Annotated in this window: 57 protein-coding genes (2 of these 57 only partly in view); 36 read left to right on the top strand and 21 right to left on the bottom strand. The window is 31.9% G+C overall.

The window, feature by feature from the left end:
• The 10 genes from dnaK to priA form a co-directional block, all read left to right on the top strand.
• Positions 1-1178, top strand: partial view of a molecular chaperone DnaK gene (gene dnaK / locus ACUN3A_RS02230; protein ID WP_445549721.1) — the 3' portion only. Its footprint begins 706 nt before the window's first position; 1178 of the gene's 1884 nt are visible here — the last part of the coding sequence; its start codon lies beyond the left edge, outside the window; its stop codon occupies positions 1176-1178.
• Between the two features lie 151 nt (positions 1179-1329).
• A complete protein-coding gene (locus ACUN3A_RS02225) occupies positions 1330-2169 on the top strand; it encodes a pre-peptidase C-terminal domain-containing protein (RefSeq protein WP_445549720.1) in 840 nt (279 codons plus the stop codon).
• A gap of 150 nt (positions 2170-2319) precedes the next feature.
• Positions 2320-3390, top strand: coding sequence for a magnesium/cobalt transporter CorA (gene corA / locus ACUN3A_RS02220; protein WP_445549719.1), 1071 nt, complete (start codon positions 2320-2322; stop codon positions 3388-3390).
• A 100-nt stretch (positions 3391-3490) separates the two neighbouring features.
• The gene (gene pta / locus ACUN3A_RS02215) at positions 3491-5584 is read left to right on the top strand and encodes a phosphate acetyltransferase (protein ID WP_445549718.1); all 2094 of its coding nucleotides are present in this window, start codon (positions 3491-3493) and stop codon (positions 5582-5584) included.
• A 64-nt stretch (positions 5585-5648) separates the two neighbouring features.
• Positions 5649-6845 (top strand): acetate/propionate family kinase, encoded by a 1197-nt coding sequence (locus ACUN3A_RS02210; protein ID WP_445549717.1) that lies wholly within the window; start codon positions 5649-5651, stop codon positions 6843-6845.
• 101 nt (positions 6846-6946) lie between these two features.
• On the top strand, positions 6947-8323 hold the full coding sequence (locus ACUN3A_RS02205) for a M28 family peptidase (RefSeq protein WP_445549716.1): 1377 nt from the start codon (positions 6947-6949) through the stop codon (positions 8321-8323).
• Positions 8324-8456: 133 nt separating this feature from the next.
• Positions 8457-9314 carry a carboxylating nicotinate-nucleotide diphosphorylase gene (gene nadC / locus ACUN3A_RS02200; protein WP_445549715.1) on the top strand — a complete coding sequence of 286 codons (858 nt, stop codon included), beginning with the start codon at positions 8457-8459 and terminating at the stop codon, positions 9312-9314.
• A 3-nt stretch (positions 9315-9317) separates the two neighbouring features.
• Positions 9318-10250: a YihY/virulence factor BrkB family protein gene (locus ACUN3A_RS02195; RefSeq protein WP_445549714.1), complete on the top strand. Its 933-nt coding sequence runs from the start codon at positions 9318-9320 to the stop codon at positions 10248-10250.
• Between the two features lie 115 nt (positions 10251-10365).
• Positions 10366-10797: a DUF2147 domain-containing protein gene (locus tag ACUN3A_RS02190; RefSeq protein WP_445549713.1), complete on the top strand. Its 432-nt coding sequence runs from the start codon at positions 10366-10368 to the stop codon at positions 10795-10797.
• A 62-nt stretch (positions 10798-10859) separates the two neighbouring features.
• Positions 10860-13310, top strand: a complete 2451-nt coding sequence (gene priA / locus ACUN3A_RS02185; RefSeq protein ID WP_445549712.1) for a replication restart helicase PriA — start codon at positions 10860-10862, stop codon at positions 13308-13310.
• A gap of 5 nt (positions 13311-13315) precedes the next feature.
• On the opposite strand, the gene ACUN3A_RS02180 is transcribed toward priA, so the two are convergent.
• Entirely contained in the window at positions 13316-14011 is a 696-nt protein-coding gene (locus ACUN3A_RS02180; RefSeq protein ID WP_445549711.1) for a LytR/AlgR family response regulator transcription factor, read from the bottom strand.
• Between the two features lie 165 nt (positions 14012-14176).
• On the opposite strand from ACUN3A_RS02180, the gene rpsF reads away from it, so the two are divergent.
• The 19 genes from rpsF to ACUN3A_RS02085 all read left to right on the top strand — a co-directional run bounded on the left by rpsF (position 14177) and on the right by ACUN3A_RS02085 (position 31701).
• Complete coding sequence (rpsF, locus tag ACUN3A_RS02175; protein WP_077370382.1) at positions 14177-14518, top strand: 30S ribosomal protein S6; 342 nt, start codon at positions 14177-14179, stop codon at positions 14516-14518.
• Between the two features lie 5 nt (positions 14519-14523).
• Positions 14524-14820 carry a 30S ribosomal protein S18 gene (gene rpsR / locus ACUN3A_RS02170; RefSeq protein ID WP_007138295.1) on the top strand — a complete coding sequence of 99 codons (297 nt, stop codon included), beginning with the start codon at positions 14524-14526 and terminating at the stop codon, positions 14818-14820.
• A 66-nt stretch (positions 14821-14886) separates the two neighbouring features.
• Complete coding sequence (gene rplI / locus ACUN3A_RS02165; protein WP_445549710.1) at positions 14887-15330, top strand: 50S ribosomal protein L9; 444 nt, start codon at positions 14887-14889, stop codon at positions 15328-15330.
• A 136-nt stretch (positions 15331-15466) separates the two neighbouring features.
• Positions 15467-15940 carry a DUF6495 family protein gene (locus ACUN3A_RS02160; RefSeq protein WP_445549709.1) on the top strand — a complete coding sequence of 158 codons (474 nt, stop codon included), beginning with the start codon at positions 15467-15469 and terminating at the stop codon, positions 15938-15940.
• A gap of 74 nt (positions 15941-16014) precedes the next feature.
• Positions 16015-18018 carry an NAD-dependent DNA ligase LigA gene (gene ligA / locus ACUN3A_RS02155; RefSeq protein WP_445549708.1) on the top strand — a complete coding sequence of 668 codons (2004 nt, stop codon included), beginning with the start codon at positions 16015-16017 and terminating at the stop codon, positions 18016-18018.
• On the top strand, positions 18008-18700 hold the full coding sequence (locus ACUN3A_RS02150) for a hypothetical protein (RefSeq protein ID WP_445549707.1): 693 nt from the start codon (positions 18008-18010) through the stop codon (positions 18698-18700). Before ligA ends, ACUN3A_RS02150 begins: the two co-directional genes overlap by 11 nt.
• Before the next feature lie 199 nt (positions 18701-18899).
• A complete protein-coding gene (locus ACUN3A_RS02145) occupies positions 18900-19418 on the top strand; it encodes a DUF6913 domain-containing protein (protein ID WP_445549706.1) in 519 nt (172 codons plus the stop codon).
• Positions 19419-19426: 8 nt separating this feature from the next.
• A complete protein-coding gene (gene dapA, locus ACUN3A_RS02140) occupies positions 19427-20314 on the top strand; it encodes a 4-hydroxy-tetrahydrodipicolinate synthase (RefSeq protein WP_445549705.1) in 888 nt (295 codons plus the stop codon).
• Between the two features lie 131 nt (positions 20315-20445).
• A complete protein-coding gene (locus ACUN3A_RS02135; protein WP_445549704.1) occupies positions 20446-21240 on the top strand; it encodes an outer membrane protein assembly factor BamD in 795 nt (264 codons plus the stop codon).
• 8 nt (positions 21241-21248) lie between these two features.
• The gene (locus ACUN3A_RS02130) at positions 21249-21566 is read left to right on the top strand and encodes a DNA-directed RNA polymerase subunit omega (RefSeq protein WP_035634966.1); all 318 of its coding nucleotides are present in this window, start codon (positions 21249-21251) and stop codon (positions 21564-21566) included.
• Positions 21567-21575: 9 nt separating this feature from the next.
• Positions 21576-22787 carry a bifunctional phosphopantothenoylcysteine decarboxylase/phosphopantothenate--cysteine ligase CoaBC gene (coaBC, locus tag ACUN3A_RS02125; RefSeq protein WP_445549703.1) on the top strand — a complete coding sequence of 404 codons (1212 nt, stop codon included), beginning with the start codon at positions 21576-21578 and terminating at the stop codon, positions 22785-22787.
• Positions 22780-23661, top strand: a complete 882-nt coding sequence (gene porD, locus ACUN3A_RS02120) for a type IX secretion system protein PorD (protein ID WP_445549702.1) — start codon at positions 22780-22782, stop codon at positions 23659-23661. The genes coaBC and porD overlap by 8 nt, the downstream gene beginning before the upstream one ends.
• 43 nt (positions 23662-23704) lie before the next feature.
• Positions 23705-25357, top strand: coding sequence for a DNA repair protein RecN (gene recN / locus ACUN3A_RS02115; RefSeq protein WP_445549701.1), 1653 nt, complete (start codon positions 23705-23707; stop codon positions 25355-25357).
• A 74-nt stretch (positions 25358-25431) separates the two neighbouring features.
• A complete protein-coding gene (gene fabV, locus ACUN3A_RS02110; RefSeq protein ID WP_445549700.1) occupies positions 25432-26622 on the top strand; it encodes an enoyl-ACP reductase FabV in 1191 nt (396 codons plus the stop codon).
• A gap of 200 nt (positions 26623-26822) precedes the next feature.
• The gene (locus ACUN3A_RS02105; protein WP_445549699.1) at positions 26823-27629 is read left to right on the top strand and encodes an enoyl-ACP reductase FabI; all 807 of its coding nucleotides are present in this window, start codon (positions 26823-26825) and stop codon (positions 27627-27629) included.
• A gap of 115 nt (positions 27630-27744) precedes the next feature.
• Positions 27745-28743: a glycosyltransferase gene (locus ACUN3A_RS02100; protein ID WP_445549698.1), complete on the top strand. Its 999-nt coding sequence runs from the start codon at positions 27745-27747 to the stop codon at positions 28741-28743.
• 7 nt (positions 28744-28750) lie between these two features.
• Entirely contained in the window at positions 28751-29347 is a 597-nt protein-coding gene (gene coaE / locus ACUN3A_RS02095) for a dephospho-CoA kinase (RefSeq protein WP_445549697.1), read from the top strand.
• A gap of 59 nt (positions 29348-29406) precedes the next feature.
• Positions 29407-30990: a sensor histidine kinase gene (locus tag ACUN3A_RS02090; protein WP_445549696.1), complete on the top strand. Its 1584-nt coding sequence runs from the start codon at positions 29407-29409 to the stop codon at positions 30988-30990.
• Between the two features lie 3 nt (positions 30991-30993).
• Entirely contained in the window at positions 30994-31701 is a 708-nt protein-coding gene (locus tag ACUN3A_RS02085) for a response regulator transcription factor (protein WP_315153732.1), read from the top strand.
• Between the two features lie 52 nt (positions 31702-31753).
• Here the strand turns inward: ACUN3A_RS02085 and ACUN3A_RS02080 are convergent, their stop codons facing one another.
• From ACUN3A_RS02080 to ACUN3A_RS02055, 6 genes are all read right to left on the bottom strand, one after another.
• Positions 31754-32494, bottom strand: a complete 741-nt coding sequence (locus ACUN3A_RS02080) for an acyl-[acyl-carrier-protein] thioesterase (RefSeq protein WP_445549695.1) — start codon at positions 32492-32494, stop codon at positions 31754-31756.
• A gap of 190 nt (positions 32495-32684) precedes the next feature.
• Positions 32685-33602 carry a tRNA (adenosine(37)-N6)-dimethylallyltransferase MiaA gene (miaA, locus tag ACUN3A_RS02075; RefSeq protein WP_445549694.1) on the bottom strand — a complete coding sequence of 306 codons (918 nt, stop codon included), beginning with the start codon at positions 33600-33602 and terminating at the stop codon, positions 32685-32687.
• A gap of 238 nt (positions 33603-33840) precedes the next feature.
• The gene (locus tag ACUN3A_RS02070) at positions 33841-35202 is read right to left on the bottom strand and encodes an exonuclease domain-containing protein (protein ID WP_445549693.1); all 1362 of its coding nucleotides are present in this window, start codon (positions 35200-35202) and stop codon (positions 33841-33843) included.
• A 62-nt stretch (positions 35203-35264) separates the two neighbouring features.
• Complete coding sequence (locus ACUN3A_RS02065) at positions 35265-35924, bottom strand: YggS family pyridoxal phosphate-dependent enzyme (protein WP_445549692.1); 660 nt, start codon at positions 35922-35924, stop codon at positions 35265-35267.
• A gap of 18 nt (positions 35925-35942) precedes the next feature.
• Entirely contained in the window at positions 35943-36830 is an 888-nt protein-coding gene (locus ACUN3A_RS02060; RefSeq protein WP_445549691.1) for a 3-hydroxyacyl-CoA dehydrogenase family protein, read from the bottom strand.
• Positions 36831-36916: 86 nt separating this feature from the next.
• Positions 36917-37882: a Gfo/Idh/MocA family protein gene (locus tag ACUN3A_RS02055; RefSeq protein WP_445549690.1), complete on the bottom strand. Its 966-nt coding sequence runs from the start codon at positions 37880-37882 to the stop codon at positions 36917-36919.
• A gap of 165 nt (positions 37883-38047) precedes the next feature.
• Between ACUN3A_RS02055 and ACUN3A_RS02050 the strand changes: the two genes are divergently transcribed.
• Positions 38048-38689: a protein-L-isoaspartate(D-aspartate) O-methyltransferase gene (locus ACUN3A_RS02050; protein ID WP_445549689.1), complete on the top strand. Its 642-nt coding sequence runs from the start codon at positions 38048-38050 to the stop codon at positions 38687-38689.
• A gap of 75 nt (positions 38690-38764) precedes the next feature.
• On the opposite strand, the gene ACUN3A_RS02045 is transcribed toward ACUN3A_RS02050, so the two are convergent.
• Positions 38765-39442: a hypothetical protein gene (locus ACUN3A_RS02045; RefSeq protein WP_445549688.1), complete on the bottom strand. Its 678-nt coding sequence runs from the start codon at positions 39440-39442 to the stop codon at positions 38765-38767.
• An 89-nt stretch (positions 39443-39531) separates the two neighbouring features.
• On the bottom strand, positions 39532-39984 hold the full coding sequence (gene smpB / locus ACUN3A_RS02040; RefSeq protein ID WP_445549687.1) for an SsrA-binding protein SmpB: 453 nt from the start codon (positions 39982-39984) through the stop codon (positions 39532-39534).
• A gap of 70 nt (positions 39985-40054) precedes the next feature.
• Between smpB and ACUN3A_RS02035 the strand changes: the two genes are divergently transcribed.
• Positions 40055-40288, top strand: coding sequence for a VF530 family protein (locus tag ACUN3A_RS02035; RefSeq protein ID WP_115810303.1), 234 nt, complete (start codon positions 40055-40057; stop codon positions 40286-40288).
• Positions 40289-40431: 143 nt separating this feature from the next.
• On the opposite strand, the gene ACUN3A_RS02030 is transcribed toward ACUN3A_RS02035, so the two are convergent.
• Entirely contained in the window at positions 40432-40983 is a 552-nt protein-coding gene (locus ACUN3A_RS02030; protein WP_445549686.1) for a GNAT family N-acetyltransferase, read from the bottom strand.
• 20 nt (positions 40984-41003) lie between these two features.
• A complete protein-coding gene (locus tag ACUN3A_RS02025) occupies positions 41004-41855 on the bottom strand; it encodes an aldose 1-epimerase family protein (protein ID WP_445549685.1) in 852 nt (283 codons plus the stop codon).
• Positions 41856-42109: 254 nt separating this feature from the next.
• On the opposite strand from ACUN3A_RS02025, the gene ACUN3A_RS02020 reads away from it, so the two are divergent.
• A complete protein-coding gene (locus tag ACUN3A_RS02020) occupies positions 42110-44389 on the top strand; it encodes a M1 family metallopeptidase (RefSeq protein ID WP_445549684.1) in 2280 nt (759 codons plus the stop codon).
• 80 nt (positions 44390-44469) lie between these two features.
• Here the strand turns inward: ACUN3A_RS02020 and ACUN3A_RS02015 are convergent, their stop codons facing one another.
• Positions 44470-45510, bottom strand: coding sequence for an agmatine deiminase family protein (locus ACUN3A_RS02015; protein ID WP_445549683.1), 1041 nt, complete (start codon positions 45508-45510; stop codon positions 44470-44472).
• A gap of 387 nt (positions 45511-45897) precedes the next feature.
• Between ACUN3A_RS02015 and ACUN3A_RS02010 the strand changes: the two genes are divergently transcribed.
• Positions 45898-47160 (top strand): OmpA family protein, encoded by a 1263-nt coding sequence (locus ACUN3A_RS02010; RefSeq protein ID WP_445549682.1) that lies wholly within the window; start codon positions 45898-45900, stop codon positions 47158-47160.
• A gap of 68 nt (positions 47161-47228) precedes the next feature.
• Here ACUN3A_RS02010 and ACUN3A_RS02005 read toward each other — a convergent pair whose 3' ends face one another.
• The 6 genes from ACUN3A_RS02005 to ACUN3A_RS01980 all read right to left on the bottom strand — a co-directional run bounded on the left by ACUN3A_RS02005 (position 47229) and on the right by ACUN3A_RS01980 (position 52975).
• Complete coding sequence (locus ACUN3A_RS02005; RefSeq protein WP_445549681.1) at positions 47229-48116, bottom strand: carbon-nitrogen hydrolase; 888 nt, start codon at positions 48114-48116, stop codon at positions 47229-47231.
• Between the two features lie 256 nt (positions 48117-48372).
• Complete coding sequence (locus tag ACUN3A_RS02000) at positions 48373-49557, bottom strand: FAD-dependent oxidoreductase (protein WP_445549680.1); 1185 nt, start codon at positions 49555-49557, stop codon at positions 48373-48375.
• Positions 49558-49637: 80 nt separating this feature from the next.
• Positions 49638-50486: an AraC family transcriptional regulator gene (locus tag ACUN3A_RS01995; RefSeq protein WP_445549679.1), complete on the bottom strand. Its 849-nt coding sequence runs from the start codon at positions 50484-50486 to the stop codon at positions 49638-49640.
• Positions 50487-50610: 124 nt separating this feature from the next.
• Entirely contained in the window at positions 50611-51084 is a 474-nt protein-coding gene (locus tag ACUN3A_RS01990; RefSeq protein ID WP_445549678.1) for a serine acetyltransferase, read from the bottom strand.
• Between the two features lie 281 nt (positions 51085-51365).
• Positions 51366-52253: a hypothetical protein gene (locus tag ACUN3A_RS01985; RefSeq protein ID WP_445549677.1), complete on the bottom strand. Its 888-nt coding sequence runs from the start codon at positions 52251-52253 to the stop codon at positions 51366-51368.
• Between the two features lie 188 nt (positions 52254-52441).
• The gene (locus ACUN3A_RS01980; RefSeq protein WP_445549676.1) at positions 52442-52975 is read right to left on the bottom strand and encodes a hypothetical protein; all 534 of its coding nucleotides are present in this window, start codon (positions 52973-52975) and stop codon (positions 52442-52444) included.
• Positions 52976-53382: 407 nt separating this feature from the next.
• Here ACUN3A_RS01980 and ACUN3A_RS01975 point away from each other — a divergent pair, with 407 nt between their 5' ends.
• Positions 53383-54390, top strand: coding sequence for an LLM class flavin-dependent oxidoreductase (locus ACUN3A_RS01975; protein ID WP_445549675.1), 1008 nt, complete (start codon positions 53383-53385; stop codon positions 54388-54390).
• Positions 54391-54504: 114 nt separating this feature from the next.
• Here ACUN3A_RS01975 and ACUN3A_RS01970 read toward each other — a convergent pair whose 3' ends face one another.
• On the bottom strand, positions 54505-55158 hold the full coding sequence (locus ACUN3A_RS01970; protein ID WP_445549674.1) for an NADPH-dependent F420 reductase: 654 nt from the start codon (positions 55156-55158) through the stop codon (positions 54505-54507).
• A gap of 225 nt (positions 55159-55383) precedes the next feature.
• On the opposite strand from ACUN3A_RS01970, the gene ACUN3A_RS01965 reads away from it, so the two are divergent.
• Positions 55384-55833 carry a hypothetical protein gene (locus tag ACUN3A_RS01965; RefSeq protein WP_445549673.1) on the top strand — a complete coding sequence of 150 codons (450 nt, stop codon included), beginning with the start codon at positions 55384-55386 and terminating at the stop codon, positions 55831-55833.
• A gap of 21 nt (positions 55834-55854) precedes the next feature.
• Here the strand turns inward: ACUN3A_RS01965 and ACUN3A_RS01960 are convergent, their stop codons facing one another.
• A complete protein-coding gene (locus ACUN3A_RS01960; RefSeq protein WP_445549672.1) occupies positions 55855-56526 on the bottom strand; it encodes a LamG-like jellyroll fold domain-containing protein in 672 nt (223 codons plus the stop codon).
• A gap of 98 nt (positions 56527-56624) precedes the next feature.
• Here ACUN3A_RS01960 and ACUN3A_RS01955 point away from each other — a divergent pair, with 98 nt between their 5' ends.
• Positions 56625-56813 carry an outer membrane beta-barrel protein gene (locus tag ACUN3A_RS01955; protein ID WP_445552804.1) on the top strand — a complete coding sequence of 63 codons (189 nt, stop codon included), beginning with the start codon at positions 56625-56627 and terminating at the stop codon, positions 56811-56813.
• A 120-nt stretch (positions 56814-56933) separates the two neighbouring features.
• Here ACUN3A_RS01955 and ACUN3A_RS01950 read toward each other — a convergent pair whose 3' ends face one another.
• On the bottom strand, positions 56934-57671 hold the 3' portion of the coding sequence (locus tag ACUN3A_RS01950) for a T9SS type A sorting domain-containing protein (RefSeq protein WP_445549671.1). It continues 336 nt past the right edge of the window; 738 of the gene's 1074 nt are visible here — the last part of the coding sequence; its start codon lies off the right edge, out of view; the stop codon is at positions 56934-56936.

The raw sequence follows: 57671 nt of genomic DNA, 5'->3' as shown, positions 1-57671 counted from the left end.
ACGAATTTAATACTGAAGAAGGTATTGATTTACGTTTAGATCCAATGTCATTACAACGTTTGAAAGAAGCTGCTGAGAAAGCTAAAATTGAATTATCATCTTCTGCTGAAACTGAAATCAACTTACCTTACGTAACTGCTACAGCTTCAGGACCAAAACACTTAGTGAAAAAATTAACTAGAGCTAAATTTGAGCAATTAACTGATTCATTAGTTAAACGTTCTATGGAGCCAGTTGCTAAAGCATTAAAAGATGCAGGTTTAACTGTTTCTGATATTGACGAAGTTATCTTGGTTGGAGGTTCTACTCGTATGCCAAGAATCGCTGACGAAGTTGAAAAATTCTTCGGTAAAAAAGCGTCTAAAGGAGTTAACCCTGATGAGGTTGTTGCAATTGGAGCAGCTATTCAAGGTGGAGTTCTTTCTGGAGATGTAAAAGATGTATTGTTATTAGACGTTACACCTTTATCTTTAGGTATCGAAACTATGGGTGGAATTATGACTATCTTAATTGAGTCTAATACAACTATTCCAACTAAAAAATCTCAAGTTTTCTCTACTGCTGCTGATTCTCAACCAACTGTTGAATTACACGTTCTTCAAGGAGCTAGAGCAATGGCTGCTGATAACAAAACTATTGGTCGTTTCAACTTAGACGGTATTCCACCAGCACCAAGAGGAGTTCCTCAAATCGAGGTTTCTTTTGATATTGATGCTAATGGTATCATCAAAGTTTCTGCAACTGATAAAGGAACTGGAAAATCTCACGATATCCGTATCGAAGCTTCTTCTGGATTAACATCTGAAGAAATCGAAAAAATGAAAAAAGATGCTGAAGCTAACGCTGAGTATGACAAAATAGCTAAAGAAAGAGCTGAAAAATTGAACGAAGCTGATGGAATGATCTTCCAAACTGAGTCTCAATTGAAAGAACTTGGAGCTAAATTATCTGATGATAACAAAGTTGCTATCGAGTACGCTTTAACTGAATTGAGAATGGCTCACCAATCTCAAGACATTGCAGCTATTCAAACTGCTCTTGACAACATCAATGCAGCTTGGAAAACAGCTACAGAAGCTATGTATGCTCAAGGAGAACAAGGTCAAGCTGCTGCTGAACCACAAGCTCAAGCACAAGGAGACAATGTTGAAGACGTTGAATTCGAAGAAGTAAAATAATTTACTTTTTAGTTTATAAATTAAAACCGAGTCAGAAATGGCTCGGTTTTTTTTGTGGTTTATTGAAAGACATAATTGTAAAATACTTCTTTATGGGTATTTGAAGAAATTTTGATTAGTCATAATTTTGAAAATTAAAAAACGATAACTTATGAAAAAAAATTACTCAAAAAAAATTATTTGCTTTATTGCTTTAATTTCATTTTTTTCAATTTCTTCTTGTGAAGATTTAAGCGATTCAATTGATGAAGCTGTTGATGAGGCTGTTGATGAACTACTTGGGATTTCCGCACTTTCGGAAGACTTAAGTAAAACAACTAGTAATTATAATCTCATTTCTGACATTGTAATTAATAATAAACTGGTTTCAAGCACTGAAACGAAGATGACATTACCATCAAGTGTTGCTATATCGTTTACCAAAAAAAGATATACAGCAGGAACAAATGGTGGGGCAATGACTATAACTACTGATAATTATTCTGGTACTATTTCTAGATCGATGTTTAATAAAGCATCAAACACTGTGAAAATCTCTGTACAGAATAATACGCCATCAGTTTCTGTAAATAATGTAGTTGCATCGAATGCAACTTCAGGAGGTTCAACTGGTTCAGGAGGTTCAACAGGTTCAAGTGGTACTGGGAATACAGGACCTACTATATTGGTAGAGGGAGATTTAACTGGAGATACTAACGATCTAAAAGTTGTATCATTTACAGTTCCATCGGGTGTTAAAACTATGGTTATTAAAACTACTGAACCAACAGCAAATCACAGAAACTTGGCAGATTTATATGTAAGAAAGGGCAGTGCACCAATAGTAAAAGATATTTATACAACAGCTACTACTGATTATAAGAGTGATAGTCCAAATCGAGAGAGTGATGTTGTAACTATTCCTAATCCTCCATCAGGAACATGGTATATAGGAATTTTTGGTTATGGTGGTTATTTTAATTCGCATTATACCGTAACTATCACAAAATAACTTAGAAGGAGCAAGCAAAATAAAAAAGGGAGATTTATATTGTTTTTGCAAATTTTAAACTAAAAACCGAGTCAGAAATGGCTCGGTTTTTTTATACCTTAAAGTCAATGACTTATTTTTTTTTCGTAATATTACTATACAAATTATTTTATGAGAAAGATTAAGTATAAGAAAGGGAAACGATTACAACCTTATAGTCTCGAATATACAGGTTTGCACAAAAGCAAAGAGATTGAAATGCAATTGTTCGTATATGATGATTGTTCAATTGCTGAATATGAGAATGGCACTATTAATAATTTAGAAAAACATATTGATTTAAATAAAACTAATTGGCTGAATATTCATGGATTAAGTGATGTCTATTTGCTTAAGCAAATTGCTGACTATTTTAAAATTGATGATTTCATGTTGGCAGATATTTTAAATACCAGTAAAAGAACCAAACTGGAAGAAGAAAAAGATGTTTTATTCTTTAATATAAAATCGATTTTACCTTCTGAAAGTTCTGATGACATAAGGGTGGAACAAATTAGTTTTTTGTTGAAAAAGGGAATACTGATTTCTTTTCAGGAAAAAAGAAGCGACTTTTTTACTCACATACGAGAACGTATTCGAACCAATTCTGGAATTGTACGAACTAAGAAAGCAGATTATCTATTGTATATTTTGCTAGATGCTGTGATTGGTAATTTTTATATAACTATTGAAGACGAAGAGAATAAAATAGAAGATTTAATTGATTGTGCCAAAAATAGTGCTGATCCCATAATCTTAGAAAAAATTGAAAAACACAGAGATAATTTTAATTTCTTAAAAAGGTCTATTATTCCGCTTCGGGATTCTTTGTATGATATTAAAAGTATCAAAGAGGATAATGTTTTTGATGAAATTGAATCAGATAATTTTAGTTTTTTTACTCGTTTGCATCAAAAATGTTTAGAGCTTTTGGAACAAATTGAGTCCGATATGGGGTCGTTGGAAAGTGCTTCTAATTTCTTTTTTGCGGCTCAAACCCATAAGATGAATGAGATTATGAAAACATTGACCATTATTTCGGTCATATTTATACCATTAACCTTTATCGTAGGAGTCTACGGGATGAATTTTGATAATATGCCCGAATTAAGGGAACCTAATGGCTATTATTTTGTAATAGGTTTTATGTTTTTGACAGTTATTGGAATGGTTATTTATTTTAAAAAACGCAATTGGTTTTAATCTTATTTACAAAATAACTTTTGGTATTTAAAACTGATTTTTGTCATATTTAGAAAAAGATTTAATAGGTAATTTTATATAAATATATTAAAACAAAACAATGAATAAAGCAATTTATATAGCAACTAGCGAAGAGAGTAGTGGTAAATCAATTATTACTTTAGGGTTGATGAGTATGCTTATTGGTAGAACGGCCAAAGTGGGATATTTTAGGCCAATCGTAGAGGATTTTGAAGAAGGAAAATTTGATAACCATATTGAGACAGTTATTAATCATTTTGGCTTAGATATCCCATATGATGATGCTTATGCTATCACCAAAAGTAAATTAATCAAGAAAAAAAATCAAGGAAAAATAGGAGAGGTAATCGACTTGATTATCGAAAAATATAAACGTCTAGAAGAACGATTTGATTTTGTATTAGTCGAAGGAACTAGTTTTACTGGTGAAGGAACGGTTATCGAATTAGATACCAATGTTCTTATTGCTAAAAATCTAGGGATTCCAACAATTATAGTGGGATCTGGAGTCGGAAAAACGTTAGAGGAATTAATAGATAGTCTTTATCTGGCTTATGATTCTTTTAAAACAAAAGAGGTCGAAGTATTGGCAATAATTGCTAATAAAGTACAACCTGAAAATTTAGAATTGGTAACTTCTGGTCTGAAAAAAAGCCTGCCAGAAGAGGTGATGATTAATTCAATTCCAATTATTTCAAGTTTGAATAATCCAACTATTCGAGAGATCGTAAAAGAATTGAATGCTACCGTTTTATTTGGTGCGGCATTTTTAAACAATCAAGTAGGTAGTTTTAGTGTGGGTGCCATGCAATTGCGTAACTATTTATTACACCTCAAAGAAAATGGATTAGTGATCACACCTGGTGATCGTGCCGATATTATTTTAGGGGCTTTACAGGCTAATGAATCTGCTAATTATCCTGCTATTTCTGGAATAGTTTTGACAGGTAATATAAAGCCCGAAGATAGTATTTTGAAATTAATAGAAGGACTCTCTACTATCGTGCCAATTATTTCGGTAGATGGTGGGACTTATAATATTACTAATAAAATTGGGTCTATTAAATCTAAAATTTATGCTGATAATAAAGAAAAGATTTTAACTTCGATCAAGACCTTTGATGATTATGTTGATTTAGAGAGTTTAACCGAAAAATTTATCAAATTTGAAGCTGAAGGGATAACGCCAAAAATGTTTCAATACAACTTGGTGACAAGAGCGAAAAAACATCGAAAACATATTGTTCTGCCAGAGGGAAATGATGACCGAATTATTATTGCTGCTGCCAGATTATTAGCTATGGACGTGGTTGATATTTCTATTATTGGCGATAAAAAACAAATTGAAAGTAAGGTGGCAGAATTAGGAATCTCTTTCGATTTTTCTAAAGTTGCTATTATCAGTCCAAGAAAATCTAAGGAGTATGATGATTATGTGAATACGTACTATGAGTTGCGAAAAGAGAAAAAAATGACTCTCGAAATAGCAAGAGATCTTATGGAAGACGGTTCGTACTATGGGACAATGATGGTGTATAAAGGGCATGCTGACGGAATGGTTTCTGGAGCAGCACATACAACGCAACATACTATTTTGCCTGCTTTACAATTCATCAAAACAAAACCCAATTGTTCTATTGTTTCTTCCATATTTTTTATGTGTTTAGAAGATCGTGTATCTATTTTTGGAGATTGTGCCATCAATCCAAATCCTACAGCAGAACAATTAGCAGAAATTGCTATTTCTTCTGCCGAGTCTAGTTTGGCTTTTGGTATCGAACCTAAAATAGCTATGCTATCCTATTCGTCTGGTTCATCTGGAAAAGGCGATGAAGTAGATAAAGTAAGAGCTGCCACCGAAATAGTAAAACAAAAACGTCCAGATCTTAAAATCGAAGGACCAATTCAATACGACGCAGCTGTTGATCCAGAAGTAGGACAGAGTAAAATGCCAAATTCAGAAGTTGCAGGTTATGCCAGCGTTTTGATTTTCCCTGATTTGAATACAGGAAATAATACCTATAAAGCAGTTCAAAGAGAAACAGGAGCATTAGCAATCGGCCCGATGTTGCAAGGATTAAATAAACCTGTAAATGATTTAAGCAGAGGTTGTACTGTAGATGACATTATAAATACCGTTGTTATTACAGCAATTCAAGCACAAGGATTTTAAAAAGCACTAAAAAAAACTTAGCTTCTTAGTAGCTTTGGGACTCAGAATCTTAAAATAAATAGAAATGAAAATAGTAATTATAAACGCAGGAAGTTCTTCTATAAAATACCAATTAATTGAAATGCCTGCTGCCGAAGTTATTTGTTCGGGAATGATTGATAGAATTGGTTTAGAAACTTCAAACTTTACATATAAAACAAATAGTGTTTCATTGGAAGAAACGCTACCAATTTCAAATCATAAAACGGGGCTTAAAAAAATTGCCGAATTGTTAATGGATGAAGAAAAAGGAGTGATAAAAAGTACTAATGAAATTCAGGCGGTAGGACATAGAGTAGTACATGGAGGGGCTAGTTTTTCGGATACAGTTATGATTAATGATGAAGTCAAAGAAAAAATAAAACAACTTTTTGAGTTAGCTCCTTTGCATAATCCTGCTAATCTAGAAGGTATTGTTGTGGCAGAGGATGTTTTTTCATCTGCGAAACAAGTAGCGGTTTTTGATACTGCTTTTCATCAAACGATGCCTGAGGTGGCTTACAAATACGCTATTCCAAATTCCTTATTAACCGAAAATAAAATTAGAGTTTATGGTTTTCATGGAACTTCTCATAAATATGTTTCGGAAAAAGCGATCGATTATCTTAAATCTGTTGATAAACCGCATCAAAATATAATTACGGTACATTTAGGAAATGGTTGTAGTATCACCGCTATAAAAAATGGAAAAAGTATTGAGCATTCGATGGGATTTAGCCCAATTAGTGGCTTAATTATGGGGACTAGAAGTGGAGATATTGATCCATCAGTGATTTTTTATATGGCAAAATCATTGGGTTACTCTGTAGAAGAAGTGAATACTTTATTGCAGAAACAAAGCGGAATGCTGGGACTTACAGGTTATAGCGATTTAAGAGATATTGAATCGCATGCTAGTGAGGGGAATAAGGATTGTCAATTGGCTTTGGCTATGAATGCGTATCGTATCAAAAAATATATTGGTTCTTATGCAGCTGCTTTAAATGGATTGGATGCCATTGTTTTTACTGCGGGAATTGGTGAAAATTCGTCTAACATGAGAAAGTTAGTTTGTACCGATATGGAGTTTTTCGGCATAGAATTAGACAATGCTAAAAATGAAATTCGTTCCAAAGAAATTAGAGAAATCAATTTACAAGAATCGAAAACTAAAATTTTGGTTGTCCCTACCAATGAAGAAATCGAAATTGCCAATCAGGTATATCATTTGTTGTTGAATTAAAAAAAGCGAAATGCCCTTTTTCGAGCTTACATAATCTACGTTTCTATGTGTTGAAAATAATTACACCCAACGGGTTAAGTATAAATTTTGATTGATTTAAAATGAAAAGAAAACTACTTATTTTGCTATTTTTAGTAAATAATATTGCTTTGTTTGCTCAACTTAAAGAGCAACAGTTTTTTAAAGAAGTTTATAATTCGGCATTAACAAATTCAAAATGTTATTCTTGGTTAGACTATCTTTCTAATACCATTGGTTCTAGATTATCGGGTTCAACTGGAGCAGAAAAAGCAGTTCAGTACACAAAAACTCAAATGGAAACATTGGGCTTTGATAAAGTGTACTTGCAAGAAGTAATGGTTCCACATTGGGTTCGTGGAAAAAAAGAAACGGCTTATATTCAAGATAATAAAACTCAAATAAAAGTTTCGATTTGTGCTTTGGGTGGTTCTATTGCTACACCCAAAAAAGGCATAATAGCCGAAGTAATTGAAGTGCATAGTTTAAATGAATTAAAAGATTTAGGAATTGAAAAAATAAAAGGAAAAATAGTATTCTATAACAGACCTATGGATCCTGAAAAGCTAGATACTTTTGAGGCTTATTTTCAAGCAGGTGATCAAAGACGTGCTGGAGCGATAGAAGCAGTAAAGTATGGAGCGGTAGGAACAATTGTGCGTTCCTTAAATCTGCGTTTGGATGACTTTCCTCATGCTGGTGGGCAAAGCTATGGAGATTTACCAGAAGAGAAATATATTCCTGCTGCTGCAATTAGTACAAATGGTGCCGAATTGTTAAGTAAAACTTTAAAAAGTAATCCAAATTTAAAGTTCTATTTCAAACAGAGCTGTCAGACATTACCAGATGTGTTGTCCTATAACGTAATTGGAGAGTTGAAAGGAACTGAGCATCCAGAAAATATAATGGTTGTTGGAGGTCATCTCGATTCTTGGGATTTAGCCGATGGTTCTCACGATGATGGAGCAGGTGTGGTGCAAAGTATGGAGGTAATGAATATTTTTAAAAATTTAAATTACAAACCAAAAAATACGCTTCGTGTTGTTCTTTTTATGAATGAAGAAAACGGTGGCGAAGGAGGTGCTAAGTATGAGGAAGTTTCAAAGCAAAACCAGGAGAACCATATTTTTGCACTAGAAAGTGATTCTGGAGGATTTACACCTAGAGGTTTTACAATTGATTGTGATGAAATTAATTTTATAAGAATACAAGGTTTTAAAAAATTATTTGAGCCCTATTTAATTCATAGTTTTACAGTTGGTGAAGGAGGGGCAGATATTGAGCTTTTAACGTCTAAAAAAATTATAAAAGCTGGTCTAAAACCTGATTCACAACGTTATTTTGATTATCATCATGCAGCCAATGATAAATTCGATGCAATTAATAAAAGAGAATTAGAACTCGGTGCGGCAACTATGGCGGCATTTGTTTATATAATTGATCAAAAAGGGATAGAATAAAAGCTAAAATTAAAAATCAAATTGAGAAGTTGAATATTCAGTTTTTTTATTTTGAATTTGATTTTTTCAAATGTACTTGTTTTTTAATACACAAAATAAACCCTATTTTAGCATCTTATTTAAATGAAAAAAAATGATTACTGAAGCACAGTTTCAAAACGAATTAAAGGTATTGATTGCAAATGCTATTAGAGAAGATGTTGGTAGTGGAGATTATAGTTCATTAGCATGTATTCCTGAAAAAGCAATGGGTAAAGCAAAATTATTGGTAAAAGAAGATGGTATTATTGCCGGAGTAGCTTTTGCAAAAATGATATTTGAATATGTAGATCCTAATATGCAAATTGAAACCTTTATAGAAGATGGAGCCCCAGTAAAAAAAGGAGATGTTGTTTTTCATGTTTCTGGGAGTTCACAATCTATTTTAAAGTCAGAAAGAGTGGTGCTAAATTCAATGCAGCGCATGAGTGCTATTGCAACGAAAACAAATAGTTATGTGCAATTGTTAAAAGGTACAAACACAAAAGTACTTGACACTCGAAAAACGACTCCAGGATTTCGTGTAGCCGAAAAATGGGCCGTAACAATTGGAGGAGGAGAAAATCATCGTTTTGCTTTGTACGATATGGTCATGTTAAAAGATAATCACATTGACTTTGCGGGCGGCATAACTTTGGCAATAGCCAAAACTCAAGCTTATCTTAATGAAAATAATTTAGATTTAAAAATCATTGTTGAGGCTAGAGATCTTTCTGAAATTGAAGAAATTCTAAAAAGTGAAGGAGTACACAGAATATTAATTGATAATTTCAATTATGAAGATACTCGTACAGCGGTGGCTTTAATTGGTAACAAATGCCAAACTGAATCTTCAGGAAATATTAATGAAGATACAATGCGTCAATATGCAGAATGTGGAGTGAATTATATTTCATCAGGTGCTTTGACTCATTCTATTTATAATATGGATTTAAGTCTAAAAGCAATTTAGAATATGACTTACAAAATTGAGAATAAGGTTGAAAAAATCCCTGTAATAAGAAGCTTGATGCATGTCTTGAAAAAGATAAAAATGCCTGGTTTAGGAGGTTTTTCGCTTTATGATTTATTAGAAATGTATTTTAAAGGAATCATAGAAGGTGCTTTTTCGTATCATGCAAGTGCAGTTGCGTTTAGTTTCTTCATGGCATTGTTTCCATTTGCCTTATTTATTTTAAATTTAATACCTTATATTCCTATTGAAGGATTTCAAAATGATTTTCTAGAATTTGTAAAGGAAGGTGTTCCTCCAAATACGTATGATGCAATTGCAAATATCATCAATGATATTCTTAATAATAGCCATTCTGGATTAGTATCTTCGGGGTTTCTACTGTCTATTTTTTTGATGGCAAATGGTATAAACGGTATTCTTGGAGGTTTTGAATCTTCGAAACATGTCTTAGAGAAAAGAGGTTTCTTAAAACAATATTTAGTTGCCTTAGGGATTTCATTGACATTGTCTATTCTTTTGCTTTTAACAGTATCTATCATTGTTGTTTTTGAGGTTGTTATCCAAAAGACAACTATTCAAGATGTATTAAGTGAGCAAATTCCGTTAATTATTTTAGGAAGATATATTTTTGTAATCTTAATGATTTTAATAACTTCTTCTATCTTATTGAGATACGGAACAAAACAGTCGCATAAGCCTCCTTTTATAAGCATTGGCTCTGTTTTTACAACGATTCTGATAGTTGTCTCTTCTTATTTTTTCGGAATTTGGGTGATTAGATTTTCAAAATATAACGAATTGTACGGTTCGATAGGAACATTGTTAATCATGATGTTTTATATATGGATTAACTGTATGATTTTATTATTAGGATTTGAGTTGAATGCAACTATTCATAAATTAAGAAAAGTAAATCGCACTACTAATGTTTAATAATAAATACTGTTTTTTTTTATGAAATTTTGTATTCTTGTTAAAAGGAAATCAAACAAAATTGGCTATCTTTATTTCGAATAATAAAATTTTAGTATCAATAATTTAGGAAAAAATGAAAAAAAGTATCGTATTTAGTTTAGTTGTGTTTTTTTTGGTGATTTCCAATATGCAAAGCCAGTCTGTTTTGGGAAAATGGAAAACCATTGATGATGAGACAGGTCAAGCCAAATCAATCGTAGAAATTTATGAAAAATCAGGAAAAATCTACGGAAAAATTATTGATATTATTAATCCTCAAAAGAGAAAAGATCTTTGTACGAAATGTTCAGGTGAAGATAAAAATGCTCCAATTTTAGGATTAGTAATCATTAAAGGTCTTGTAAAAGACGGAGATGAATATAATGGTGGTAAAATTTTGGATCCCTTAAAAGGAGAAGAGTATAAATGTTTCATTACACTTGATGAAAAAGACAAACTAAAAGTTAGAGGCTTTATCGGTTTTTCTTTATTTGGAAGAACCCAATATTGGTATCGAGTGAAATAATGTTATTTTGGGGTTCGTACTATCAAAACCCAAAATGAACAATCTAAATTTAAAATTATTTAATGCATTTTGTAGAAGTTGTTTTACCGCTTTCGCTTGCCAAGACTTTTACATACAAAGTTTCGGAAACTGAATTTCTTTTTATAAAAAAAGGAATGAGGGTTACGGTGCCTTTTGGAAAAAGTAAAATATATACGGCTTTGGTTATTGAAATTCACAATAACAAACCTACTTTATATGAAGCTAAAGAAATTCATCAAATTTTAGACACAATCCCTATAGTAACCGAGTTTCAAATTACTCATTGGTTTTGGATTGCTAATTATTATATGTGTGCTATTGGCGATGTGTATCGTAATGCTATGCCAAGCGCATTGCTGTTAGAAAGCGAAACACTAATAACTAGAAAAAATGATTCATTTGTTGATGAAAGCCTGCTTTCAGATGATGAATATTTAGTTTATGAAGCCATACAGCAACAGAGTTCATTAAAGATACAAGAGATTATTTCAATTTTGAATAAGAAAAATATTTTTCCTGTTATTCAAAAATTGATTGATAAAAATATTCTTTTATTACAAGAAGAACTTCAGGAAATATACAAGCCTAAATTGGTAAGATATGTGCGATTACATCCAAAGTACGATTCTAATGATGGTTTAAAAGATTTACTCGAAATCTTAAAAAGTGCTAATAAACAAAAGGAAATAGTGTTGAATTATTTTCAATTAAGTGCTTCCGAAAAAAAACCAATTACAGTTAAAAAATTAGTGGAAGCCGCTCAATCTTCAACTGCTATTGTTAAGGCTTTGATTGAAAAGGAAATTTTGGAAGATTATTTTTTGCAAGAAGACCGAATTAATTTTTCTGGAAAAGGAAGAGAAGAAGAACTTCAATTGAGTCTAGATCAGCAAAATGCTTTTGATTCCATAAAAGAAAGTTTTCAACAGCAATCCGTTTGTCTTCTTCACGGAATTACATCTAGTGGAAAGACTGAAATTTACATAAAACTTATAGAAGAATATTTGGCGACAGGAAAACAAGTACTGTATTTGTTGCCTGAAATTGTTTTAACTGCTCAATTGGTATCTAGAATTAGAGCGCATTTTGGAAATAAAGTGGTGGTTTTTCATTCCAAATACAGTAATAACGAAAGGGTAGAAGTTTGGAATCAGGTTTTGTTAAATGCTGAAAAAGCCCAAATTGTAATCGGTGCCAGATCGGCTTTGTTTTTGCCTTTTTATGATTTAGGATTTATAATTATTGATGAAGAACACGAACAAACTTTTAAACAATCCGATCCAGCTCCGAGGTTCCATGCTCGTGATGCTGCTATTGTTTTAGCGAATGCGCATCAGGCGAAAGTGCTTTTAGGTTCAGCGACACCAAGTATTGAAACCTATTATAATGCAAAATCTAATAAATTTGGTTTTGTTGAAATTCTGAAGCGTTTTGGGAATGCAAGTTTGCCGGAAGTTTTGTTGGTGGATTTGAAAGATAAGTACTTTCGAAAAAGAATGAATGGGCATTTTAGTGATATTTTGATAGAAGAAATTACTACATCTATATCGGCTGGGGAACAAGTGATCTTGTTTCAGAACAGAAGAGGATTTTCTCCAATTATTGAATGTATTACTTGCGGACACGTTCCGCATTGTCAATCATGTGATGTGAGTTTGACGTATCATAAACATAAAAATCAATTGCGTTGCCATTATTGTGGATATTCCATAGCTAATCCGACTCATTGTCATGCCTGTCATGGTGTAGATTTGACTACAAAAGGGCTAGGAACCGAACAAATTGAGCAAGAGTTAATTACTATTTTTCCAAATGCTAAAATCGGCAGAATGGATCAGGATACTACTCGAGGAAAATTTGGCTTTGAAAAAATAATTGATAGTTTTAAGAATCGTGAGTTTGATATTTTGGTAGGAACTCAAATGCTTGCCAAAGGATTGGATTTTGATAATGTAAGTTTGGTTGGGATTATGAATGCCGATACAATGCTATATCATCCTGATTTTAGGGCATTCGAGCGAAGTTTTCAAATGATGACCCAGGTTGCGGGACGTTCTGGGCGATCTGATAAAAAAGGGAAAGTAGTTATTCAGACTTATAATCCAAATCACAATACGATTCAGCAAGTTACTCATTCAAATTATTTAGGAATGTATAATGAGCAATTGTATGACAGGCAAATATATAAGTATCCGCCTTATTTCAGGATTATAAAAGTAACTTTAAAACAACGTGATTTTGATAAACTAAAGGAGGGCGCTATGTGGCTGTATCAAGTTTTGAGTCAAAATCTGGCAATGCCTGTTTTAGGACCCGAAGAGCCTGTTATCAGCAGAATCAGAAATGAATATATAAGAACTATAATAATTAAAATACCTCAAAATACTTCTATTGCAGGCACAAAAAAAACTATCCAGAAAATTCTAAATAGTTTTGAGGCTGTTTCTCAATACAGAGCAATTAAGGTTACTGTAAATGTTGATTTTTATTAAAGTTTTTAAGAATAGGCAAGTGCTCTCACTAAATCTTCTTTTTTGTTTCGGCTCAAAGGAATTTTAGTTAGACCGATTTCTGCAAACTTACTGTTAAAACGATCAATCTTATCAATGTTAATAATATATGATTTGTGTACCCTAATGAATTTTTCTTTTGATAAATCATTTTCGAAAGATTTCATTGTTGAAAGAACTAGATTACTATCGTCTTCTGTAACTACTTTTACATAATCACCAAAAGCCTCAATCCATTTAATTTTAGAAGTATATATTTTTAATTTTTTCAGATTGCTTTTAATAAAAATATGCTCACCTTCATCTTCTTTGTTTTCCTTTTTAAGAAGGAATTGATCAATCGCTCTGCGGACAGAGGCATTAAAACGTTCAATAGAAATTGGTTTTTGCAAATAATCAGTAGCATCATAATCAAATGCTTTCATAGCATATTCTGCTTTTGAAGTAATGAAAATGATTTGAGGTTTTGTTTTCAAACCATCAAGAAAATCAAAACCGCTAATAACTGGCATCTCAATATCAAGAAAGATTAAATCAACTGTATGAACTGTCATACAGCTTTTAGCTTCGATAGCATTTGAAAAATCTCCAATTAGGTTTAAGTTAGTATGATTATTAACTAATTTTGCAATAATCATTCTTTGTATTGAACTATCATCAACAACAACACAGTTTAGTTTCATAGTATCAAGTTTTTGATTTGGTAAAGTAAAAATAGTTTTTTTTTTGAATAAATTTTTTAAAATCAACTTTTTTTTCGCTGTTCATCGATTAAGATTGCTTAAGGTTTGTTTGTTTAAAAAAAATGATTACTTTTGCACCCAATTTAACAAATAAATATATTATTTATGAATCATTATGAAACTGTTTTCATTTTAAATCCCGTTTTATCTGAAGTTCAGGTAAAGGAAACAGTAAGCAAATTTGAAGATTTTCTTACTAGTAGAGGAGCAGAAATGGTATCTAAAGAAGACTGGGGTCTTAAAAAGATGGCTTACGAAATCCAAAACAAGAAAAGTGGTTTTTACCATTTGTTCGAATTTAAAGTATCAGGAGAAGTTCTTATCGCTTTTGAAACTGAATTTAGACGTGACGAAAGAGTTATGCGTTTCTTAACTGTAAGTCTTGACAAACATGCTATCTCTTGGGCTGAAAGAAGAAGAGCAAAACTTAAATCTCAAAAAGCTTAATTATCATGGCAACATTACAACAATCTGCTTCAGGAAAAAAAGACGGGGATATCAGATATCTTACGCCTTTGAACATAGAAACTAACAAGACTAAAAAATATTGTCGTTTCAAAAAATCAGGTATCAAATATATCGATTATAAAGATGCTGATTTCTTATTGAAATTCGTTAATGAGCAAGGAAAAATTCTTCCTCGTCGTTTAACTGGAACTTCATTAAAATACCAAAGAAAAGTTTCTGTAGCTGTAAAAAGAGCTCGTCACTTAGCTTTAATGCCATACGTGGCCGATTTATTAAAATAATTAAAAATTAACAGTTGTTGGTTTTCTGAAATATGAAACCTAACTTCTCAAATAAAGGACAACAACATGGAACTTATTTTAAGACAAGACGTTCAAAATTTAGGATTTAAAGATGATGTAGTAACTGTGAAAAACGGATACGGTCGTAACTTCTTGATTCCTCAAGGATTCGCTCATTTAGCTACTTCTTCTGCAAAGAAAGTATTGGCTGAAAACCTAAAACAAAGAGCTCACAAAGAAGCTAAAGTTGTAGCAGATGCAAAAGCATTAGCTGAAGCTTTAAAAGCTATCGAAATTAAAATTTCTGCTAAAGCAGGTGGTGAAAAATTATTCGGATCTATTACAAACATTGATATCGCTGAAGCTTTAGCTAAAGGTGGTCAAGTAATTGATAGAAAATTTATTACTTCTGGTATCGTTAAACGTACTGGTAAATATTCTGCTTCAGTAAGATTACACAGAGATGTAATCGTTGAATTAGCATACGAAATTGTTGCTGAAAAAGCATAATTTTTAAATGTATATATTGAAATCCCGATGAAAGTCGGGATTTTTTTTGTTTAGTGTCATTGCGAGGAACGAAGCAATCACATCATTATTAACTTTTAAATATTTGGAACGAGATTGCTTCGTTCCTCGCAATGACATGAAATACGCCAGACTTACAAAAGAACAATTTGAAGAGTTAACGCAGGAATTCACTAATTTTTTGGCAACTCAGACAATTGATAAAGCGGAATGGGATCAGATAAAAGCGGAGAAACCAGAAGTAGCTGAGCAAGAGTTGGATGTTTTTTCAGATTTAGTTTGGGAAGGTGTTTTGACTAATGCTAATTATTTGGAATTTTTCTCTAAAAATCATATTTTCTTGTTTCAATGTTTTGATACACATATAAAATCAATCGTTTTGAAATCATTGGTTCCTGAAGTTGATTTTTTGAGCAAAGAAGGATTGCAATGGCTGAGTGATAATATGTTTACCGAAACTATTGAAATGAAAACCGGTAAAAAAGAATTTACGGAAGAACGTAATCTTTCCATTTTTCAATTAATTCAGCAAGGTTCTATTTTGAGTGATGGACAATTATACAATCAAATTAATACGATTATTGAATCATAAATTTGATTTTTAAACTTTAAATTGGTTATTTTAGTAGATTATTAAGTCGACTAGAATAGCCAATTTTTTGCTTTATGAATATACAGGAAACCATACAAACGCTTAGAGAAGAACTCAATCTTCACAATCATAATTACTATGTGTTGGATAATCCAACGTTGTCTGATTATGAGTTTGATATGAAATTAAAAGAACTTCAGGATTTAGAAAATAAGCATCCAGATTTTTTTGATGTCAATTCGCCTACACAAAGAGTAGGAGGTACGATCACGAAAAATTTTGAAACTATTCCGCATGAATATCGCATGTATTCTTTAGATAATTCTTATTCTAAAGAAGATTTGCAAGATTGGGAAGTTCGAATTCAGAAAGTTTTAGGTGATGTTCCTTTGCAGTATACTTGTGAATTAAAGTATGATGGTGCTTCTATCAGTATTACTTACGAAAACGGAAAACTAGCTCGTGCTGTGACTCGGGGTGACGGTTTTCAAGGTGATGATGTTACTAATAATATTAAAACTATAAAATCTATTCCATTACAATTAAAAGGAGATTTTCCTGCGAAATTTGCTATTCGTGGAGAGATAATATTGCCTTTTGCAGGATTCGAAAAAATGAATCAGGAATTAATAGAAATTGGAGAAACTCCTTATTCTAATCCTAGAAATACGGCTTCGGGAAGTTTAAAGTTACAAGATAGTACCGAAGTTGCGAAAAGACCTTTGGACTGTTTATTGTATTTTGTTATTGGGAACCAATTACCTTTTAAATCGCAGTTTGAAGGTTTGGAATCGGCTAGAAAATGGGGTTTCAAAGTTCCAAACGAATCTAAATTAGCTTCTAGTTTAGAAGAAGTTTTTCAATTTATTGAATATTGGGATGTTCATCGACATAATCTTCCATATGAAACTGATGGAGTTGTGGTTAAGGTTAATAATTTGCATTATCAAGACGAATTAGGATATACAGCCAAATCTCCTCGTTGGGCAATGGCATACAAGTTTAAAGCTGAACAGGTTTTTACAAAACTAAATTCTATTTCGTATCAAGTAGGGAGAACAGGTTCTATTACGCCAGTTGCTAATCTTGAGCCTGTACAATTGGCTGGGACTATTGTAAAACGTGCTTCTTTGCATAATGCCGATCAAATAGAAAAATTAGATATTAGAATAGATGATACTGTTTTTGTTGAAAAAGGAGGGGAGATTATTCCGAAAATTATAGCAGTTGATTTGAGTAAACGACCTGATAATTCAGAAATTACAAAATACATTACTCATTGTCCAGAATGTCAAACAGAATTGATTCGTAGTGAAGGCGAGGCAAATCATTATTGTCCAAATTTTTACGGTTGTCCACCTCAAATTATTGGAAGAATTCAGCATTACATTTCTAGAAAAGCAATGGATATTGAGGGTCTTGGCGGTGAAACGGTTGCCTTGCTTTACAAAAATGATTTGGTTCATAATTATGCTGATTTGTATGAATTAAAAGTTGAGGATATTTTGCATTTAGAAAGAATGGCACAAAAATCAGCTGAGAATTTAGTGAAAGGAGTTGAAAATTCTAAAAATATTCCTTTCGAAAGTGTGTTGTTTGCTTTAGGTATTCGTTTTGTTGGTGAAACAGTTGCCAAGAAATTAGCGAAGCATTACAAAAATATTGAGGCACTAAGTCAGGCATCTTTAATGGATTTAATTTTAGTTGATGAAATCGGTGAACGAATTGCCAAAAGCGTAATTGAATTTTTTGAGAACGAAGAAAATAAGAAAATAATTGAGCGGTTAAAAAGTTATGGTGTACAATTTGAGATTATTGAAAAAATTAATCCAAATGCGACAGAAAAATTCTTAGGAAAAACATTTGTTGTTTCGGGTGTTTTTTCGACTTATTCAAGAGATGAACTCAAAAAAGCTATCGAAGATAATGGTGGAAAAGTAGGTAGTTCTATATCCGCAAAGACTGATTTTGTTGTTGCTGGAGATAATATGGGACCTGCTAAGTTAGAAAAAGCAACTAAGCTAAACGTTTTGATAATTTCAGAAGATCGATTTATAGAAATGTTACATGAAAGCTAATACGCCATCACTTATACTTTTTTTTATTACTTCGGCGTTGGTAGTTGTATTTAAATTATTAGGTGATGATATGATGTTGCTTTGTGCAAAATCTATGATAATACCTTCCTTGTTTATTTATTATTTTGTATCCAATAACTATAAAATATCATTTTTAAAAGCTACAATTTTTTTATTGCTTTTTGTTAGAGATGTTTTTAATACACTGAGAATTAAAGAATCGGCTATGGGTTCTTTTTTGTGTGTATTACTGGTTTATATTTTGTTGCTATATATTGCTCAAAAAGAGCTTGAGTTTTTTGAATTTAATTATCGTGATTTAATTTCGATTTCTATTCTAATTTTTGGTGTTGGTAGTATTTGTTATTCTATTTTGAAGTTGAAATTGGAAAACTTAGAATTAGACTTTTCTATGTATGTTTTCTTTGGAATAATTTTGAGTTTTTTGAGTATTGTTTCTGTTATAAACTATATCAAAAGCGGAAGTTATGCTTTCTTCAACGGGGTATTAATGTGTATTTGTTTTGTTATTACCGATATATTTTTTGTTATCTATAAGTTTTATATCTACAATTATGCTTTCACTTTTATTAGCTTAATTACTCAATTTTTATCCTATTTTTTTATGGTGAATTACTTCTTAGAAAAGGATAAAGTTAATCAAGATTTATCGGATGATTAGTTTTATCGGATGTTTTTTTAAGTTTTAAATTTCAATAATTTTGTTTGTTACTGATTGTATTTGTTTTAATTGTAAATCAAATGCTGTGAAAACAATGTTAAGAATATAACAAAAAGTTTTAAATAGTCGTTATAGTTTTTTAGATTTACCAACTCAAATGAAACTGAAATAAGTAAATTTGTAATCCTGTAAAAGTGCTATGTTTTTAAATAATATAAAGAGCTTTTTATTAAAAAAAACCTTGAAAAGGCAACTGTGTAATGTTAAAGAAGAGTCTTTAAATCGCCCTGTTGTGAGAGTTGGTTTGATTGTTGATGAAAGCCATTTTTTAGAAACAAATGCTTTAAAACAAGAGATTGTTCTAAATGGTATTGCTGATAACGCTATTAAGATTATTGCTTATCGTGATGTCATAAAGAGTAAACAAGTGTATTCGCAATTAACATTTGGATTAAAAGATTTAAATCTAAATGGCGAATTTACTCAAGAGGTAATAAATGAATTTATTTCAGATGAGTTTGATTTATTAATAAGTTATTATGATGAAGATAAACCATTTTTATTGCTTTTAACTAATAATTCGAAAGCGAAATTTAAGGTTGGTTTTTCAACTGTAGATAAAAGACTAAATCATTTGTTGTTTAACATTGCCCTTGAAAATTATAAAGGCTTTACAAATGAGTTATTTCGATACTTAAAAATATTAAACAAAATATAATTTAAATTATGCAATCATTAATAGGAACTGGAGTCGCCCTAATTACACCCTTTAAAAACGATTTTACAATTGATATTGAAGCTCTAAAAAGAACTGTAAATTTATCGATAGATGGTGGGGTTGAATATCTGGTTGTGCTTGGTACAACGGCAGAAAATGCAACACTATCAGCAGATGAGCAAGAATTAGTTGTAAATACTATAATAGAAGCTAATGCAGGTAGATTGCCTTTGGTTCTTGGTGTAGGAGGAAATAATACATTAAAAATTGTTGAAGAATTGCGTACAAGAGATTTTTCGGCTTTCGAGGCAATTTTATCTGTTTCTCCTTATTACAACAAACCGACTCAAGAAGGAATATACCAACATTTCAAAGCGATTGCTGAAGTTTCTCCGATTCCGGTAATCTTGTATAATGTACCAGGTAGAACTTCTAGTAATATGTCGCCAGCAACTGTAATTAGATTGGCAAATGATTTCGACAACGTTGTTGCTATAAAAGAAGCGGCTGGGGATTTAGTTCAAGCGATGCAACTTATAAAAGATAAACCTAAAGATTTCTTAGTAATTTCTGGTGATGATATGATTGCATTGCCAATTGTTTTAGCTGGTGGTGCAGGTGTTATATCAGTAATAGGTCAAGGTTTTCCAAAAGAATTTTCAGAGATGATTCGATTAGGATTGAATAGAAAAGTTGATGATGCTTTTAAACTTCAATATTTATTAGCTGATTGTATTGATATGATTTTTGAACAAGGAAATCCTGCAGGAATTAAAGAAGTATTAAAAATTCTAGGTGTAACTGAAAATGTACTTCGTTTACCATTGGTTTCTGTAGATGAATCGTTGTCAAATCGTATGGATCTTTTCGTAAAAAAAATGGTCAAAAACTCTTAAAATTGCAGTGTTTTTTTTAACAAAAGAAATATTTTGTAATAGCTAAATTAATAACTAAATTTGCCACCTAACTTTGGTGGCTTTTATTGCGAATAAACACAAGGCAGTAAATAAAAAATTAGTGGATGATAATGAAAAAAATAATATCTGTTTTACTTGTTGTTTTGTTTTTTAGTTCTTGTAGTGAATACCAAGATGCGTTAAAGAAAGAAGATGTAGCTTTTAAATTTGATGTAGGATCAAAATTATATGAAGCAGGTAAATATTCAAAAGCAATTCGTCTTTTCGAACAATTGGCTCCTTCATACAGAGGAAAACCTCAAGGAGAAAAGTTGTTTTATATGTATTCGCAATCTTTGTATAAAACAAAACAGTATTATTTAGCAGGATATCAATTCGATAGTTTTAATTCAGGATATCCAAGAAGCGAAAAAGCAGAAGAGTGTTTGTTTTTGGGAGCTAAGAGTTATGCTATGTTATCTCCGGTTTACAGTATTGATCAAACGGATACTTATAAAGCGATTGAAAAGGTTCAAGGATTTATTGATCGTTATCCAAATTCGCAATATATTGTTGAAGCTAATGAAATTTCAAAAAAGTTAAATGAAAAGATAGAACGTAAGGTTTATGAAAATGCTTTTCAATATTATAAAATTTCAAATTACAAATCAGCATTAATTGCATTTGATAATTTTATTGCAGATTATCCGGGAACTTCTTACAAAGAAAAAGCATTGTATTATAAACTAGATTCAGCTTATTTATTAGCAATAAATAGTATTTATATAAAAATGCAAGACCGATTGATAACTGCCAAAACTTGTTATAATAACTTGGTTAAATTCAAACCAAATACTGAATTCAAAAGTCAGGCAGACGAAAGATTAGCTAAAATTGATGAGGAATTACAAAAATTTAATAAATAAATAAAGTCATGGATTTAAAAAAGACAAATGCTCCGGTAAATACAATAACTTATAATAAAACTGTTATTGAAGAACCTACTGGAAATGTGTATGAGGCGATAACAATTATGGCTAAAAGAGCAAATCAAATTAATTCTGAAATTAAAAAAGAATTGACTGAAAAATTAGAAGAATTTGCTACTTATAATGACAGTTTAGAAGAAGTTTTTGAAAATAAAGAACAAATTGAAGTTTCTAAATTTTACGAAAAACTTCCAAAACCACACGCTTTAGCTGTTCAAGAATGGTTAGATGGTAAAATTTACCACAGAGAAGCAAATAAATAATCTATACTAATGTCAGTTTTAAGCGGAAAAAAGATTTTGCTAGGGATATCTGGTGGAATCGCTGCATATAAAACGGCTTCATTAGTTAGACTCTTCATAAAAGCAGGTGCACATGTCCAAGTGATAATGACACCTGCTTCTAAGGATTTTATAACTCCACTTACCTTATCTACACTATCTAAAAACCCTGTTTTTTCAGAATTTTATAATAAAGACGAAAAAAATGAACAGTGGAATAGTCATGTAGAATTAGGTCTTTGGGCAGATATAATGGTCATTGCACCAGCGACTGCCAATACTTTATCTAAAATGGCAAATGGATTGTGTGATAATCTATTAATTGCCTGTTACTTATCTGCCAAATGTCCTGTGTATTTTGCGCCAGCAATGGATTTGGATATGTATATTCATCCTTCTACTCTTGAAAGTTTTACTGCATTAAAGGCTTTTGGTAATACAATGATTCCAGCTGAAAATGGGGAGTTAGCCAGTGGTTTATCTGGAGAAGGCCGAATGGCTGAACCAGAAAATATTATTTCTTTTTTAGAAGCAGACCTTGAAAGTAAATTGCCTTTAAAAGGAAAAAAAATACTAATTACCGCAGGTCCTACATACGAAGCAATCGATCCCGTGCGTTTTATAGGGAATCATTCTTCGGGTAAAATGGGATTTGATATCGCTCAGAGTGCTGCTAAATTAGGAGCAACTGTAATACTAGTTTCAGGACCAACGCATTATCAAATTAATCACTCGTTAGTTCAAGTTGTTCGAGTTGTTTCGGCTCAGGAAATGTATGATGCTTGTCATCAATATTACCAGGATGTGGATGTGGTAATAGCTGCTGCAGCCGTTGCAGATTACAGACCTAAAAATATTGCTCAACAAAAAATTAAAAAAGCTGTTAATAATTTTACAATTGAGCTTGAGAAAACCAAGGATATTTTGGCTTCATTTGGTGAACTCAAGAAAAAGCAATTTTTAATTGGCTTTGCTTTAGAAACAGAAAATGAAATTGAGAATGCTAAAGCAAAAATTCAGAAAAAAAACTTAGATTTGATAGTTCTAAATTCGTTGCAAGATGAAGGAGCTGGTTTTAGCAAACCTACTAATAAAGTTACCTTTATTGATAGTGAATTTAATATTGAGCCTTTAGAATTAAAATCTAAGGAAGCCGTGGCTGATGATATTTTGAATAAAGTAATAACACATTTTTATGATTAGATTTATCTTGTTTTTATTTTTAGGATGTGGCTTTATTCAAGCCCAACAGTTAAATTGTACTGTATCTATAAATACTCAAAAAATAAGTAATGCCAATCAGCAAGTTTTTAAAACCTTAGAAACTGCCATAACCGAATTTGTCAATAAAACCGATTGGACTGGACAAGTTTTTTCGCAAAAGGAAAAAGTGAATTGCTCCATGTTTATTACGCTATCTAGTTATAGTTCGGATCAGTTTGTTGCTAATATTCAAGTGCAATCATCAAGAAATATTTATAATTCTACTTATTCTTCACCTGTTTTGAATATAAATGATAAGGATTTTACATTCAATTATACAGAGTTTGAGAATTTGACTTATAATCCAACAAGTTATAGTTCTAATCTGATTTCTGTTTTGTCATTTTATTCATTTGTCATTTTAGGAATGGATGCAGATACGTTTTTGCCTTATTATGGTGATCGTTATTTTAAAGAAGCACTTAATATTACAAATCTAGCTCAGCAAGGAGGCTATAAAGGATGGAACCAATCTGATGGTCCTTTGAGTAGATATTTTTTAATTTACGATCTATTGTCTCCAACTTATGCTGATATAAGACAATCTAGCCAAAAATATTATTCAGGTTTAGATGCAATGACTCAGGATATTAAAAAAGCTAAAGAAATTATTAAAGGTTCTTTGATGAATTTAGCAAGTTTGAATGAGACCAAACCCAATTCTTATTTATTACGTGTTTTTATGGATTCAAAATCGGATGAAATTGTATCTATATTTACAGGAGGACCAAGCATTACAATAACTGATTTGGTTGATAGTTTAAACAGGACTTCCTCAGCAAATTCAAGTAAATGGCAATTATTAAAATATTAGTTTTTAAATTGCTTTTCATTTAACCCAATCTATATTTTAATAAATGATAACTTCATTAGCTATAAAAAACTATGCGTTAATTGAAAAATTAACAATCGATTTTTCGAAGGGTTTTTCGATAATTACAGGAGAAACGGGGGCTGGAAAATCGATAATATTAGGAGCATTAGGCTTGGCATTAGGAAAAAGAGCCGACTTAACTTCCCTTAAAAATAAGGATGAAAAATGTGTTATTGAAGCTCATTTTGAAATTTCTAAATATAATCTGCTTCCTTTTTTTGAAGAAAATGACTTGGATTATGAACCTGAGACAATTATCCGTAGAGAAATTTTACCTTCTGGAAAATCAAGAGCATTTATAAATGACAGCCCTGTAAATTTACAAGAATTACAAGAGCTAGGTTTATATTTGATTGATATTCATTCGCAACAACAAACTCAAGAATTGTCTGACGAAACGGTGCAATTTAAAATTATTGATGCTGTAGCGAACAATCTTGATATAATCAATTCGTATCAATCGGAATTAAAAAAGTACAAAGCAGATAAAAGCAAATTAAATACTTTAATCAAAAGAAAAGCTGAGGCGTCTAAAGAACAAGAATACAATACTTTTCTTTTAGAGGAATTGGTTGGAGCTAAGTTGAAATCAGGTGAGCAAGAAGTTTTGGAAGAAGATTATGAGCAGTTAAATAATGTTGAAATAATTAAAGAATCTCTCGATAAGTCTTTGGCTATTGCCAATGAAGAGCAAATAGGAGTATTGCATAATTTGAATGAAATAAAAAATGCTATTCAAAAAATCTCTACTTTTTCCGCTGATTATAATTTGTTGTTTGAAAGAATTACAAGTTTAAAGATTGATTTTGAAGATATAGCCATTGAATTAAACCGTTGTTCTGAAAAATTAATTAATGATCCGGAACAATTAAACTTGATTAGTCAAAAGCTACAACTAATTTACAATTTACAGAAGAAACATCAAGTAAATACTGTTGATGAGTTGATTGAGATTCAAAATACTTTAGAAAATTCGGTATTAGAATTAGGAAATATCGATGAAGAGATTACAAAATTAACTGAATTAGTTGAGGCTAATGCAAAAGAGCTAGATCAAATTTGTGATACAATCCATAATAACAGAGAACAGGCAATTCCTTTGCTGTCGCAAAAATTAATTGCAATATTAGAAACTTTAGGAATGCCTAATGTTCGATTTAAAATGGAATTAACTCCAACTTCAACTTATTTTGAAAATGGAAAAGATGAATTACAATTTTTAATTTCTGCTAATAAAGGAACAGACTTTGGTCTGTTAAAGAAAGTAGCTTCAGGAGGCGAAATGTCCCGAATTATGCTTGCTGTAAAAGCAATTTTGGCACAATATTCTAAATTACCAACCTTAATTTTTGATGAAATTGATACTGGAGTTTCTGGAGAAATTGCTAATAAAATGGGTGAGATTATGAAAGAAATGAGTACTCAGATGCAAATATTTGCTATAACGCATTTACCTCAAATTGCTGCTAAAGGAAATGAGCATTTTAAAGTATTCAAATCTACTGTTGGTGAAGACACTCTATCAGAATTGAAATTATTAACTAGTGAAGAACGAGTGGTAGAAATTGCACAAATGTTATCAGGAACTATCATTTCAGATTCAGCCTTAAATCACGCAAAAGCCTTGTTGAACTAAATAATTGGGCTATATTTGTTCATTCAATTTTAAAAATATAAGAAATTACAATATAAATTAACGTACAAAGGATTATGATTATAGAACCAAGAATGAGAGGATTTATTTGTTTGACTGCTCAACCAAAAGGTAGTGAACAAAGTGTAAAAAATCAAATTGAATATGTAAAATCAAAAGGGACTATTGCTGGAGCTAAGAAAGTATTAGTTATTGGAGCTTCAACAGGTTTTGGTTTGGCTTCAAGAATTACAAGTGCCTTTGGTTCTGATGCAGCTACAATAGGTGTGTTTTTTGAAAAAGCACCTTCAGAAGGAAAAACGGCTTCTCCAGGTTGGTATAATTCAGCTGCTTTTGAAAATGAAGCTAAAAAAGCTGGTTTGTATGCAAAAAGTATCAATGGAGATGCTTTTTCGAATGAAGTAAAAAGACAAACTTTAGATCTTATAAAAGCAGATTTAGGCCAAGTTGATTTAATTATTTATAGTCTTGCTTCGCCAGTACGTTTAAATCCAAATACAGGAGTTTTACACCGTTCAACTTTAAAACCAATTGGACAAACATTTTCCAATAAAACAGTAGATTTTCATACAGGAAAAGTTTCAGAGGTTTCAATTGAGCCTTCTAATGAAGAAGATATCGCCAATACAGTTGCTGTAATGGGAGGTGAAGATTGGGCTATGTGGATTGATGCTTTAAAAGCTGAAAATCTATTAGCTCCGGGTGCTACAACTGTTGCTTATTCTTATATCGGGCCATCATTAACAGAGGCTGTTTATAGAAAAGGAACAATTGGGCGCGCTAAAGATCATTTAGAAGCTACTGCATTTACTATTACAGATAGTTTAGCAGATATTAACGGAAAAGCGTATGTGTCTGTAAATAAAGCATTGGTAACTCAAGCTAGTTCTGCTATTCCAGTAATTCCATTGTATATTTCTTTATTGTATAAAATCATGAAAGAAAAAGGAATTCACGAAGGGTGTATTGAGCAAATTCAGCGTCTGTATGCACAAAGATTGTACACAGGCGAACCAATGATTACTGATGATAAAGGAAGAATCCGTATCGATGATTGGGAAATGCGTGAGGATGTTCAGTCACAAGTGGCAGCACTTTGGGAACAAGCTACAACAGAGAATTTAGCCGAAATAGGAGATTTAGAAGGATACAGAAGTGATTTCTATAACTTGTTTGGTTTTGGTTTTGATGGAGTTGATTACAAAGCCGATACAAACGAATTGGTTAATGTTCCAAGTATATCTTAATTTAGATAATTAAATTTTTTATAATTTTCAAAAACACCTTATTGCTTGATGAATTAAAATCAAGAGAATAAGGTGTTTTTTTTTTGGAGTTTCTGAGTTTCTAAGACTCTAAGTCGCTAAGATTTAACTATATAATTTATCTTTCTAAGCTTAGAATCTTAGCGACTTAGAGTCTTAGTAACTATTTTAAAAAAAAATATATGTACAATTTATTAAAAGGAAAAAGAGGAATTATTTTTGGTGCTTTGGATGAAAATTCAATAGCATGGAAAACTGCCGAGCGCATTCATGCAGAAGGCGGAATTTTTGTCTTAACAAACGCACCAGCTGCAATGCGATTGGGTAATATTGATGCACTGGCTGAAAAGATTGGATGCCAAATTATTCCCGCCGATGCTACTTTGGTTACAGATTTAGAAATTTTGGTTGATAAAGCGGTTGAAATTCTTGGAGGTAAAATAGATTTTGTTTTGCACTCTATCGGAATGTCGGTTAATGTTCGAAAAGGGAATCATTATACGAATCAGAATTATGATTTTACAGAAAAAGGGTGGAATGTTTCTGCGGTTTCTTTTCATAAATTAATGCAGGTATTGTATAAAAAAGATGCCATGAATGAGTGGGGAAGTATCATTGCGTTGTCTTATATGGCTGCGCAGCGTGTTTTTCCAGATTATAATGATATGGCTGATAATAAAGCATTTCTAGAATCTATTGCGCGTAGTTTTGGTTATTTCTTTGGAAGAGACAAAAAAGTGAGAGTGAATACTATTTCGCAATCTCCAACTGCAACCCGAGCAGGGCAAGGTGTTAAAGGTTTTGGAGGCTTTATTGCCTTTGCTGATAAAATGTCTCCGTTAGGCAATGCAACTGCAGCTGAATGCGCCGATTATATTGTTGTTATGTTCTCCGATTTGACTCGAAAAGTAACCCTTCAGAATTTATTACATGATGGTGGCTTCTCTAATATGGGAGTTAGCCAAGAAGTCATGGAGATGTTTGAATAGGAATTAAAAAAGGGTTTTGTATAAAAACCATCTGTATTTGTTAAAATCCTTTTGCAGAGAAACAGTACCTTTGCAAAAAAAATAAAAGAATAAAAAATAATAACTCAATACTATTATGTTGTTTTCATTGATCATTCCTGTTTATAATCGTCCTGATGAAGTTGATGAATTATTAGAAAGTTTAGCAAAATCAACTTACGATCAAATATATGAGATTGTATTGATAGAAGATGGTTCTACAATCCGATGCCAAGATGTTGCTCAAAAATACGGTGATAGACTAGATATTTCTTATTATTATAAAGAGAATTCTGGACCTGGGGATTCTAGAAATTATGGAATGAGTAAAGCTAGAGGAGATTATTTTATAATTTTTGACTCTGATTGTATTATACCAAGTAATTATTTGAATGAAGTAGAAAAGGCTTTACAAGAAAATTATGTAGACTGTTTTGGTGGTCCAGATAAAGCATTAGATAGTTTTTCGGATATTCAAAAAGCTATTAATTTTACAATGACTTCTTTTTTAACCACAGGCGGAATTAGAGGAGGTTCTGAAAAAATTGGAAAGTTTCAGCCAAGAAGTTTTAATATGGGCTTGTCTAATAAAGCATTCAAAGCTTCGGGTGGTTTTGGAAATATTCATCCAGGTGAAGATCCTGATTTGTCTATTCGTTTATGGGAAATGGGATACGAAACGAGACTTTTGCCTAATGCATTTGTCTATCACAAGAGGAGAATCGATTGGGACAAATTTACGATACAAGTTAGTAAATTTGGTAAGGCAAGACCAATACTCAATAGCTGGTATCCTCAATATAATAAATTAACTTTTTTCTTCCCTACGTTTTTTATAATAGGTTTTTTTGTATCTTTAGTATTATTGATTTTTAATCAAGATATTCTTCTTAAATTTTATTTTTGCTACTTTTCGGCATTGTTTTTGGTATCTTCTATACAGAATAAGAGTATTAAAATTGGTTATTTATCATTAATAGCAGTTTGGAAACAGTTTTATGGTTACGGAATAGGTTTTTTAAAATCGTATGTAAAAGTAATTGTATTAAAACAAGATCCAAAAATAGCTTTCCCCGAATTATTTTTTAAAGTATAATTATAATATGGTGAAGATAATTGGTTTAACAGGAGGAATTGGAAGTGGCAAAACTACTGTTGCCAATGAATTTGCCTCACATGGAATACCAGTTTACATAACAGATCAGGAAGCAAAAAAATTAATGCAGTCTGATGCTGTTCTGAACCAGATTCGAGAAGAATTTGGCGAATCTGTTTTTGAAAATGATGTATTAATTAGAGAGCGATTATCTGAAATTGTTTTTAATAATACCATTAAGTTAGCGAAGCTCAATAGCATTGTACATCCCGCAGTAAAACAACATTTCAAACAATGGTTATTAGAGCACCAAAAAGATTCATTTATTATTTATGAGAGTGCAATTTTATTTGAAAGCGGGAGTTATAAAGACTGTGATTTCATTATTAATGTAGTTACTCCTCTTGAAATTAGGATTGAAAGAGTAATTTCTAGAGATAAAACAACTCGTAATAAAGTTTTGGAAAGAATGAAAAATCAATGGAATGATGAAGATAAATCATCAAAAAGCGATTTTATTATTGATAACAGTAGCGTGGAAGCTCTAAAGTTAGGAATTGTTAAAATTCTTAATTTTTTAGGAATTAAACAAATGAACTCTTAAATGTTAATCTTTGGTTAATGCATTATTTATTATATTGTTAAAATATTAATTTTGCTTGAATGAATAAACTATTTTTTAGATTGCTTGTAATGTTAATGAGTCTATCCTTGATCGGGATTATTCTTGTGCAAGTGTATTGGTTTAATACCTCATTTAGGAATAATGATGAACAATTTAAGTATCATGTTAAGCAGGTTTTAGGAAATGTTGCACAAAAATTAGAACAACATGAACTCTATAGTTTTTATAATAAGATTAATAAAAAAATAGACAGTACTGGAATTGCTCCGAAAGAGGAGGATTTAATGGAGTTTTATTATGTTCAGAAAAATCCAAAAACAAATAAGACTATTGTTTATTCTAATAACATTAAATCAAAAAAATACGATATTTCTTTACCTTCATTTGATAAAAAAAATGACAATAATAAGTTTAAAAGCTTTAGTTCTAGTAGAGTAACAGAAATTTATAATAATAATTCAATTGATAATTCTATTGTTAATCAAAGTTTAGTTCCTGATATTAAAATAGAAAAAGTTGGAGATTTAGGTATTTTACAAAAATTTATTTTTGAAATTTCAAATAAAGATATTCTATCAGCAAAGCCCCTTGAAGAAAGAGTTTCTAATGATGAATTAAAGAAATTAATCAGGAAAGAATTAGAAGAGTATGGAGTAAAAACCAAATTTGAGTTTGCGATTTATAGTAATGGACTGGAAACCAAAGTAAAGTCGGATAACTTTATATACAATAAAGAAGAAGCTAATTCTATTCCTGTTTTTACAGATAATGAAGGGAATGAAAAGTATAAATTGTATGTTGATTTTCCGCATAAAAAGAAGTTCTTATTATCACAATTGGTTAGTATAACGATATTATCTATCATATTTACATTGATTATTATAATTGCGTATACGTCGGCATTAAATCAGTTAATACGTCAAAGGCAAATTTCTGAAATCAAAAATGATTTTATAAATAATATGACGCATGAGTTTAAAACACCAATTGCCACAATAAATTTAGCTTTGGATGCCATCCGAAATCCTAAGATTATTGATGACAAAGAGAAAGTGTTTAAGTACCTTGAAATGATTAGGGACGAAAATAAACGAATGCATGCTCAAGTTGAAAATGTTTTAAGGATTTCAAAATTAGAGAAGAAAGAACTGAATATTATAAAGGAATCGAGTGACATAGAAGAAGTGATTAATGATGCTATCGAACATGTAAATTTGATTCTGGAAGATAGGGAAGGTAGTGTTTCAACTCATTTTGGAGCGATCAGAAAGGTGGTTTTACTGAATGATGTTCACTTTACGAATGTAATAGTTAATATCCTGGAAAATGCGATAAAATACACTCCTGATATCCCTAAGATTGATATTTATACAGAGAATGTTAAGGACATGGTTCTTATTAAAATAAAAGACAATGGTGTTGGTATGAGTAAAATTGCTCAAAAAAGAATTTTTGAAAAATTTTATAGAGAACATACAGGAGATATACATAACGTAAAAGGCCATGGTTTAGGTTTAGCTTATGTAAAAAGAATTGTTGACGACCATAATGGTCAAATATATGTAGAAAGTGAAAAGGGAAAAGGAAGTACCTTCATTATAAAATTACCTTTAATAAATTAGAGTATGGAAAACACAAATAAAAAAATACTATTAGTAGAAGATGACCTTAATTTTGGTGCAGTTCTAAAAGACTATTTAATGCTAAATGATTTTGAAGTTGTTTTGGCTAAAAATGGTATGGAAGGATTTGAAAAGTTCAAAAAAGACACTTATGATTTGTGTATTTTGGATGTAATGATGCCATATAAGGATGGTTATACTTTGGCAAAAGAAATAAGAGAAAAAAATAACGAAGTGCCTATTATTTTCCTTACAGCAAAATCAATGAAAGAGGATGTTTTAAAAGGATATAAAGCTGGAGCTGATGATTATTTAAATAAACCTTTTGATTCTGAAGTTTTATTGATGAAAATTAAAGCCATCATTCAAAGAAAAGCATCTGATGTGAAAACTGAAGTGGTTCAATTTGAATTTAATGTTGGTAAATTTCATTTAAATTCAAAACTTCGTTTCTTGACATTCAATAATGAAGAGCCAATCAAGTTATCTCCAAAAGAGAATGAGTTGCTTAAAATGTTGATTCTGCATGAAAACGACTTGATGCCAAGAGAGCTTGCGTTGACAAAAATATGGAGAGATGATAATTACTTTACATCTAGAAGTATGGATGTTTACATCGCTAAACTAAGAAAGTATTTAAAACAAGATGAGGATGTTGAGATTTTAAACATTCACGGAGAAGGATTTAGATTAGTTGTGAAAGCAAAATAATCAATTGATTTCTTATAAAAAACGAAAAGCTTCGAATTAATTCGAAGCTTTTTTATTTCCAATTAAGTTGTAATGCAAAACAGGTTTTATCTTCTTTGGTGATGCTAAAAACGACATCATTCTCATTGATGCATTCGTGAATTATTACTTTATCTTTGAGAGAAAGCTCTTTTAAAAAGTTCATTTCAAAACTCTTTACTTGTTGAGATAATATTTTATTTTCATCAACGAGATCTAAGCACCATTCCAAATATTTTACATTATTAGCATGATTAACAATGTCTAAATCGGACAGGGAAACAGTTCTTTCAAAAATTATTTCTTTTTCTTGTGGTAAGTTTATTTTTGAAAATCCCAATTCTGTAGCTCTGTTTTCGGGATACAATTCAAAATGTTCATAGGGTAGTGCCAAAGGTTCTGGCCTACGCGCTTTGGTATTAAAGACTGCCCAAAAAGTTTCAGATCCTATTATTTTTTTTCCGTTAACATACATTTCAAGTGCTCTTACGGAACGTGAATTTTCTAAGGAATTAATCCAGGTTTTTACCGTAACAACATCTCGCCATTTTGGTAATTCTAGAATTTCTACCCGCATTCTACTTAATACCCAAGCTTGGTTGAATTCCTGCATATCGCTAAAACTTATTCCACCAACTTCCGAATGTGTGGCAGCAGTTAGTTGCAACAGATTACATAAATCAGTATATTTTAGATAGCCATTTGGGGTACATTGGGTAAAATTGATTTCCCAATCTTTACTCAATATGGATGTGAAATTTGAATCTATTGGCATATTAATTGTGAATTATAAACATTGAATTATTCTTTATAACAATTAAATTGTTGTTTTTGTTAATTTAATTGTTATTTATAACTATTTATTAGTTGTCTGTAAATATTCAATTATTTTTTAAAATTATTTAATTGTTGTTTATAAATATTTAATTATTCTTTGTAACTATTTAATTGTTATTTATGAATAATTAATGTAGAGTACTGATATGTTTTATTATATCATTTCTGTTTGTCAAATAATCAAACCATTTGGTGCTTTCATTTCGTTTGAACCAGGTAAGCTGTCGTTTTGAAAATCTTCGGGTGTTTTTCTTGATTTCCTCAATGGCAAAGGGCAATGTGAATTCTCCATCAAAATAACTGAATAATTCTCGATAGCCAACCGTTTGCAGTGCGTTTAGTTCTTTGTTTGGATATAATATTTTGGCTTCCGCCAAAAGTCCTTCATTGAGCATAATATCCACTCGCTGGTTTATTCTTTCGTAAATGACTTTTCTGTCGGCTTCCAAACCAATAAGGATTGGCGTGAAATTACGGTTGTTTTTCTTTTGATTTAAAAACGATGAATACGGTTTCCCTGTTCCAAGACAAACTTCTACAAATCGCATCATACGTTGCGGGTTTTGCAAAGTTTGCGGGTTTTCGGAAGTTATTTTCTGGAAATATATCGGATCGAGTGTTTCTAACTGTTTTTGTAAATATTCGATTCCTAGATTTTCATAATTTAAATTTACGTTTTCTCGAATGTTAGCATCTATTGCTGGAAATTCGTCGAAGCCTTTTAAAATTGCATCGACATACAATCCTGAGCCTCCAACTAGTATTACATAATCATTGGTTTGAAATAATTCTTCGATTTTTAAAAGGGCTTCTTTTTCAAAGTCACCTACGGTATATTGGTCAAAAATAGATTTGTTTTGAATGAAATGATGTGTTGCTGAAGCCAACTCTTCGGAATTGGGAACGGCTGTTCCAATAGTCATTTCTTTAAAAAATTGTCGGCTGTCGCATGAAATAATGTCGCAATTATAATGATTAGCTAATTTGATACTCAATGCTGTTTTTCCTATGGCTGTTGGCCCCACTATGGTGATTAGATATTTCATTTAGCTGTATTGCAATATTTTTTTCTATTCCTGATTTATTTCCTAGCCCAGATGGTAACGAAAACCCCGGAGTTATTTTAGTTTGTTTTTCTTGGTATAAAAGAGCGACTGGAAGAAGCTCCTTTTATGCCTTAGAAAAACTACTGGAATAATGAGGAGTTGTAGTGTACAGCTGGATTAGCTACTACTAATAGATATGTTTAATTTAGTCCGAAGATTATGTTTATTAATTATTATTCTAAAAATTAATAATTTTTTGAACTCTGTTTTTTCTTAAATATTCTTGAATATAATTTCGAGTATTCCTATTGTTTGGCATTGGAACCAATATGTTTTTTAGAATTTCGGGTGTGTTAATCTGATAATTTAAATCATAAAAAGCATATCCTTTGTATATTCCGTTTTCTATTAATATGGCACTGTGTTCGCCAGTTTTTCGACCACGGTCTATGATAATCATGTTTTTATTATCAAAAATATTTTTGTCGATAAAAACCTGGACTCTTGAATTGTACTCTTCGCTTGTTATTTTTTTTGAACAAGCGCCATCACATTGATTGTTTTCGTTTTGTGTACAATTTGTTTTTGAGTCCGAAAGACCTGTAAGTTTTGGACATAATTGATAACTTGTCGTAATGCGACTGAGTGCTGCTTTTCCTTCTTGTTGATTGATGAAAGCAGTTATTTCTTTTTTACGGCCATCAGCTTTTTGAAGTTTTAAATTCAGGTATCCGTTGGTATCTTTTTCGGAATATATCGCCCAATTCAAAGCTTTTTTGCGTGACATTCTATTATAAATGGGGCTGTTTTTCTTTATTTCTTCGGATACTTTTAATAATGCAATTAATTCACTTCCTGTTTCTTCAAAAGTTACTGTGAATACTTCAGATTGGATTTTTTTTGCACTCGTAGTTATCCCCGTAAAATGCTGATTGACTCTTTTCTTTATGTTTTTGCTTTGACCTATAAATATGATAGTGCCATCTTCGCGATGAATGTAATAAATTCCAGTTTTGGAAGGCAGTCTTTCGATAATGTCTAATAATTTTGGAGAAACGCCTTTGATAACTTCAAATTTGATAAGTTCTTTTGTGATGGTTTTTTCCAAATCTTTGTCCAAAAGCATCTGAAAAAGTTTGACTGTTGCCATTGCATCGCCACTGGCTCTGTGTCTGTCGGCCATAGGAATTCCTAAAGCTCTTACTAGTTTTCCTAAACTATGAGAGGGTTGTTCGGGCATTAATCGTTGTGATAATTCGACAGTACAAAGGGTTTTGATATTAAAGTCATATCCTAAACGACGAAATTCTGTGCGTAGAATTCGATAATCAAAAGAGGCATTGTGAGCAACAAGTACACAGTCGTTTGTTATTTCGATAATGCGTTTGGCTACTTCGAAAAACTTTGGAGCGCTACGAAGCATTTCGTTGTTTATTCCTGTAAGTTTGACTACAAACGGTTGAATGGGAATTTCAGGATTGATTAAACTGATAAATTGATCGACAATTTCTTGCCCATCATATTTATAGATTGCAATTTCCGTAATTCCTTCTTCGTTGAATTGCCCTCCTGTGGTTTCTATGTCGAGTATTGCGTACAAATTCAGTATTCAGTTTACAGTTTTTAGTATTCAGTTTTTTTAATCTGAGAGCAAATATCTGTCTATCTTCCTCCAAAGATACTACTTCCAATCCGAACCATTGTGCTGCCACATGCAATTGCCAATTGATAATCGCCAGACATTCCCATGGAAAGAGATTTCAGATTGCAGATTTCAGATTTTAGATTTTGTTTAGAATCAAAAATAGATTTCAAATGCGAAAATTCCTTTTTGATTTGGTTTTGATTATCGGTGAAAGTTGCCATTCCCATTAAACCAACAATTCGGATGTTTTTCATTTCTTTAAAAATAGATGAGGCTAGGAGTGCTGACAGCTCTTCTTCGTCAAGTCCAAATTTAGATTCTTCTTCGGCTATGTATATTTGAAGTAAGCAATCAATAATTCGATTGTTTTTTAAGGCTTGTTTATTGATTTCTTCTAATAATTTTAAGCTATCAACACCATGAATTAAATTTACGAAAGGAGCCATGAATTTGACCTTATTGGTTTGAACATGACCTATCATATGCCATTCGATATCTTTGGGCATTTGTTCCCATTTATCGGCCATTTCCTGTATTTTGTTTTCACCAAAAATGCGTTGACCAGCATTATAGGCTTCCATTAAATCAGGAATAGGTTTGGTTTTGGAAACCGCTACTAAAGTAACATGCTTTGGAAGAGATGATTTTATATGGAGGAGGTTTTCTTGAATAGACATGAGTTGGTAGATTAAAATTTAAACAAACTGTTTCGAAATTTTTTCTGCTTTTTTACTTTCACTATAATCATAAAAACCTTCACCTGATTTCACACCCAATTTCCCAGCTCTTACCATGTTTACCAACAATGGGCAAGGAGCATATTTAGGATTTTTGAAACCGTCGTACATTACATTCAATATTGCAAGGCATACATCAAGACCAATAAAATCGGCTAGTTGTAAAGGTCCCATAGGGTGTCCCATTCCTAGTTTCATTACAGTATCTATTTCATAAACTCCCGCAACTTTGTTGTATAGCGTTTCGATTGCTTCGTTGATCATTGGCATCAAAATTCTATTAGCCACAAAACCTGGATAATCGTTTACTTCAACTGGGGTTTTTCCAAGTTTTTCGGATAACTTCATGATGATGTTTGTTACTTCATCACTTGTATTATAACCACGGATAATTTCTACCAATTTCATAATTGGCACTGGATTCATAAAATGCATTCCAATTACACGTTCTGGATGTGCTACAACAGCTCCAATTTGAGTAATCGAAATGGAAGAAGTGTTAGTAGCCAATATTGTATTATGTGAACAAGCTTCATTTAGTTGTTTGAAAATACTCAGTTTTAATTCAATATTTTCGGTAGCGGCTTCGACAACTAAATCTGCCCCAACGACTCCGTCTTTAATATCGGTATAGGTAATAATATTGGTAATTGTCTTGACAACATCTTCTGGAGTTATGGTCCCTTTTGAAACCATTCGGTTTAAATTGGCTGCTATGGTTTCCATTCCTTTGTCTAATGACTTTTCAGAAATGTCAATTAATTTTACGGTAAAACCACTTTGCGCAAAAGTATGGGCAATTCCGTTACCCATTGTTCCTGCTCCGATTACGGCTATGATTTTCATTATTTATATTGTTTAAAGTTAAAAAGTTTAAGGTTTAAAGTTTCACTATGTGACTTTAAACCTTAAACTTTAAACTAATTTTTGGGTTATTTATTAAAACAATCAATAATCTGATAAGCAACTCTCAATGCATCAGTAGCTTGTTCTAAGGTAACTATCGGCGTTGTATCATTATTGATAGCATCAGCAAATGTCTCCAATTCGTCAAGTATGGCATTATTTTGTTCTACATCAGGATTCGAGAAATAGATTTGTCTTTTTACACCTTCAGCATTTTGCAAAATCATGTCAAAATCTCCAGGAACTTCTGGCGCATCTTTCATTTTGACTACTTCGCATTTTTTTTCAAGAAAATCAACAGAGATGTAAGCATCTTTTTGAAAAAATCTTGATTTACGCATGTTTTTCATTGAAATTCGGCTTGCAGTTAAATTAGCCACACAGCCATTTTCAAATTCAATTCGGGCATTTGCAATATCTGGTGTATCACTTATAACAGAAACACCACTTGCATTGATATTTTTTACTTTTGATTTTACAACGCTTAAAATAGCGTCAATATCATGTATCATTAAATCCAAAACAACGGGAACATCTGTTCCGCGGGGATTGAACTCTGCTAATCGATGTGTTTCAATAAACATGGGATTTTCAATCATGTTTTTGGTAGCGATAAAGGCAGGATTGAATCTTTCTACATGACCAACTTGGCCTTTTACATTGTATTCTTTTGCAAGCGTAATGATTTCTTCAGCTTCTTCGATGGTATTGGAAATCGGTTTCTCAATAAAAACATGTTTACCAGATTTGATAGCTACTTTAGCACATTTATAATGTGAAAGTGTAGGGGTAACGATGTCAATAACATCAACCGCATGGATTAATGTTGCAATAGTATTGAAATTTTTGTAACCAAATTCTTTGTTTATTTTTTCGGCGTTTTCTAGATTGGGGTCATAAAAACCAACTAATTCATACTTTTCAGATTGTTGTAATAAACGCAAATGTATTTTACCTAGGTGCCCAGCACCTAATACTCCAATTTTCAGCATAATAATGATGTTTCCACAAAAATAGTAATAAAATAAGAAATTCCAATTTATAAAATTCTAAATTGTGTGCTTATTTTTTATTATCAGAGTTAACAATTTGGTTTTTATTTTGAATTGGAAATTGATTTAGTTTTCTATTTTTGTTCTTTAATAAAACCCTAAATTTTGAAAGATACAGCCAAGCATCAAGGACTTCGTAATCAGTTAGTAAACATTTTAAAGGAAAAAGGAATTACGGATAAAAATGTTCTAGAAGCTATTAAAAAAATCCCCCGCCATTTATTTCTAAATTCAAGTTTTGAAGATTACGCTTATCAGGATAAGGCTTTTCCTATTGCGGCAGGTCAGACTATTTCCCAACCTTATACCGTGGCTTTTCAATCTCAATTATTAGAAATAGAAAAAGGTCATAAAGTATTGGAAATTGGAACAGGTTCTGGGTATCAAACAGCCGTTTTGTGTTTAATGGGAGCTCAGGTTTTTTCTGTTGAAAGGCAAAAAGAGCTGTTCAAACAAACCTCTGTTTTATTACCTAAACTAGGGATTCGTCCTAAACATATTTCTTTTGGTGATGGGTATAAAGGATTACCAAATTATGCTCCTTTTGATAGTATTATTGTTACTGCTGGAGCACCTATTATTCCACAACCTTTAATGGCACAACTTAAGGTAGGAGGAAGACTTGTTATTCCATTGGGAGAGGATGTTCAAATTATGACTATGCTTATTCGTATAAATGAAACACAATTTGAAAAACACGAATTTGGAGAGTTTCGTTTTGTTCCTTTATTAGAAGATAAAAATTAAAAATAGTAAGACATAAAAAAAAACCGTTTCAAATTTATTGAAACGGTTTTTTTGTACTCTTTAGAGAAATATGTTTTATTTTTTGTCTTTTGATTTTGGATCCATATAACCATCAGCTCTCATTTGTTTTACACAAGCTTCCATGATTTCATCAACTGTTGTTGTTACATCTGATACATCAAGAGATTTTGTAGTAGCACTCCAAACTAATTTGTTATTTTTCATATCAAAAATGTTTGTTTCAATATAATAGTACACATTTTCTTGGTAGTATCCAGGAGTGTAGTATGCCGGAGCATAAGCACCATACCATCCGCCAAATCCTGCTCCGTAACCCATTCCGTAACCACCTGCGTAGCCATATCCCATTCCAGGATAACCCATACCGCCATAGTAATTTGCAGTTCCAGGAATATATTCGGTTTCTTTATCAGCTCTGATAAAACGTAAAGTAATAACTCCATCAAAACCTTCAGTTTGTAGAATACTTAACTTTTCCTCTTTAGTAAGGTTTAAGTTTTGTTGATTCAAATAGTTATAAGAAGGGTTTAATACTGTAGGGTTGTTAGAAGCTATTCTGTTTTCCGTAGCTCTTCGGCTACTTTCGTCTTTCATTAAAGCAACAACTAATACTTTCTTGAATTTTTCTTTAGAAAGGGAAGAATTTGGATCTCTCCAGCTTGAAACAATAGAGGTATTGCTTCCACAACTAGCAAAGCATATACAAATAAAGGCAATTAAAATTTTTTTCATAATTTTGTTTGTTTGTTTTATACAAGTAAATGTATAATATTTTGTTATAAATAACAGTGAAAAAACAAAAAAATTAACGAGATTTTTATTTAATAGGCCTTTTTAATTCGATCTAAATCTCTTTTTGTATCCTGTTCTTTTAAAGACTCTCTTTTGTCATATGTTTTTTTACCTCGGCAAAGACCAATTTGTAATTTGGCCATTCCTTTTTCGTTGGTAAATAATTTTAAAGGAACAATAGTAAGACCTTTAGCTTGGACACTACGAGCCAAACCTTTTAGCTCTCGCTTGTTTAGAAGCAGTTTTCGCTCGCTTCTGGCTTTATGATTGAATTGATTTCCAAAACTATATTCTTCTATATAAGTATTGATGGCAAAAAGTTCATTGTTGCTAAATTCACAAAAACTTTCAGTAATATTCGCCTTTCCTAATCGAATAGATTTGATTTCGGTTCCGGCTAAAACAATTCCAGCGGTGTAGATTTCTAGAATTTCATAATCGAAACGGGCTCTCTTGTTGAGTATGTTGACAATTTTTTGCATAGTTGGGCAAATTTAGCAACTAATTAATGAAAGACCAATTGTTTTTTATAAAATGCTATAAATTTGCATTATGGAAAAACAACAGTCAAAAGATCCGCTTCATGGAGTGACACTTCAAAAAATAGTGGAGACATTAGTAGAATATTACGGATTTGATACCTTGGGAGAATTGATTAAGATAAAATCGTTCAATGAAAACCCAAGTGTAAAATCAAGTCTTACCTTTTTACGAAAAACAGATTGGGCACGTAAACAAGTCGAGGATTTGTATATCAAAACACTTCCGAAAATACAATCTAAATAATTAGGAGCTTAATTACTTCGTCAGTTCGCTATCGCTCGTGTCAGCTGTCCACTATATCTGTTGTCTCGAACCCCAGGACAACAGGATGCCGTTTTCATCTGGGCTAGGGCATTAGTTTTATAAGGAATTAAGGTGTTAGCAGTTTATCTATTCAATTTGGAATAAATCATGGTATTTATAAAATGACCATCATAAAATTCATTTTCAATCAAATGCGCTTCTTTTACAAAACCATTTTTTAATAATACTTTCTCCGAAGCTATATTTTCAGGATCTAAAATAGCTTCTATCGAGTGTAGTTTCATTTTTTTAAAACCATATTCAACCACTTTTTGTAAAGCTTCTGAAACAATTCCTTTTCTATTAAATTCTGGGAAAAGCATATAACCTACTTCTGCTCTATAATGTTCAGGTTTCATGCGGTAATGTCCTATGATTCCTAAAATTTTTTCGGGTTCATCTAAGAATGCTATTCCCCAATTAATACCGATTCCATTTTCAATTTTATCATCAAACAGCGTAATAAGTTCCAGGGCATCTTGTTTGTTTTTAAGATATGGTCTTGGAATGTATTTCATCACTTGGTCATTAGAACGCAAGGCCAAAATTGTGTCTGCATCAGCAATGGTCAATCTTCGTAATAATAATCGGTCGGTTTTTAATACTGGAAAAGGTAAAAAATTAACTTTTAGCATACTCTCGATTTTTAATTATTTTATAAAATTTCAATACTGAAAGCTGAATGGAATATACCATTTGCTTCCAATATTTGAATTCCTTCTTTATCCAAAAGTGTACCCGATTTATCCACAGTGTCTGAATAACCAAACCAAGGCTCAATACATATAAATGGCGCATTTGAAGGTGTCCAAATTCCTAAATCTGGAAAATTAGGAAAGCTTACTTTTAAAAATGGAATTGAATTTTCTAAAATAGTAACTGATTTGGATTTTATATTTTTAAAAACCAAAGCGTCATTTTCAAATAATTTATAATTCAAATGCAATTCATTTTTATCTAATGTAATTGAATTAGTCGTATTTGATATTAAGCCATCTTCAAGTAAATAATAATTTAAAGAATTGTTATCTTCAAAAGTCAGACTGTATTTTTCAAAATTTCCAGGCAAATCAAAAGCGGGATGTGCACCAATTGAAAAAGGCATTTTTGATTCTCCGTTGTTGAATACTTTATATTCTATCTTCAAAGTTTTGCTTTCTAGTGTATAAACTAAATGTAAATCAAAATCAAAAGGGTATTTTTTTTTGGTTTCCGGTGTAGAAACTAATGAAAAAGTTGCACTATTTTCTTGTTTATCAATTAACTCAAATTCCATTTCGCGAGCAAAACCATGACGAGATAAACTGTATTCCAAATTGTCATGTTGATAGTAATTGTTTTTTAAAGTACCAACGATTGGGAATAAAACGGGAGAATGCTTTCCCCAAAAATCAGGATTTCCATTCCAAATGTATTCTTTATTCGAGTTATCTTTTAGAGAACATAATTCGGCTCCTGTATGTTTTATTTCTGCTGTTAGAATTGAGTTTGAAATAGTTGTGGTCAAAATATATAGTTGTTTTTGGTGTTTAGAAAATGCTTTTGTAAAGATATTTTATAATTCTTATTTTGAAAAATAAAATAAAATTTTATTTGAAGTAAAAATTGATCAAATCCTTATTTTTTAGATGAAAATTAATTTTTTTTCCATTAATTTGTTATAGAAAGATAAAAAGTATGAAATAAGTATAAAAAATAGTCAAATTAATTATCTTACCATAAAGACCCACTTAGAATTAAATTGAATAAAAAAAGAACTATATGAAAAACAATCGTTTTGGAGCCTTACTTCAACTGGCTTTATTAATTGTGTTTAATACTTCATGGAGTCAAGATGCTCCTGCTACTAGTACTTCAACTTCCACTCCTGTTTCAAAGTATGATTATCATGATGCTTTTGGACCATTTTTTTATACAAAAGATGGATCAACTACTCGATCTGCAAGTGGTGAACCAGGTTATGCCTATTGGCAAAACAGAGCTGATTATAAACTGACAGCAAAATTAAACGAAAAAACAAATGAAATAATTGGTACAGATGTTGTGACGTATACCAATAATAGTCCTGATAAAATGTCTTTTGTCTGGATGCATTTAGATCAAAATTTATTCAAAGCAGATTCCAGAGGAAATGCACTTATTCCGCTTAATGGAAGTCGCAATGGTGCCAGAGGAGAAATCTTTGACGGAGGTCATAAAATTAAATCGGTTAAAATAGTTTCTACTTCAAAAGGGAGATCTGTAGAAAAAGAAGCGAAATACATTATTACCGATACTAGAATGCAAGTTTTTCTTCCAGATGATTTGAAACCAAAAGGAGGTGTTGTTAATATCAAAATAGATTTCTCTTATATTTCCCCAAAAGAAGGTTCGGATAGAACGGGAGTTTTAGATACTAAAAATGGTAAAATTTTCACTATCGCACAATGGTATCCACGTATGTGTGTGTATGATGATTTGAGAGGTTGGAATACCAATCCATATTTAGGAGCATCTGAGTTTTATTTAGAATATGGTGATTTGGATGTAAACATTACAGTTCCATCAAATCATATTGTAGTTTGTTCTGGTAATTTACTAAACCCAACTGCTGTATATTCTGCTACCGAACAAAAAAGACTTGCTGAAGCAAAGCAAAGCGAAAAAACGGTTATGATTCGTACTGCCGAAGAAGTAGCAGCGAATGCATCAAAGGGAGGAACAACTTCTGAAAAAACATGGCATTTTAAAATTAAGAATGCTAGAGATCTTTCATGGGCATCTTCGCCAGCATTTATATTAGATGGAGCAAGAATTAATTTACCAAGCGGTGCAAAATCATTAGCATTATCTGCTTACCCTGTTGAAAGTGCTGGTAATGAAGCTTGGGGACGTGCTACTGAATATACTAAGACTTCAATCGAAAATTATTCTAAAAGATGGTTTGAATATCCTTATCCAGTAGCTACCAATGTAGCAGGAAATGAGGGTGGAATGGAATATCCAGGAATTGTTTTTTGCGGATGGGAATCTAAAGGAGAAGATTTATGGGGAGTTACGGATCATGAATTTGGTCATGGTTGGTTCCCAATGATTGTGGGATCTAATGAGCGTTTATTTGGATGGATGGATGAAGGATTCAATACTTTTATAAATTCAATAAGTTCGGTTGATTTTAATAATGGTGAGTATAAAAGTAAAGTGACGGATATGCATAAAAATGCAGACTACTTTACTAATCCGAAGACAGAACCGATTATGAGTTCTCCAGATAATATGAAAGAAAGAAATATTGGTCTTTTGTGTTATTTTAAACCAAGTGCAGGTCTTGTGATGTTGAGAGAGCAAGTGTTAGGGCCAGAACGTTTTGATTTGGCTTTTAGAACATATGTAGAACGTTGGGCTTTTAAGCATCCTGCTCCAGATGATTTTTTTAGAACTATGGAAAATGTCGCAGGGGAGGATTTAAGTTGGTTTTGGAAAGGATGGTTTGTTAACAACTGGCGTTTAGATCAAGGAGTAAATTCGGTTAAATATGTGAAAAATGATCCAAGTAAAGGGGCTGTTATTACTATTGAAAACTTCGAGAAAATGGCAATGCCTGTTATTTTAGATGTAAAAACAAAGAGTGGAAAAGTAACTCGTGTTAACTTGCCTGTAGAAATTTGGCAACGTAATATAGACTGGTCTTTTAAAGTGAATACTACTGAAGAAATAGAAAGCGTTGTTATCGATCCAGGTAAAGTCTTTCCAGATGTAAATGAAAGTAATAACACTTGGAAGTCTGGTAGTGGCACAGTTGAAAAAGACGTTATTTTAGATGGCTACTTAGGGAAATTTTCTACTACTAAAGCGCCTTTGAAAATTGAGTTTACGGAAAAAAACAGTGTACTTTTTGCTGAAATTACTAATTATCCAAAATTTTCTCTTACTCAAATTGATAAAGATAAATTTGAATCTAAAGAAGCGGGAGTTACATTTCAATTTAACGAAGCTAAAAATGCATTTGATATGATTATCAGTTCAGATCAGAAAATACCTTTTACAAGAGATACTAAATAGTAAAAGGGAATAGTTTAAAAACAAAAAGACTTGTAGTGTAAATTTTCTACAAGTCTTTTTTATTTAGGATATATTTTAAACTATTCTGGAATTTGTTGACTCAAGCAATGTAATGTTCCGAATCCCCAAATAAAATCAGTACAGCTGATTCCTATTACTTCGCGATCTGGGAAACATTCTGCTAAAATATTTAGTGCTATTCGATCATTAGCATCATTAAATGTTGGAACTAAAACACAATTATTTAAGATTAAGAAATTAGCGTAACTAGCAGGCAAACGTAATCCTTCAAAATCAATACGTTTTGGCATTGGTAGTGATACTATAATTGGCGATTTTCCATCTTCTAATTTGGCATTTTGCAATCGTTTTAGATTGTCTTGCAAGGGTTTGTAATTGCTGTCGTTTGGATCTAATTCGATAATGGTAACTATAGTATCTTCATTTACAAATCGACATAAATCGTCAATATGTCCATGAGTATCATCACCTTCAATTCCGTCACCTAACCAAATTACATTGGTCACGCCTAAATATTCTTTGAATACAGCTTCGTAATCTTCTTTTGTGAAATTGTCATTTCGAACCTGAATAGAAGGATGCATTAAACATTCTTCTGAAGTTAATAAAGTACCACGACCGTTAACATCAATAGCGCCGCCTTCAACAATAACAGGTTTACCTTTGTACATTACTTGTGTTACAGGAATATTCAAAAATTCACCCACTTTGGCAGGAACATGTTTATCTAAATTAATATTCTTGTATTTGGCCCAACCATTAAAATTAAAATTCAATGCTTCTCTTGCCGTACCATTTTTTACAATAATTGGTCCAGAATCACGCATCCAACTACGATTGGTTTTGTGGATAATGAAAGATATAGTACTCATTTTTACATGAGCAGTTTGTAACATTTCGGTTACTTTATTCTTCTGATTTTCATCTGCAACTACCAGGAAGACTTGCTCATAGGCGGCAACTTTTTTGATGAATTCAACAAATGCCCATTGAACGGCTTCGTATTTTCCTGGCCAATCCTTGCCGTTATGTGGAAAACACAATAATATTCCTTGTTGTTTTTCCCATTCTGCAGGAAAACGTCTTGAAAATGTTGTCATAGCTATATACTAATTGAAATGCGTGCAAAGGTAAGTAAATAGTAGGATTAATAAAAGTTATGAATTATTGGTGAAAATGCAATGTTTTACTATTTAAAGTTGAGAGGAGTAAGTTTTGATTGTATTGCTAAATCATAAAATGCCACTTTTTAGGTCTAATAATTGAGTTGATTTCATTTGCCTTTTTTGACGTGATTTTACAAAAGGTTGCTGATTATTTTATGAAAATTTAGATTGAGCTAGTATTTTACATCATTTACACTATAAAACATGGGAATTATGTAAATGAAGTTGATTTTTTTAGAACATACACAAAGCATGCATTATATAATTTTACCAAAGTATTAAAACAAAACTTTAAAATAATATTAACTAAAACTTTTTATAATGAAAAAACTATTTACTTCCTCAGCAATTTTCATGCTAGCACTAGTTGCAAGTGCACAGGATATGACGACAACATCAACTAAAGCTGTAGTTGATAACACAGAATACAACAAATGGTCGATTGAATTGAATGGCGGTCTTAATAAGCCAATAAGAACTATGACAGCTGGATATACTACTGGACCAGTTAATTTCTTTCATGGAGATTTAGGAGCAAGATATATGTTTAGCCCTAAATTTGGTTTAAAACTTGATTTTGGATATGATAAATTTCAAGAAGGTGATGATACCCCTCAATTTGAAAGTACCTATTTAAGAACAGATTTGCAAGCTGTTATTAATCTATCAAGAGCTTTGAATTTTGAAACTTGGACTAATACTATTGGTTTGTTAGTGCATGGTGGATTTGGAGTTTCTCAATTAACCTCTGAAAATGGTTTTAATGGAGAAGATTATATGGGAAATGGTATTATTGGTTTGACTGGACAACTTAGGCTAAGTGATAGAATTGCTCTAACTGGAGATCTAACAGGAATAGTTAATGCTAAGCAGAATTTTAACTTTGACGGAATGCGTGCAGCGGGTCCTAGTACTGTAGATGGTATGCTGCTAAATGCCTCGATTGGTTTAACTTTTTACCTAGGGAAAAACAAATTACATGCTGACTGGGTTGGAGAAGCCGACAAATATAATGATTTAGAAAAAAGAGTAAGTTTTATTGAAACTGGTCTTTTGGATACTGATAAAGACGGCGTAGCTGATTTGTATGACTTAGAACCAAATTCTATTGCTGGAGTTGCAGTTAATACAAAAGGACAATCAATAGATACGAATCAAAATGGAGTTCCTGATGAATTGGAAAGTTATTTAGATAAAACTTACGGACAAAGTGGTAAAGCAGCTACTACAAATAATACTGTAGAAGACCTAATTAATAAAGGATATGTAAATGTTTATTTTGATTTTAATTCATCAAAACCTACAAATGCTTCTTTACCTGGTGTTGGTTTCTTGGTTAAATATTTAAAAGAGAATCCGTCTAAAAATGCTGATATCGTAGGATATGCTGACGAAATTGGAAATTCAAGTTACAATACTGAATTATCAAGAAAAAGAGCTGAAGCTGTAAAACAAATTGCTACAAGTTCTGGAATTGATGCTTCTAGATTGAATGTAATCGCTAACGGTGAAGATGCTTCTGTGAATAAAGATTCTAAAGATGCACGTCAAATCGTTAGAAGAGTTTCTTTCCAAGTGAAATAAGCTACATTAATATAAACAGAAAAGCCGTTTCAATATTTGAAACGGCTTTTTTTATGGAATAAATTGAATTAATCAATTGCTCTTTTAGTAATATCTCCAAAAGCATCAATTCTTCTATCTCTAAAGAAAGGCCAGTTCTGACGTACGTTTTCCTGTAAATCCAAGTCAACTTCGGCAATTAAGATTTCTTCTTTATCGTGTGAAGCCTGTGCCAAAATTTCGCCTTGAGGTCCCGCAATAAATGACGATCCCCAAAACTGAATTCCTGCTGTATCAGGTAAATATTGTTCTAATCCAATTCGGTTAGCAGCGGCTACATATACACCATTGGCAACGGCATGACCTTTCATAACGTTCATCCATGCACCGTGTTGGTTTTCGCCATATTGTTCTTTTTCTAATGGATGCCATCCAATTGCTGTTGGGTAAAATAAAACGTCAGCACCTTGCAGAGCAGTTAATCGAGCAGCTTCTGGATACCATTGATCCCAACAAATTAAAGTTCCAATTTTTCCTTTTTGAGTAGGAAAAGCTTTGAAACCTAAATCGCCAGGGGTGAAATAGAATTTTTCATAAAAATGAGGATCATCTGGAATATGCATTTTACGGTATAATCCTGCTTCCGATCCATCGGTATCAATGATGTAAGCACTATTGTGGTAAATCCCAGCCATTCTTTTTTCGAAGAAAGGGACAATAATTACCACTCCCAATTCTTTTGCCAAAGCACTAAAAGCAATAAAGGAAGTGCTGTATAATGGTTCTGCTAAAGCAAAATTATCTACATCTTCACTTTGACAAAAATAATGACTGCTATATAATTCAGGTAACGAAATTACTTCGGCACCTTGACTGGCGGCATCACGAACCCAACTCAAGCATTTTTTGAGGTTGTTTTCGGCAACGTCGTTTAGATTTAATTGGATAACTGCTATTTTGTATTTTTTCTTTGACATGGTAAAAAAATTAGAGTGCAAAAATAGTTATTTTTTATGAAGGGCAGTAGTACTGACTTTTGGATTTTTTAAAAAGTTTGAACTCCATTATGAAATAGCGCACAATTGACAAGGATTTTAAAGATTTAAACTGATTCTAAAAATTGAGTTCAAAGAAAATACTTTGCAAATAGCTAAAGGCCAGTGTTGGTGGTTGCTCTTTTTTTCAGAACAGGTTGGGTCTTTATCTAAATACTCAATGTTTTTATCATTTGTCTTATATTTGATTAAACTGTTGTACAAATTTATTAACTGATTCCTCGGTTGGTGAGGCAAAATCTTTTATTCCTTCCATTGCTTCTTTTCCAAGTACGACCGCTCTTGTCCACATTCCTTTTTCATAGGTTTCAATGGCGGTTTGTATATCGTTAAATGCTTCTGAGGTAAGGCACTCGCTTAAATCTAGAGCATCTACCATGGCAGTATTAACTCCTTCGCCCGATGGTGGCATCAAATGGGCGGCATCTCCAATAAGAGTGATATTCGGTTTTGTGTTCCAATTTTGATCTAATGGAAAATAATTTATTGGACGGGGAACAAAAGAGGTACATGCTTTAAATAGTGTAAAAAATATCGGATTCCATCCTTCGTAAAATTTAACCAAATACGCATATACTTCTTCATTACTATTAAAATCTATCCCACTATTTTTAATCCAATTTTCAGGATACATAGACGCTGTATAAAAGGTTAACCTACTGCCATCTCCGCTGGGCTGTACAGCAATGGTTTTACCAACACTCATTGCAATAAGATTGGCTTTGTTAACCAACTCGTACATTTCAGGACAATCTTTTTCAGGATATTCAATCTCGCCCTGAATAAAGGTTGCACCTGAATATAACTCTTTGATGTCAGTTACATATGGACGAATTTTAGAGCGATAACCGTCTGCTCCAATTACTATATCTGCAACAGTCCTTGTTCCATTTTTAAATGTCAGTTCCCAACCGTCATTTACCTGGTCCATACTCACAAGCTGACTATTCCAAATAACCGTATCAGGCAAAAGCGAGTCTATCAATACACTCCTTAGTACTCCTCTGTCAATTTCGGGTCTAAAATTTTCGTTGCCAAAATCGATATCAGTCCCTTGGTTATGTTCATCACTACAAATATTACCATCTTTGTCAATCATTCTGAATTTATCAGCCCCCTTCATATAATTAGCTTTGAAAGATTCCATTAGACCTGCCGCTTCAATTACTTTTAAACCTGAATCAAAGTGTAAATCAACGTTAGCACCTTGCACACGTGCATCCTTGTTTATGTCCCGTTCATAAACTTTTACGTTTACTCCTTTAAGTTGTAAAAGTCTGGCAAGTGTAAGTCCTCCGGGGCCACCACCTATTATTGCTATTTTTTTATCTTGTAATAGTTTTTTGTTTTTTGATGTTTCCATTTTTATACCATTTTATTTGTCGGTACAAAGGAACAGCGATTAAAAAAGGTGTACAATGCTAATACAAAGTGTTTATTGGATTAATCGTGGTTTTTGTTTCGGAACGCTAAAGCAGTTATACCTGTTACTTTAGAAAATAATCGTGAAAAATAAGGATAATCTTCATAACCTAAATCGGTTGCAATTTCTTTTACGCTTTTGTCTGAATGGTATAGCAGGCGTTTTGCTTCCAAAACAATACGCTGTTGGATATGATATGAAACGGAATGACCTGTCGTGTTTTTAACACATTCGTTTAAATAAGGCGTAGATATATTGAGCTTCTTTGCGTAGTTCATGGGACTTTTGATGGTTACAAAATTATTCTCCAATATTGATTTGAATGATTTCGTAATAAACTCAAATCTTGAAAAGTTGTCTGTTGGTTTAGACTGTGCTAAATATTGAGAAACAACCAATGCAACCAAAGTATTGCCACTATCTTTTAGCAGAGAATTGTATAATTTTTCTTGTTTCCTTTCAGAAAATTCTATGCAAAGGGAAACGGTATCAACGATAATTGAAAACGTTTTTTCATCTAAAGACAAGTTTTTTACAGGTGTTATGTCCTCTAATAATTTTAGATATTCAGGTTTCAGATTTTCATTATTGATTGCCCAACTGCTAATCGTTGCATTTTCAAATCCTATCAGACGATGTACTTGTGTGGGGTGGATATAGATGACAGATAAGGGCTCCATCTTGTATTTTTGAAAGTCAATTTCAATAGAAGTTGTTCCTTTTTCCTGCAATAAGAATAAATGCAAGTCGTCTCGGTGCGGTTGTTCAAACTCCTTAAAATCTCCTGAACTTTGAAACGATGTCCTTGAAATATAGAAGCTAAACTCGGCAAAAGAATTTACAGGAATAGATTTTGTTTTTTTACTCATTATTATTCAATTCTATATATGAGGTCAAAGGTTGTTATTTGTACATCTACTGATGTCTGGTCGGTTAGGTTGCCAACATCGTTCTGGTACTGTAGCTGTTAACGGTAATGCTTTTTTTACGCATTTAATTGTTCTCTTTAAACTTAGCGATTAATTTATTATTAGCTTTAATTATTTCTTCTGGATTTACCATATTCAAATTAAAAATTAAGTCATAGTTTTCGTCTTTGGGCTTAAATTTATTTATTCCATATGCAATACTATTTGCGGGTATATTTTTTGTGATGATTGAACCTGCTCCCACAACTGTATTTTCACCAATTATGACTGGTCCTAAAATTTTTGCCCCGTCAGCAATTATAACATTTTTGCCAATAATCGGGCAACCTATGTTTTCCCAAAGATTATTAATTTTGTTGTATTTCAAATTTGTTCCAATTGATACATTTTGAAAAATAATTACATTTTCACATATCTTGGAAGCTACAATTGTACATCCTCGTCCGTGATGAGCAAATAAAACACTTTTATCTATTTCGGTACAATTAATTTCACAACAATAAAGTTTCTCCAACAAATTTTTGGCAATAACTTTCAAGAGTCCATTTTTAGAATGGCAATTTATTCTAACTAATTTATTAAACATAGTTCTCAATTATTATTCATATTCCAAAAAAACTTAACAATTAGCATTATTTATTTTATGCAAACAGTTGTGGTTTTGTCAGAACATTACCGTACCTCTAACTATCTGGTATTAGTATGTTTGGGATTAAATTAAGCCCGTTATTCGGATTTGCCAAATCATCCAAATACAAAACCAATTTCAAATTAAGCCAATTGCCCAAATCCGTTGTAGTACCTGTTAGCAGTAGTGATTTATTTTAAGATAATTATCTTTTCTAATAGTGCTGGAAGTTTTGTTTGTGGATTTATATCGTCATTATTCCAAAAACTCATAACACAACTTATATTTTTATCCCTAACGTTTTCGGCTACGTAGTAAATATTTAATGATTTTCCACCGGACATTCCTGCCAATGCAGAAGTAACACCTTTAAAATCATAAATCACTTTCTTTGCTTTTGTTGTAATTCCTTCAAATTCAATATTAACAAGTTCTTCGGATATTACTTTTCCACCTTTTTGAGACTTTGTATTGTTCAATTGATTTTCAATAGTCTCTTTTGCATCGTCCAAAGTTTTATGGACAGACCAATTCATTTCTCCACTATATGGACATTGAACTGTGTTTAGAAATGTCCAATAGCAATCATTTCCGAGCTCGATTGTTCTTCCTGCAAAATTGATTGCATTAATTTTCATCGGTACATAATTTTCTTTTGGAATCTTATTTTCTACAATCGCATTCACAAGTTTTTCTTCAGTGTCCTTATCTGTTTTTCCATTTTTAATAAACCAAATAACGTCAATCGTTTTATTGGAATTTTCTACAAAATAATAGTTACTATTTTGAGATTGATAATCATTAACTTTTTGTGGTTTTGAAACGTATAAATTGTTGTAAACAATGTGGTCATCTTTCGTTTTAACATCAGTATCTTCAATGCTATGTTTTCTAAAAACTTTTTTCAATCCTTTTTCATCGAACGAATAATTAAAATTCTCACTAGTAACACTATAACCATCGATATTATACCATATTTTAGTGCCATTTGGTAAAACATAAAGCCGACTTAAAATGTTATTTTCCTGAGCAGAGGAAATAGAAAATATGAAAAGAAAAAGTAAATGTATAAGTTTCATTATTGTTGTTTTTTATAATCGTTTGGTTCGGTATCATTACTGCTAACGTTCTGGCACTACAGCGGGTTTGGGACTAAATTAAGCTCTATCTTCGGATTTGCCAAATCATCCCAAATACAAAACCATTTTTCCATTAAGCCAATTGCCCAAATCCGTTGTAGTGGCTGTTGGTGGCTGGCTCTTATCACTTATTGCATTTTGTCATCATATTTAAAGCCTTTAATGAGTAAATTCATTTTCTCTACATCGGACAACTTAAATGATGGTTTGAAATAAACTTTTGGATATGCCACAAGTTCTACACAAAATTTGTAGATGTTTTCAGTTTTTGATACATCAGAACAATTTGGTACAATTACTAAATAATTTTCTTCAAAAATTTCATTTAGCTTTTTCAACAGTATTTCTTTCTCATTGTTTCGATTAGCAAAAATTATAAATGCCACACACTTTAATGTTCCATTTTTGGAATGAAATAATTCGTCCAATTCTTTATTGGATATTAATTTATCAAGTTTCTGAATCTCTGAATTTTGGTTTTCACAAATTTTATATCCTGGATAAATTTGAGTACCGCTATCTAATTTTTTTGTTAATCCAGACTGTGAATTTTTAATTAATTCCGCAATTAGAATCTCCTTTGATTTTTTGTCTGCATTTTCGTTTTGGCACTTAGCCGAAATTGATGTCAGAATTAATAAACTTAATATGATATTTTTCACTTTGTCTCTAATTTGTGATTTCGTTGTGAGGTTGCCACTAACTTGTATATACCCGCTACAAAGTAGCGTATAACCATCTAATTTGGTTAGCTTTATCTTATTATTGAGTAAATATAATATATAATTTAAAAAACTAGATGGTAATAATCACACGACAGCGTCATTCCAACTGAAAAACTAAATATCTCGCCTAGCCCCGATGGAAGGGAAAATCCTTTTTAATCTCTTTTTTGAGAAGAGATTAAAAAGATTGGAATGACAGCGGGACAACTGTTGATGAAATGACAAATAGCTGTGCTTCAAAACAATTGTAAATAAATTCGGTTTAAATATTATAATGGAATTAACATTTTGGTATAAATATCCTAAGCGGTAATGATTAAATTTGTACAAACTTAATGATGAATATGAAATCGCCAATCCCAATATCTTTACTAGAGTTAGCCATAATTACCGAAGGCAGCAATGCGACTGAAACGATGCAAAAAACCAAAGAGTTGGCGCAGCTTGTCGATGTTTTGGGATATAAACGATTTTGGCTGGCCGAGCATCACAATATGGCTCATGTGGCGAGTACTGCAACGGTTGTTTTGATTGGATATGTTGCGAGTTTGACCGAAAATATACGAGTGGGGTCGGGGGGAATAATGTTACCAAATCATTCTCCATTGATTATTGCCGAACAATTTGGCACATTAGCAACCTTGTATCCTGACCGAATTGATCTCGGTTTAGGAAGGGCTCCGGGAACCGATTCGCAAACAGCACAAGCTATACGAAAAGACTTTTTTGAGGAATCACAGCGATTTCCGAAGAATGTGTCGGCATTGCAGGATTATTTTTCTGAAGAAAATGCTACAGCGAGTGTTCGTGCTTTTCCTGCTGAAGGGACAAATGTTCCTATTTGGATTTTAGGATCGAGTATGGACAGCGCAACTTTGGCAGCATCTTATGGTTTACCGTATGCTTTTGCAGGGCATTTTGCTCCTAGACAAATGATTCAGGCTTTTGAATTTTATAGAGAGAATTTTAAGCCGTCAGAGTATTTACAAGAACCCAAAACAATGGCTTGTGTCAATGTAATTGCTGCCGATACGGATGAAAATGCAGAAATCCTATCTACCAGTTTGTATCAGATGTTTCAGAATTTAGTTCAAAACACAAGGAAACCTTTGCAGCCTCCAGTAGCTTCTTTGACTGATCTTATGAATTATATGAGCGAGGAAGCTCGTTTTCATGTCAATCAAATGACTGCTGGTTCGTTTATTGGAAGCAAAGAAACATTAACTAAAGAATTAAAGGAATTTATCAGGTATTCCCGCATCGATGAATTGATGATTAGCAGTCCGATATACAATCATCAGGATAAATTAAAGAGTTTGCAAATGGTTAAAGAAGTTGTGGATAGTATTTAATGATTGGTAACGTTGATTAGTATGTTTTTACGATTATTTACAACATAATTTTATAAAAAAAGACTGCAAAATGTTTTATCACGATGCAGTCTTTTGTATTTTAATGCGTTATAATTAATTAACCACTTTAATGCTAAATGTACCTATCGTTGCTCCCCAGATTCTCAGCCAAAGGAGGATTATTGCTTCTGTACCTCTAGAACCTACAATGTCTCCTAAATCCAGTATGGTTTCTTCTTTCCACCCAATTTCAAGAAGCAAGCTCTTTACTTTATTTTTAGCTTCCTCATCATTGCCGCAAATAAAATTAGTGTGGTCTCCATTTTTTAGCGTTGAAGGTGAAGTCATAAGGGTACTCCACATGGTATTAAGAGTTTTTACCACTTTGGTATTTGGGAATTTTTTTTGAATTTCTTCCCCAAGCGAATTGGTATTGCAAAGTTCAGGAATTAAGCTCAATGGAGCTTCTTTGTGCGTGTTTACAGGGATACTGATATCGATAATAATTTTGTTTTCGATGCCTTTTCCAGCCGATTGTAAAGCTTCTATAGCAAATTCACCTTTGATACAATTAAAGACGATTTCTCCAAAATTGGCTGCTTCTTCAAAAGTTCCATTGCTGGCATTTTTTTCGAATTTATTTACAAATTCAATTGCTTTTTCATTAGTATTACTTCTGGAGCCTATCATTACCTGATGGCCTAATTCGATCAATTTGGAGGCTATTGTTGTGCCAGCTGCTCCAGTTCCTAAAACCGCTATTTTCATTCTGTTAATTTTAAAATTAATTGAATTATAAAGTTAAATAAATAAGTATACGATAGGCATAAATAATTTGGAAATTATATCTATTTTATGGTTTTTTAGTAATGATTTTCTATTTTTCTAATGTAGTATTATTTTGAGTAATTGATTTGCTGTTGCATTTTAATTGTTAATTTTACAAAAAGAGATACTTTGAAGTCTAAAAAGAAAATAAAAACCTGCCATAACATGAAATATAGATTTGTATTCCGTAATATTTTGTTGATAGCTGTTGTAATCACAACTTTTGTCTGCTGTGGTACTGATGACTACAATACGGCAGTTAACGATGTATCAGATACAGTACAAGATGGGACTTGGAAGGTTGGTTATCTTTTTGATTCTGGTGAGGATAAAACTCAGAATTACACAGGATACAATTTTACTTTTGACCATTCTACAGAAATAACGGTTACAAAGGATACTAATTCTTATGTTGGTGTATGGTCTGTGTCTAAAAGCACGAGTGATAATGATCTGAACAGTACAGTTTTTATGATTGCATTCGGGCCTCCTGACAGTTTAATACATTTGGGCAGAAATTGGAAAGTAATTCAGAATACAGGTACTTCTTTGAAACTGCAAGATGATAGTAACGGTGACTCAAATATTAATTTTCTTTATTTTGAAAAAAATTAATTGATCGTTTAATTAATTTTTCTACTTAAGAATCATAAAGTCCTTTGGATTAGTTTGATTAGGCGAAATTCGTATTTTATAAATTGTACCCTTAAACCATGATACCTTATTTAGTCGAACACCAAAAGAAGTCTGTCCAGTTTCAATAGGCAGAAAAGAAAATTCTTCTGTTAATTCCTTTTTTCCATTGACATAAGTGGTCAGGCTTTTTGGCGTTACTACAAAAGCAACATGATACCATTCTCCTAGAGGATGAATTAATTTTTCATTAATTAATGCTTTTTTATTCAGCCCAGAACAGGCATACCCATCAAAGTACCAATTACTATCCACGGCTCGAATTTCAAGTAACATTCGGTCGGCTTTGCTTTCTCCAATATGCAGTACTCTTTGTTCAAATGGAGCATTTGTTTCTGGCATGAATATCATTTCGACTGTAAATCCCTGAAGTGATTTTAACGGCATTTCGTTTAAAATAATGGCGTCATCAACTCCATCGAAAGAAACAGCTTCTCCATATGGAGAAGAAACCAGTTGAGGATTTCCACTTATTTCAATACTATTTGATTTTTCACGGAGTATATTGGCCAATATCCATTCGGTTTTTACGTCTGTTTGTTTTAGATTTTGTCCATTCAAAACGAACGAAAGTAAAATAAAAAGAAATGTAATTGAGATACTATTTTTAGCCATTGATTTAAATTTTAATTAGTTGTTTTGAATTTTTTGGTGCGTGTTTTTAAGAATATCTATATTCAAATATATATCGTATTTGTTTTAAAAAATAATTTATTAATTTTTTTAGAAAAGTAGAAGAAACAGATTTTGGTCTTAATTTTGGTTTTGGATATGATTTTACTCAAAAAGTTTCTGCTGATGTAAGATATAATCTTGGTTTATCAAATGTATATGATCAAGAGGATAATGATTCAAGTGCTAAAAATTCAGTTTTTTCAATAGAAGTTGGTTATAAATTCTAATATTTTATTTTTTGTTCTTTAAAGAATAAGTTAGTCTATATCTAGTTCATAAAAAAAGCGATGCAGATTATTTAATAAAATTAAATAATCTGCATCGCTTTTTTACGCTTGGATATTTTCTTATTTAACCACAATTTTTGAATTATAGCTTCCTGAATCTGATTTGATATTTACAATGTAAGTTCCAGGAGTTAAACTATTAGTAGCATCGATACTATAAATTCCCGAAATGTTTCTATCTAATGCACTAGTCACAATTTCTTGGCCTAATAAATTATAAACAGAAAGATTTAGGTTGCTCGAGTTGTTTTTAGCGTCAATATTAATGATTCCATTGCTAGGGTTTGGATATACAGCAAAAGTGTTTTTTAAAGTATTAGAATCAGTTCCTAATGAATTTGCAACGGCAGTAACGTTTGTCAGATTTGTACCAGCATCATAAGTTGCAACTATATGTTTACCTGCAACGGTTCTAATTTTGTTAGCTTTAACATAATCGTTAACAAAAGAAGTTTGATCGGTAGTAAAAACTAATGTTCCTCCGTTGATATTTAAATAACCACTCGCATTTACAGCGTCTTTAGGGCTTTCTACAATTGCTAATGCAGCAATACCAACATTTGCTGGACCTGTTTTTAAAAATCCTCCATTGAGATTGACGATTCCAGAACTGTAATAGCCACCAATAAATATGACTTTTCCAGTAGTGTTTTGATCTACCGAAACTTCACCTCCATTAATATTCAATACACAAGGTGCTTTTTCACCAATAATCAAATTTTGTCTTACATTCAAAGTGCCACTGTTAACGTTTATTGTGGCTGGACTACCTGTAGTACCTAAGTTTAGATTTTTACG

This window comes from Flavobacterium sp. WC2509, assembly GCF_052683105.1.
The sequence above is the reverse complement of the archived record's forward strand: the minus strand, read 5'-3'. Positions and strand labels throughout refer to the sequence as shown.

Coding starts and splice junctions, on each gene's coding strand:
- ACUN3A_RS02205 (WP_445549716.1), top strand. CDS start 6,947: ATGAAAAGAAAACTACTTATTTTGCTATTTTTAGTAAATAATATTGCT.
- ACUN3A_RS02045 (WP_445549688.1), bottom strand. CDS start 39,442: ATGAAAAAAATTTTAATTGCCTTTATTTGTATATGCTTTGCTAGTTGT.
- ACUN3A_RS02030 (WP_445549686.1), bottom strand. CDS start 40,983: ATGCTAAAAGTTAATTTTTTACCTTTTCCAGTATTAAAAACCGACCGA.
- coaE (WP_445549697.1), top strand. CDS start 28,751: ATGGTGAAGATAATTGGTTTAACAGGAGGAATTGGAAGTGGCAAAACT.
- ACUN3A_RS02080 (WP_445549695.1), bottom strand. CDS start 32,494: ATGCCAATAGATTCAAATTTCACATCCATATTGAGTAAAGATTGGGAA.
- nadC (WP_445549715.1), top strand. CDS start 8,457: ATGATTACTGAAGCACAGTTTCAAAACGAATTAAAGGTATTGATTGCA.
- ACUN3A_RS02210 (WP_445549717.1), top strand. CDS start 5,649: ATGAAAATAGTAATTATAAACGCAGGAAGTTCTTCTATAAAATACCAA.
- ACUN3A_RS02065 (WP_445549692.1), bottom strand. CDS start 35,924: ATGTCTATTCAAGAAAACCTCCTCCATATAAAATCATCTCTTCCAAAG.
- ACUN3A_RS02085 (WP_315153732.1), top strand. CDS start 30,994: ATGGAAAACACAAATAAAAAAATACTATTAGTAGAAGATGACCTTAAT.
- ACUN3A_RS02195 (WP_445549714.1), top strand. CDS start 9,318: ATGACTTACAAAATTGAGAATAAGGTTGAAAAAATCCCTGTAATAAGA.
- corA (WP_445549719.1), top strand. CDS start 2,320: ATGAGAAAGATTAAGTATAAGAAAGGGAAACGATTACAACCTTATAGT.
- ACUN3A_RS01985 (WP_445549677.1), bottom strand. CDS start 52,253: ATGAAACTTATACATTTACTTTTTCTTTTCATATTTTCTATTTCCTCT.
- ACUN3A_RS02020 (WP_445549684.1), top strand. CDS start 42,110: ATGAAAAACAATCGTTTTGGAGCCTTACTTCAACTGGCTTTATTAATT.
- dapA (WP_445549705.1), top strand. CDS start 19,427: ATGCAATCATTAATAGGAACTGGAGTCGCCCTAATTACACCCTTTAAA.
- ACUN3A_RS02010 (WP_445549682.1), top strand. CDS start 45,898: ATGAAAAAACTATTTACTTCCTCAGCAATTTTCATGCTAGCACTAGTT.
- ACUN3A_RS02225 (WP_445549720.1), top strand. CDS start 1,330: ATGAAAAAAAATTACTCAAAAAAAATTATTTGCTTTATTGCTTTAATT.
- ACUN3A_RS01965 (WP_445549673.1), top strand. CDS start 55,384: ATGAAATATAGATTTGTATTCCGTAATATTTTGTTGATAGCTGTTGTA.
- recN (WP_445549701.1), top strand. CDS start 23,705: ATGATAACTTCATTAGCTATAAAAAACTATGCGTTAATTGAAAAATTA.
- ligA (WP_445549708.1), top strand. CDS start 16,015: ATGAATATACAGGAAACCATACAAACGCTTAGAGAAGAACTCAATCTT.
- ACUN3A_RS02105 (WP_445549699.1), top strand. CDS start 26,823: ATGTACAATTTATTAAAAGGAAAAAGAGGAATTATTTTTGGTGCTTTG.
- priA (WP_445549712.1), top strand. CDS start 10,860: ATGCATTTTGTAGAAGTTGTTTTACCGCTTTCGCTTGCCAAGACTTTT.
- ACUN3A_RS02015 (WP_445549683.1), bottom strand. CDS start 45,510: ATGACAACATTTTCAAGACGTTTTCCTGCAGAATGGGAAAAACAACAA.
- ACUN3A_RS01995 (WP_445549679.1), bottom strand. CDS start 50,486: ATGAGTAAAAAAACAAAATCTATTCCTGTAAATTCTTTTGCCGAGTTT.
- ACUN3A_RS02160 (WP_445549709.1), top strand. CDS start 15,467: ATGAAATACGCCAGACTTACAAAAGAACAATTTGAAGAGTTAACGCAG.
- rpsF (WP_077370382.1), top strand. CDS start 14,177: ATGAATCATTATGAAACTGTTTTCATTTTAAATCCCGTTTTATCTGAA.
- ACUN3A_RS01975 (WP_445549675.1), top strand. CDS start 53,383: ATGAAATCGCCAATCCCAATATCTTTACTAGAGTTAGCCATAATTACC.
- ACUN3A_RS02035 (WP_115810303.1), top strand. CDS start 40,055: ATGGAAAAACAACAGTCAAAAGATCCGCTTCATGGAGTGACACTTCAA.
- porD (WP_445549702.1), top strand. CDS start 22,780: ATGATTAGATTTATCTTGTTTTTATTTTTAGGATGTGGCTTTATTCAA.
- ACUN3A_RS02000 (WP_445549680.1), bottom strand. CDS start 49,557: ATGGAAACATCAAAAAACAAAAAACTATTACAAGATAAAAAAATAGCA.
- ACUN3A_RS01960 (WP_445549672.1), bottom strand. CDS start 56,526: ATGGCTAAAAATAGTATCTCAATTACATTTCTTTTTATTTTACTTTCG.
- smpB (WP_445549687.1), bottom strand. CDS start 39,984: ATGCAAAAAATTGTCAACATACTCAACAAGAGAGCCCGTTTCGATTAT.
- ACUN3A_RS02090 (WP_445549696.1), top strand. CDS start 29,407: ATGAATAAACTATTTTTTAGATTGCTTGTAATGTTAATGAGTCTATCC.
- ACUN3A_RS02180 (WP_445549711.1), bottom strand. CDS start 14,011: ATGAAACTAAACTGTGTTGTTGTTGATGATAGTTCAATACAAAGAATG.
- ACUN3A_RS02055 (WP_445549690.1), bottom strand. CDS start 37,882: ATGCTGAAAATTGGAGTATTAGGTGCTGGGCACCTAGGTAAAATACAT.
- coaBC (WP_445549703.1), top strand. CDS start 21,576: ATGTCAGTTTTAAGCGGAAAAAAGATTTTGCTAGGGATATCTGGTGGA.
- fabV (WP_445549700.1), top strand. CDS start 25,432: ATGATTATAGAACCAAGAATGAGAGGATTTATTTGTTTGACTGCTCAA.
- ACUN3A_RS02130 (WP_035634966.1), top strand. CDS start 21,249: ATGGATTTAAAAAAGACAAATGCTCCGGTAAATACAATAACTTATAAT.
- ACUN3A_RS02150 (WP_445549707.1), top strand. CDS start 18,008: ATGAAAGCTAATACGCCATCACTTATACTTTTTTTTATTACTTCGGCG.
- miaA (WP_445549694.1), bottom strand. CDS start 33,602: ATGAAATATCTAATCACCATAGTGGGGCCAACAGCCATAGGAAAAACA.
- ACUN3A_RS02005 (WP_445549681.1), bottom strand. CDS start 48,116: ATGTCAAAGAAAAAATACAAAATAGCAGTTATCCAATTAAATCTAAAC.
- ACUN3A_RS02100 (WP_445549698.1), top strand. CDS start 27,745: ATGTTGTTTTCATTGATCATTCCTGTTTATAATCGTCCTGATGAAGTT.
- ACUN3A_RS02060 (WP_445549691.1), bottom strand. CDS start 36,830: ATGAAAATCATAGCCGTAATCGGAGCAGGAACAATGGGTAACGGAATT.
- rpsR (WP_007138295.1), top strand. CDS start 14,524: ATGGCAACATTACAACAATCTGCTTCAGGAAAAAAAGACGGGGATATC.
- ACUN3A_RS02135 (WP_445549704.1), top strand. CDS start 20,446: ATGAAAAAAATAATATCTGTTTTACTTGTTGTTTTGTTTTTTAGTTCT.
- ACUN3A_RS02145 (WP_445549706.1), top strand. CDS start 18,900: ATGTTTTTAAATAATATAAAGAGCTTTTTATTAAAAAAAACCTTGAAA.
- rplI (WP_445549710.1), top strand. CDS start 14,887: ATGGAACTTATTTTAAGACAAGACGTTCAAAATTTAGGATTTAAAGAT.
- ACUN3A_RS01970 (WP_445549674.1), bottom strand. CDS start 55,158: ATGAAAATAGCGGTTTTAGGAACTGGAGCAGCTGGCACAACAATAGCC.
- pta (WP_445549718.1), top strand. CDS start 3,491: ATGAATAAAGCAATTTATATAGCAACTAGCGAAGAGAGTAGTGGTAAA.
- ACUN3A_RS02190 (WP_445549713.1), top strand. CDS start 10,366: ATGAAAAAAAGTATCGTATTTAGTTTAGTTGTGTTTTTTTTGGTGATT.